Origin of the sequence: Dysgonomonas sp. ZJ709 (assembly GCF_011039195.1) — a bacterium.
GTDB lineage: Bacteria > Bacteroidota > Bacteroidia > Bacteroidales > Dysgonomonadaceae > Dysgonomonas.
Map to the genome: position 1 here is coordinate 1 of NZ_JAAKEM010000022.1, position 57671 is coordinate 57671.

A 57671-nucleotide genomic window follows, 5' to 3' on the forward strand; every position below is an offset into this window, starting at 1 on the left:
TATGGTATCTTCAGCTTGATTATCAAAAGTCTAATTCAAGAAATAAAGTTTCAACTTTATGTCATCCCATAGTTTACTTTTGATAATCGGTTAATCTCTACTTTTTTACAACAAAAGAATAAAATTAACCTTGCTTTTTGAATAGTAAATTATAAAACAAATATAAGAGTCATCCCGATACGCAGTGAGGGATGACAAAGTTGAATGATGTTTTTTATTGTTTCTTTCTTTATATCGAACACATGTTAATTAGTTTATTGTGCTATCAAATAATCATATACAGTCTTCGATATATCTGCTATTATTTTTGCATTAATGTCATCGTTTTCCATCGAATCTGTAATGAAAACAGCGAGTGAATAATATTTCCCATCAGGTAGCTGAATAATAGCGATATCGTTCTCTGCGGCTTTCAGTCCATCTTCGTTCCGAAAAGAACTCCCTGTCTTGTGTGCAACAAGTGTTTTTGCGGGAAGCAGGCTTTTTATTTTGTTACTACCTGTAGTTGTTTCAACCATTGTTTTCCATAGAAAATCCTGATAAATTGGAGATAGGAGCTTATTACTTCTGAAGACCTCTAATAAGCGAACCGCTGATAGTGGACTTGACCAATTTAAGTATTGGTTTTCAAACTGCTCATGCATTTTGGCCTCCGTCGCAGCTATATGGCAATTTTCTATACCTATACTTTTGATGTATTGATCGACTTTTGTTGTTCCACCAATGTATTTAAACAATATGTCGCAGGCGTTATTATCACTTTTTGCAACACTATATTTTATTAAGTCTGCTATCGACATATTGTAATTTCCATCAGGATTGGTGTCTCTTAGTGGACTATGTGTATTCGGTAATAAATCGTCTTTGGCGATAAATATCTCATGTTCAAGTGAAATATTATTTATCTGCATATAATTTAATACCGCCAATGCCAAGTGGAATTTATATACACTTAGCGTCGGATAGTTGTGGTTATTATTGATGGTAAGCGTATCTTTTCCATCCACAATCAATCCAACTCCTATAGTAGCTTGTTTGTTTTCAATAATCTTTTGGATATTATGTCTTAATCCATCCTTTTGGGCGAAAGCAAAAGGTATTATTGCAGATAAGATTACAAATATTAATGTCCGCTTCATCAGTCAATCAAACGTATTTGTTCTTTTAATCTTCGTATCTCTTCTTGCATATTGTCGATCTTATCAAGTAGATTATGAATAACATCGATCCCTGCCATATTGATTGATAAATCGTAATACCATCTGGCATATTGCTCCAAGCTTTTCAGTTGAGATATATGTATATAGCGCTCATCGTCTATTATACTGATCTCTATCAATCCTTCATCTTCCAGTTGTATTATAAAGTCGGGTTCTATCTGACTTTGTATACAGTATTCGCTTATAATTATCAGTTCGGATTTCATAATGGTAATACTTTAGGTTAAGACTTGGCTAATTTTCTGAACAATTCTTTTTGTTCTTCACTCAGATTAGTAGGAACTTCGACCGAATAGGTTATAATAAGATCTCCGAATTTGCCATCTTGTTTGTATATAGGAAATCCTTTGCCTTTGAGCCTTACTTTAGTGCCATTTTGGGTACCTGCAGGAATTTTTAGTTTTACTTTCCCTGTAAAGGTGTCGACCATTTCTTCACCTCCCAGTACGGCGGTATATAAATTGATATTAGCCGTAGAGTATAAGTCATCGCCTACCCGTTTGAAATTCGGGTCTTCAGTTATTACGAAGGTGATGAACAGATCACCTTTAGGCCCTCCGTTTGCCCCTTCTCCGCCTTGCCCTGCAAGTTTTATTACCTGACCATCTGCTACGCCAGCAGGGATAGTAATGCGTAGTTTCTTGCCGTTTACAGCAAGTTCACGTTTATGGGTATCGTAAGAATCACGAAGGTTTATGTGCAATTCTGTGGTATAGTCTGCACCCCTGAATCCTCTTTGCTGTCTGCCAGAGCGTCCTCCTCTGTTACCAAACAAGGATTCGAAGAAGTCTGAAAATTCGCCATTGTCTTCAGTGAAGCTATAGTTGCCACCGCCACCGAATCCTCCATAATCTGCAAATCCACCATTATGTGATTGTTGCTGACGAGCTTTCTCATATTCTTCAGCATGTTTCCAGTTTTCACCATACTCGTCGTATTTCTTCCGATTTTCAGGATTGCTGAGAACTTCGTTAGCTTCATTTATTTGCTGAAACTTACGTTTTGCCTCCTCATTATTAGAATTAATATCGGGATGGTATTTACGGGCCAACTTCCGATAAGCTTTTTTTATATCATCGGCAGTAGCTGTTTTAGAAACACCCAATATACTGTAATAGTCTATAAATGCCATATCTATTTAAAATATTAATTTTACATTTTAAAGTTATAACAAATTAATCACAAATAACTTAGGGATGTTGCAAAAAAGGCTACAATCTTATTTTTTGATTTTAGCTCTGTTTTTTAGTTCATTATATATTTTCAGGCATGCCCAGGCATCAAGAGAAGCATATTTTTTCTGAGCATCTGAAAGTATTTCTGTTTCCCAGTTTGACAGACGCTGCCCCTTTGATATTCTTTTTTCAAAAAGTATGCCATAAATGCGTTGTAAGCTGTTGTCTTCTATACCATAATATTTCACAAAGTCTTGCAAGTCAATGAAGTTTTCGGGGGCCAGTGGCTTCCTTTTATGTATAGCAGAAAAATCGTCTTTAAGAGATAATCCGATCTTCTTTATAGCTGGATTTGTTAGAATATTTGCTAAACAATCCGGCAAACCGATATGATTAAGCCTGAACAGAAAGCATGTATCATTAGTTGATAGTTGCATTAATGCAATTTTGTGCGATACTCCCTTACGAAAAGCGGGACGAGTTTCTGTATCGAACCCTATAGAATCGTATTTTTCCAAATATTGACAGGCTTTCTCAGCTTCATTTTCGGTTTGTACCACAATAATCCTTCCGGCAAAACTCTCTTGAGGAAGCCCGGATATCTGTTCTTTTGTAATTGTACTCACCATATATCGTCTGTATTATCTGTTATATCCGTATCGCTTCCCAGCAATTCATCGTCTGTTGAATATTTAAGTGAATGTAATGCGCGTAAAACATTTACTAATTTTTGTCCCCAGTATATCTTGAAATGCTCGATGCATACATACAGCGCATCGTTCATGTTCTCTGTCAGTCCGCGTTCGTAAATAGTAATGAAGTTCTTTGTATCTTGATAGATATCCGTAAGATCTTCGGAGATGCTGGCTACAATAGGTGTTTCACTATACTTCATATCTTGCAGAAATACCTCCAGATAGGAGTCGTCTTTGCCGAATACATTATATAATTTAGATGATATATAATTGTAATTTTCTTCACTTACGCTTATTTCAGGCTCTTCTTCGTTGACCATTTCGGTATCGGGAACAAGGGATGCCTTCAGATAGAGTAGGGGTAATATCTTTGTCAGTTTGTCTGTTAGCTCCGCTGATTCTATATCTTCAAAGTTTTCCAGATAGCCACAATACTGTACAGCTACTGTAACAAACTCTATAGAATCTCGTGAATAGACAACTTCCTTTAATTCTTCTGCCATTTCTTCATTTTTTTATTATAACAAAATTACGAAATAAAAGTAAGGGGCGTCGCCTCTTTTTTACAATTATTTGGAATGGTTAAATAATCTTTCATATTTTGGACTTTTCCTTCCTATACAATAAAAAAGCCCCTTGCAGACTATGCAGGGGGACTTTATATATTTATATCGGGTGAGATATCACTTCTTGGTCATGCGCTTGCGCTCATTCTCATCGAGATATATCTTACGCAGACGGATAGAGCTTGGAGTAACCTCTACATATTCATCTTCTTTTATATATTCCAGTGCATCTTCAAGGCTGAAAATAATAGCAGGAGCTAGTTTTGCTTTATCGTCAGTACCCGAAGCACGTACGTTACTCATTTTTTTAGCTCTTGTAAGATTAACGACCAAGTCACCTTCTTTCGAGTGTTCACCTACAATCTGTCCCATATAGATGTCAGTTTGTGGTTCTACAAAGAAATGTCCGCGATCTTGCAATTTGTCAAGAGCATATGCATATGCATTGCCTGATTCGCTGGCGATTATAGATCCGTTTGAGCGTTTATCAATATCGCCTTTCCATGGTTGGAAGTCAAGGAAGCGATGAGATACAACAGCTTCACCTGCCGAAAGTGTAAGTGCAGTATTGTTGATACCGATTATACCACGCGAAGGGATTGTAAATTCGAGATAAACACGATCTCTTTTGGTTTCCATCATAGTTAGTTCGCCACGACGACGAGTCACAAGGTCAATAATCTTACTTGAATATTCTTCAGGTAGATTAATCGTCAATTGCTCTATCGGTTCGTGTTTTACACCATCTATTTCTTTGATAATTACTTTAGGTTGTCCTACTTGCAATTCATAACCTTCTCGGCGCATAGTCTCGATTAAAACTGATATGTGGAGAATTCCACGTCCGAAAACAGTCCATGAATCAGCATTTTGCGTTAACTCTACGCGTAAAGCTAAATTCTTATCCAACTCGCGTATAAGGCGGTCGTGTATATGACGAGAGGTAACAAATTTACCCTCTTTACCAAAGAACGGAGAGTCATTGATAGTGAAGAGCATCGACATAGTAGGCTCATCGATATCGATAGGAGGTAATGGCTCCGGGTTTTCGAGGCTGGCAATTGAATCTCCAATTTCAAAACCGTCGATACCAATAAGAGCACATAGGTCACCACATTCGGCACTTGTTACCTTTGTGCGGCCAAGTCCTTCGAATGTATTTATTTCTTTAATTCTACTTTTTATGAAGCTTCCGTCACGCTTGCAAAGAGAAACATCCATTCCTTCTTTCAATTCACCGCGGTGAATACGTCCGATAGCGATACGTCCTACATATTTAGAATAATCCAGAGATGTGATTAGCATTTGTGGAGTTCCTTCTAATAATTCAGGGCCGGGGATATGTTTTACAATTGCATCTAAGAGAGGGATAAGGTCTTCTGTCTTTTCTTTCCAGTCTTCCGACATCCAGCCTTGTTTAGCAGAACCGTAAATAGTAGGGAAATCTAATTGTTCTTCAGTTGCATCGAGACTGAACATAAGATCGAATACCATTTCATGCACCTCTTCGGGGCGACAATTTGGTTTGTCTACTTTGTTGATTACAACAATGGGTTTCAATCCCATTTGAATAGCCTTTTGCAGCACAAAACGAGTTTGTGGCATTGGTCCCTCAAATGCATCTACCAGTAGTAGACAGCCATCGGCCATATTTAATACTCGTTCAACTTCTCCTCCAAAGTCGGCATGGCCGGGAGTGTCAATAATGTTGATTTTTGTTCCTTTATAGTTGATTGATACGTTTTTGGAAAGGATGGTTATCCCGCGTTCACGCTCCAAATCGTTATTGTCAAGAATAAGATCGCCTGTTGACTGATTGTCTCTGAAAAGTAATCCGGCAAGAAGTAGCTTGTCAACAAGTGTAGTCTTACCATGATCCACGTGTGCGATAATCGCAATGTTTCTAATATTCTGCATACATAAATTTTGAGGTTGCAAAGGTACGCTTTTTTAAACAAAAACATCCACTTAGATTGCTCTAAATGGATGCTTTATGAATATTTTATATATTTTATCCCATATAACCTCTGACAATGCCACGTGGCGAGCTTTTAACGAACTCAACAATTAACTCCATTTCCGGAGTTTTCTCAAATTCTTGCTCTATTTTCTTTATAGCATCGGTGAAGTTATAGCCTGATTGATAAATGATACGATAGATTTCCTGTATCTCATTTATTTTATCATTCGAATAATTATGTCTTCGTAATCCCACTAGATTTACTCCCGAATAACATACAGGTTCGCGTCCGGCGATAATATATGGAGGGATGTCTTTTCCCAAACGAGTGCCTCCTTGTATCATAACATGAGCACCAATACGGGTAAATTGATGAACAAGTGTACCTCCGCTTAATATAGCATGATGATCTACCTCTACTTCCCCCGCTAGCTGTGTAGCATTGCCTATGATAACGTAATCTCCTAATATAGAATCGTGAGCAATGTGGCTATAAGCCATCAGTAAGCAGTTCTTGCCAACGATGGTATGTCCTTTCGATGCTGTTCCGCGATTGACGGTCACGCATTCTCTCACCATAGTACCATCCCCTACAATTGCTAAAGTATCTTCACCTCTGAACTTCAAGTCTTGAGGTATACCTGCAATAACTGCTCCCGGAGAAATACAACAGTTTTTTCCAATCCTAGAACCTTCTCTTATGTTGGCTCCTGACATAATGATTGTACCATCACCTATTTCAACATTCTTATCGATAAATGCGAATGGCTCTATGGTTACATTCTCTCCCAATTTAGCGTCAGAGTCAACATGAGCTAAAGTCGATATGTTTGACATATAATCTTATTTATTTATTTTTTACGATTTGAGCCGTAAATTCGGCTTCTGATACGAGTTTCTCACCAACAAAGGCAAATCCTTTCATGTTAGCAATTCCACGTCGTATTTCTGACATCATTTGAAGGCGGAAGATCAGTGTATCTCCTGGTACAACTTTGCTTCTGAATTTTACATTGTCGATTTTCAAAAAGTAAGTAGAATATCTTTCTGGCTCTTCTACTTGAGAAAGAACAAGAAGACCTCCTATTTGTGCCATTGCCTCAATTTGTAATACTCCCGGCATAACAGGTTCTTGAGGGAAGTGTCCTTGGAAGAACGCCTCATTCATTGTCATGTTTTTAACTCCGACAATATGTTTTTGGCCAATTTCGATAATCTTATCTACCATCAACAATGGGTAACGGTGAGGCAGTAGTAGTTTGATCTTATTGATGTCAAATACAGGTTCGATATTCGGATCGTATATAGGTGGCTGAACTTCGTTCATTTTAATCTGCTTACGGATTGCACGTGCCAATTGATTATTGATTTTGTGCCCCGGGCGTGTAGCTATTATACGTCCTTTGATTGGTTTTCCTATTAGAGCCATATCTCCAACAACATCTAGTAGTTTGTGGCGAGCAGGTTCGTTAGGGTATTGAATTTCTTTATTGTTGAGGTAGCCAAGTTCTGTTGCATCCTTTTTGAAAGGTATGCCTAGTAGCGTACCCAAATTGTCAAGGGCTTCTTGAGATATTTGTCTTTCGTATATTACGATTGCATTATCGAGATCTCCACCTTTTATTAATCCGGCCTCTAATAATTTTTGTATTTCGCGTACAAAAACAAAAGTACGGGCACCTGCTATTTCATTTTCGAAATCGTTCAGATCATCCAAAGATGCTGATTGATTCGGTATATATTTCGATTCAAATTCAATAAATGAATTTACACAAAATTGTTCGTCCGGTAGCAGGATTATTTTTGATCCTGTTTCTTCGTCCTTTATCTCCATTTTGCGGCGCACGATGAAATAGTCTTTTTCCTCACTTTGTTCTTCCAAACCAACTTTTTTGATAGCTTCTACATATTTTATAGCGCTACCATCAAGTATCGGAAATTCGGGAGCGTTGACATCTATCAAGCAGTTATCAACATTCAGGGCATATAGTGCTGCCATGGCATGCTCGATAGTACTCACTATCACATCTCCTTTTATTAGCACTGTACCACGTTGAGTATTTCCTACATTCTCGGCAAGAGCATCTATGATAGGTTGATCTTCCAGATCAATTCTTCTTACTTTATATCCGTGATTTTCGGGTGCCGGATTAAATGTAATCGTTATTGGCAACCCCGTATGTAGTCCTTTACCTTGTAGGGTAAAGCTATCTTTCAGCGTGTGTTGTTTATCCATTATTAAAAAGGCTCTTATTTGTTTATTTTAGATTTTAATTCTTCTATTTCCCTTTGCAGTTGCGCCATCTGACGATACATTTCCGGTAGTTTAGGGAAAACTACACTAGATCGGAAAAAGTCTTTTACTGGCATGGCCGGTGCTCCTATTATTTTAGCATTTGCTTTTACATTGCTTATTATACCTGCTTGCGCTCCGATGTTTGCATTGTCACCCACAGTAATATGACCTCCTAGACCAACTTGTCCGCCAAACATACACTGTTTTCCTATTTTGGTAGAACCTGATACGCCAACCTGAGCTGCCATAACAGTGTTTTCACCTACTTCAACATTATGTGCTATTTGGATAAGGTTATCCAACTTAACACCTTTATGTATTATGGTAGCATCCATAACAGCACGGTCGATAGTTGTATTTGCTCCTATCTCAACGTCGTCTGCGATGATTACAATGCCTAGTTGAGGTATTTTTTTGTATACATCCTCTTCTAAAGCGAAGCCAAAACCATCTGATCCAATTACAGCTCCTGAGTGTATAATACAATTACTGCCTATCTGGCAACCATCATATATTTTTGCTCCCGAGTAGATAATTGTATTTTCTCCGATAGTAACACCCTCACCAATATAGGATTGGGGGTATATCTTCGATCCTTTGCCTATCTTTGCTCTATCAGCTATATAGGCGAATGCTCCAATATATACGTCTTCTTCTAATACAGCTTTTTCACTCACAAACGACATTTGTTCTATTCCTGTTTTTTTAGGTTTCGATTTTTCAACGAAGTCGAGCAATATGGCTAATGAGGCATATGCATTGAAGGTGCGTATTAGAGTAGCCTCTATGGGATGCTCTGCTACGAAATCATTATTAACTAAGACGATGCTTGCCTTAGTTGTATATATGTAATTAGTGTATTTGGGATTGGCTAAAAATGTCAGGGTCCCTGGTTTACCTTCTTCTATCTTAGAGAAATTAGTAACCTCAACAGAAGGATCACCTTCAATCGTTCCATTTAAAACTGTAGCAATTTGCTGTGCAGTGAAGGATATTTGCATATAAAAAAGTAAAAACTAAATGTATTCTTTTCCGAGAATGCGAAATAAATAATAATTTTCCAAATATATGACTTTTATACTTAAAAACCTTTGGGAGAATACAAAATATTGTTATTTATTCAATCTTTCCGTAAAAGGATATGGGTTGTCTGCTGTTTTCCTGTACCGTAAGTGATGTATAACCTGTATCCCCGATTCGTAGAACAAGTTTATAATTATGTTGGTTGTCTTTGATATCTATCGATACATCCCACATACCTTTTTTCTTTTCCGAAATTAAGTAATCAAATTTGGTACTTGCAAATTTTATTCCTCCTTCATCAGAAGAATAGGGGGCTGAATAGGCACGGCCGAAATAGGGTAAATATGAGGTAATTGTATCTTTTGTTATTTTTAAAGAGTAAGGTGATGTTAGCTGAATAGTTCTTCCTCCACTCATCGGTGTCGCAGTAGAAGGAACAAAGGTATAATTCATAGAGTCTATTTTTTCGGTCATGCATGAGATTGTTTCTTGATCAGAAATACTTGTTTCTCCTGTTTTGCAACTTGCCAATAAATTAGTTAGCAGTATAATAACTGTAATCTTTAAAATTAGTTTCATAGCATTCATCATTTTATAATAGAACGTATGATTGTTCGGAATGTTTTATTAGATGGGTAAATATGGTAAAAAGCAAGTAGCTATATATAGAATAAAGTAAAGGTAAAATAGGAATATTTTCCACTTATCTTCAGCTAAAGCATAAAAATGAGAAAGAATTAAAGTGCCTACCCCTATAGCGATGTATATGTTAGATATATAATTAATATTGAGGAAGATAGAAAGCAAGATGGAAACAGAAGTAATTAAAATCAGTAAGTAGATATATGCGCGTGTTCTGATTTTATCTTTGTAGCTGTTTATGTAGCTATCTATAAGTATGATACTTATTATTATTCCCGAAAATCCAATTATAATCCAATCGGCAAGCTGGAGATTTAGAATAGGTAAATTACTTAATTGATTTATAGTAACTGATGTAAATGGTGCATAAAAAACAGCTAATTTATCTGTAAAGAGATAATAAGAAAATGCAGGAAAGTATAGAATTATTATTCCCAGTATAGTCGCCAAGAATGATTTAAAATTGAAGCATCTCATTATTCCCAGCCCAATCCATAAAATAGGAAAGTATAAAAGTAGCCCGGGTACAAAAAGGCTACCTAGTGTAAGAATAAAACTAGCATTGAATGCTCCAAATTGTTTTTTGTCGCTATTATATGACGAAAACAGAGAGGATATGGTTAATAGAATGAATAAAACTCCGAAATATTCTGCACTCATTCCCAGAAAAAAGGTACTACAACTGAATAGTAGTACAGAAAAGGCTGCAGGTAGAAATGTTTTTCTTCTGATTAATACATATTTTGTATTTATGTGGCTATTCAAGAAGGCGATGAGAGCAATAGCTATACTAGTACTCAATAAAGAGATTGTTGCTGATTGAGTAAAGAAGGATGAAATTGGAATCCACAAATAGCCATTGGATGACGAAGATATATAAAATGACGATTCATCAGAAAATATGAAATATATTATCCGGATAAAAATCGCGAATAGGATGGCGAATATAAATATACCTTTCCCTTCTGCAATCGTCTTTTTATATGATCTGAGATTCACTATTTAATGGTTATTTCAGGTCGAAGCCAATATCCTTGCGATAATATTTCTTATCGAATTTTATTTTTTCCGCATTTTGGAATGATAAAGCAAGGGCTTCTTTTTTTGTCTCTCCATAAGAGCTTACAGCAATTACGCGTCCGCCGTTTGTAAGAACTTTACCATCCGACAATTTAGTTCCTGCATGAAACAGGATACTGTCAGATATTGCATCGAGTCCGTTCATTTCTTTATTCTTTTCGTAGTCTCCAGGATATCCGCCCGAAACGAGCATTACTGTTACTACGTATCTAGGGTCTATTTCCAGCGTTTTTTCTTTTAATGTTTTGGTTGCGACACCCTCCAGCAAAGAAACAAAATCCGATTTTATGCGAAGCATTACCGCTTCTGTTTCAGGATCACCCATTCGGACATTATATTCTATTACCATTGGTTCGCCTTTTACTTCTATCAGTCCAACGAAGATGAAACCTTTGTATGTGATGTTGTCTTTCTTTAAGCCTTCAATAGTCGGTATTACAATGCGTTCCTCTACCTTCTTCATGAAGATTTCGTCAGCAAACGAAACCGGAGAAACAGCTCCCATACCACCTGTATTTAATCCTGTATCACCTTCGCCTATGCGTTTGTAGTCTTTTGCAACAGGCAAAATCTTATATGAATCGCCATCCGTCATTACAAATACGGAGCATTCTATTCCCGATAAGAATTCTTCTATAACAACAGTTTTGCTGGCATCACCAAACATACCACTAAGCATTTCTTTGAGTTCGGACTTAGCTTCGTCAAGATCATTTATGATAAGCACACCTTTTCCGGCGGCTAAACCATCGGCTTTTAATACATATGGTGCTTGTAGCTGTTCAAGGAATGAATAAGCATCTTCTAACTGATCTAAAGAAAAGCTTTTGTAGCGAGCCGTAGGTATATTATGGCGAACCATAAACTGTTTGGCAAAATCCTTGCTGCCCTCGAGTTCTGCACCCTTTTGCGAAGGACCGACAACCGGAATGTTTTTTGTTTGCGTATCATTTGCAAAATAGTCGTAGATTCCTTTTACCAAAGGTTCTTCGGGGCCGACAACTATCATGTCGATATTGTTTTCCAACACAAATTGTTTTATTGAGGGGAAATCGGTTATAGATAAATCTATGTTTTTACCAATCAGTCCAGTGCCAGCATTACCCGGTGCAATGTAGAGGTTATCTACTTTGGTACTTTGATTAATTTTCCACGCTAAAGCGTTTTCGCGTCCGCCACTTCCTAACAATAAAATATTCATAATGGATACTGATTTTTCTTTGAATGACAAAGATATATGATTATTTTCTGTTAACATGAAATCCTGAATATTTATTGTAATTTTGCACCCTTAATAAAGGAAAAAAGCGACAGATGGATATAGAAAAGGGTATATTTAAACGCACCGAGTTACTATTGGGTAGTGATTTAATGAATAAAATTTCTTCTACACGTGTTATAATATTCGGTGTGGGGGGTGTTGGTAGCTGGTGTGCAGAGAGTCTCGTACGATCAGGGATAAAACATTTAACAATAGTAGATGCAGATCGTGTCTGTGAAACAAATATAAATCGTCAGTTGATGGCCACGACCAAGACTGTGGGGCAGGTAAAAGTTGATGTATTAAAATCGCGATTGTTAGATATAAATCCAGATGCTGAAATAACGACTTTAGCTCAGGTGTATAGTGAAGAGTCATCAGCGTCTTTCCATTTGGGTACTTATGATTATATAATAGATGCCATAGACAGCCTCAAGCATAAAATCCATCTTATTCAAGCTGCAACAAAAACACAAGGAACTTTGTTTTCATCTATGGGAGCCGCCTTAAAGATGGATCCTTCGAGAATAAAAGTTGCAGAGTTTTGGAAAGTTCAGGGGTGCAGACTTGCTTCTGCTTTGCGTCAGCGGATGAAAAAAGAAAATAAACCTGCTAAAAAGTTCTTATGTGTGTATAGCGATGAACTTTTAGAAAACAAAGGTTTGGTTTATGAGCAGGACGAATCTAAAAGTTCGGCATTGCTTCGAGAAAAGAACCCGAGTAAAAAGGCACAAGTAAACGGTACTATGTCTCATATTACCGCCATTTTCGGATTGAATTTAGCAGGGTTGGTAATTCAGGATATTTGTAAAGAATAAGTAAAATATTACGAAGATATTTTTGCATCTTTGTAGGAAATTCATTAAAACACATAGATATGAGTGAGTTAGTTGTTAAATATGGTATATCGGGAGGTAAAAAGATAACTAATATTGTTATCGGTATTTATCTGATAATTTTCAGCCTTTACTTCTGTATTACCGAAGGGGTGGCAAGTCGTTTTGATATTCTTTTCTGTAGTTCTCTGATCGGAGTCGTAATGGCCGCTATATTGTTGCTCAGTAATACCCTTTGGTTACCGGGAGATACATTGAGAATCGATAGTAATTCTATTGAAGCAAGTTTGCCTGGACAAAGTAATGTAAAGATAGAATGGACAACAGTCAGTCAGGTTAACATTGGAGTGAGTTACATTGTGCTTTTGCTTAACGGTGGACAAAAACAACGCAAGTTAGACCTATCCAATCTTATTTATAGTGATGTTACTGCGGTGAAAAGCAAAATTGTAGAGTTAAGCGAGTTTAAGAATATACCTTATCAGAATGACTGATAAATATTGTATTTTTACATAATGGACTCTAAAACAAAGGTTTTAAAAGATAATTTTGTACAGCTAAAAAACGTTGTTATAACAATACTGCCTAAGGGTAAGATAGAAATATCGCTTTTTCTGTTTTTTACTTTTATTTATTTATCGTATTCATTGTTCTTACTTTTCCATACCTATATTCTAGACTATCCTTATGCAGGAATTTATGATTTATATCTTTCTTTTGACAATACACCTATATTTAATCAAGGTTTTCTGAATTTGGAAAGGCATCCCTTGATGCTCTATTTCACCAAGCCTTTAATGTTGGTAGGAGATGTATTAATTAAATTATTCGGCTATAAAGCGAAAGGAGTATTTATAGTTTTATTTTGCACTTCAATAGTCTCTTTATCTATAGTTTATATATATCGGTATCTTAAGATTATAGTAGGAGTAAATAAGTACCCTCTTTACCTTTTAGTTTTCTTCTATGGGTTCTTTTCAACAAATCTTATTCTCTGTTTCACCATCGAATCTTTTACAATTTCATTGTTCCTCCTGACTTTTACTGTATATTATTATAGCTACTGTATATTATCGGAGAAGAAAGTGACATTTCTTTCCAATATATTTTTTGCATTTGCATTAGGAGGTACAACAATAACAAACTTTGCAAAAGGAATTATTCCGATATTCTTTATTAAAGGGAATATAAAAAATAAGCTTTATAAAATATTCGCTTTAGGAATATTGTTTTTCTTAAGCCTTGTATGGATAGAATTTAGATATAACATTTTTTCAAATCTTACTTCTGGGATTAATAAGTTTATCTATTCCGAGAGTAGTTTGCTTGAGAAGGTAGTTGATCTATTTTTAGGATCTCCGATATTTTTTCCTCCGATACAAAAAGGACTGAATGAGTATTCAGGGGTGATGATAGAAACCGATCGTTATCATTTTTGGTGGCAATATCTATTTGTTGGGCTATTATTCTTTTTTATCATATACTCTATAATTAGAGGTTATAAAAATAAGTATATTCAACTTTTAGTACTATTCTTTAGCTGTGATATTTTTTTACATGTAATTTTGAAATTTGGTATTGCTGAGGGATTTTTATATGGAGGTCATTGGGTTTATGTAGTACCTCTTTTTCTAGGTTGGTTATATAAATCATTAAGTAAAAAAACGGGTAATATATTTCTATTATTATTATCTTGCATGTTTCTTTTTCTGTGTGTAAATAATATTTACCAATTAATTAATTTTCTCACCCTTGCGATAGAATATTATCCTTTAGTATTGCCGGACTGGATTTCAATTTAATTATATAATGAGAAGAATAAAATCATACATACAGCTGATACGGGTGCATCAATGGGTTAAAAATCTATTCGTATTTATTCCAATGTTTTTTGCATTTAGGATGACTGAGATTCCTTTAATTATAGCTTGTATTTGGGCTTTTATTGGTTTGTCATTCGTTGCCAGTTCTATATACATCGTTAATGACTTGTGCGATATTGAAGCTGACAAGTTACATCCTATGAAAAGAAACAGACCTTTAGCTTCGGGAACTGTAAATAAGAGAGATGCCTTTATTCTATTTACTTTTTTGCTTGCATCAGGATTCTCAATATATATATTCTTATTAAAAGATATTTATGCTGTTGCACTATTGGGACTCTACTTTGTGTTAAATGTCCTTTATTCATTTGAGTTGAAGCATATTGCTATTGTTGATGTTTCTATTGTCGCTGCGGGTTTCGTTATACGTCTTTTTCTCGGTGGGTTGGTAACAGATGTACCTCTTTCCAGATGGGTTGTAATTATGACGTTTTTGTTAGCATTACTTTTAGCTCTGGGGAAACGGAGAGATGATGTTCTTATTTTTATTGAAACGGGTAATAAGGCTCGAAAAAATCTGGATGGTTATAATCTCGATTTCTTGAATACTGTTATTACTATAATGTCTAGTATTATAATTGTTTCTTATATCATGTACACGGTTTCACCCGAAGTGATTGCTCGTAATGGGGAAAATTTATATCTATCCTCTATTTTTGTTATACTTGGTATTCTACGCTATTTACAAATTGTTTTTGTAAAAGGGGATGGAGGAAATCCAACTAAAATATTTATTAAAGATCGCTTTATGCATATAATATTTATTGGTTGGATAGGTACTTTTTTGATATTTTCACTTCTTTACAAATAAAACGTTATGGCATGAAAATTGTTGAAGAATCAAGAATTATTGCAGTCTTCGATTTTGATGGGACGATTACAGTGAAGGATACTCTTTTTGACTTTATCGTTTTTTGTCATGGGGGATGGAAGTTAGTAGCTGGATTGCTTATTTTATCGCCAATATTAGTTCTTTTTAAGCTTGGTTTTATTACAAATGAATCAGCAAAACAACGTATGTTTTCCTTTTTCTTCAAAGGAAAAAAGAAACCTGATTTCGATCTTTATTGTCAGAGATATAGTAGGAGAATTGATGAAATAACGAATTTAGAAGCTGCTGATAAGATTAAGTGGCACCAATCAGAAGGGCATCAGATAATAATAATAAGTGCTTCTATTGTCGATTGGATTAAACCTTGGGCAAATACTTCAAATATAGAAGAGGTAATTGGTACGCAGATAGAAATAAAAGATAATATAATAACGGGTAGATTTGCAAGTAAGAACTGTTATGGGCGGGAGAAAGTAAATCGTTTACTCGCATTGTATCCTGATAGAGATTCCTATAAATTATATGCATATGGAGATAGTAGCGGCGATAAAGAATTGCTCTCCATCGCCGATTATCCATTCTATAGAAAGTTCTGAATTTACTTATATATATCTTTCTTACCTGCCAATAATGTATTTCTCATCAAAGAGATAATTGTCATCGGGCCGACTCCTCCCGGAACAGGAGTGATATATGATGTTTTAGGAGCAACTTCATCAAAAGCTACATCTCCTTTAAGTTTGAATCCTGATTTTGTTTCTGTCGAAGCAACACGGGTAGTACCTACATCTATTACTACTGCACCTTCTTTTACCATATCTCCTTTCAAAAATTCGGGAACGCCAAGAGCTGCGATAATAATATCGGCACTTAGACAAACCTCTTTAATGTTCGGTGTGCGACTATGGCAAACCGTTACAGTAGCATCACCCGGATAACCTTTTTGCATCATCAAATTGGCAACGGGCTTTCCTACAATATTACTGCGACCTAGTACAACGCAGTGTTTGCCTTGTGTCGGTATGTTATATCGTTTCAAGAGTTCTACGATACCTGCCGGAGTAGCCGATACGAAGCAGGGTAATCCGATTGACATGCGCCCTACATTGATAGGATGGAATCCATCCACATCTTTGCGATGGTCGATGGCTTCTATTACTTTTTGTTCCGATATATGTTTGGGTAGAGGCAATTGTACAATGAAACCGTCCACATCAGAATCTTTATTCAAACGGTCTACACAAGCCAGAAGTTCTTCTTCGGTGATGTTATCTTCATAACGAACTAGAGATGATTTAAATCCAACTTCTTCGCATGTACGTACTTTGCTGGCTACATAAGTTTCGCTGCCACCATCGTGTCCCACAAGTACTGCTGCCAGATGAGGAGTTTTACCTCCCGCAGCTTTTATTCGGGCAACTTCTTCTGCTATTTCAATCTTCATTTGTGCCGATATGGCTTTTCCGTCAATTAGTTGCATTCTTTCTTATTTGAGATTATGGGTGTAAAGATACAAAATAGAGGTCAATATTTATTATTTAAAGTAAGTTCGATATTAAATATCATATAACTTATGCTTTATGATTTGGTATCAGTCTTTCGTCCATTCTGTCATCCCGCTACGCAGTGAGGGATCTCGACTTTTCCTTATTGTAGAATAATAGATCCCTCACTGCGTAGCTGGATGACAAATTCGAATGAAAATTTTGTTGTTCCTTTTTTCTGTCAAACTCACGTTATTTATAAATAAAAAAGGAGGAACATCTGCTCCTCCTTTCAATATATAAATACAATCTTATTTTTTCATTTGTGGCATTTTACCACCTTTCATCTGGGTCATCATTTTCATCATTTTACGTGTTTGATCAAATTGTTTGATCAACTTATTCACGTCTTGAGTAGATGTTCCACTACCAGCAGCAATACGCTGACGACGGCTTCCGTTTAAGATTTCAGGATTACTTCTTTCTTTTGGAGTCATCGAATAGATAATAGCCTCGATACTTTTGAATGCGTCATCGTCAATATCCAGGTCTTTGATAGACTTGCCTACCCCCGGAATCATAGCAGCCAAATCTTTTAGATTACCCATCTTTTTAATTTGTTGTATCTGTCCGATAAAATCGTTGAAGTCGAATTGATTCTTTGCTATTTTCTTTTGCAGGCGGCGTGCCTCTTCTTCATCGTATTGCTCTTGCGCTCTTTCTACGAGTGATACGATATCACCCATACCCAATATACGGTCAGCCATACGATCGGGATGGAATACATCGAGAGCATCCATTTTTTCGCCTGTTCCTACAAATTTGATAGGTTTGTCTACTATCGAACGGATAGAAAGCGCAGCACCACCACGCGTATCACCATCAAGTTTTGTTAATACAACACCATCAAAATTCAATCTGTCGTTAAATTCTTTGGCTGTATTCACGGCATCTTGTCCTGTCATCGAGTCTACTACGAATAGAATTTCGTCAGGTTTTACAGCATTTTTGATAGCTGTAATCTCTTTCATCATCTCTTCGTCAACAGCCAAACGGCCGGCAGTATCTATTATGACAAGATCATTGCCATTTTGTTTCGCTTGTTTGATTGCATTCAATGCAATCTGTACAGGATCCTTGCTGTCTTCTTCGAAATATACAGGGACCTCTATTTGAGCACCCAGTATCTTCAATTGCTCAATAGCAGCAGGGCGATATATATCGTCAGCCACAAGAAGTGGATTTTTGCCTTTTTTAGATTTCAACATTTTGGCAAGTTTGCCCGAGAATGTTGTTTTACCTGATCCTTGCAGACCGGCCATCAATATAATTGCAGGCGAACCTTTTATGTTGATATCGGTAGCAGTACCACCCATCAACAAGGCTAGCTCGTCATGTACAATTTTCACCAAAAGCTGTTCAGGTTTAACGGCAGTAAGCACGTCTTGTCCCATTGCTTTATCTTTAACAGTTTCGGTAAATTGTTTTGCTGTTTTGTAGTTAACGTCGGCATCGAGTAACGCACGGCGTACATCCTTAAGCGTTTCGGCTACATTTATTTCGGTGATTTTGCCTTCACCTTTCAAGATTTTAAACGATCGTTCTAATCTACTACTAAGACTTTCAAACATATTGTAAATTCGTTATTTATATTCGATTAATGGAGTGCAAAGATATAAACTTTTGCTATAAACTGAAAATGTCTTATTTCTTTTTCTCGTTTATAATTGGCTGCTTCACTATTGGTTTAATAGAATCGGTCGTGATTTTCAGAGAATCCGTTGCCATCTTGGTCGAATCAGTTTGGTTTTCCTGTTGGGTTCTCATCCTTCTTCTCCGTCTGAACGATTGGAATAATCGTTTCAGTGTAGACGCTTCCTTCGTATAAACAATACCTACTCCTTGCGTATATGGAGCCTGACGATAGAAGCTATCATTGGCGTGGTTATATGCTTTTAGGGTCCAGACATTACTCAATTGGTATTCTACATCGAAGTCTCCGATAAATGAGTTGTCCATTGTAGCCGAATTTTCTGTTCTATACCCTAAGTTGGTATTCAATTTCAATTTATCATCAAGGAATTTAGTCGAAACATTTACGCTCATATCCATATTAGACATTGTGCCATCGTTCGACTCTATATTTGTACCTATTTCCCATTTATCCCCCAATATGTTGCCAAAGGCAGCATTCAGGCCATTCGATAATGCACTCGAAGCCATGTTTGTCCACATGCCTTCGGTGAAATTCGCACCACTTGTACTACTTGACGAATGGAATGAGCCGGAAGCGATAAGGTATGCAAATTGTATAATCTTTTGTTCATCAGTATTGATTAAGCTATTGAGCTTACGTTGAAAATCGTCATTAGAATCTACCAGACTAATGTCATAGGTCAGGTTCATTTTATCCATATTCCCACTTATTCCTAAGATACAGTCTACCTGCACTCTTGTCGAAATTAAGTCTGACTCAAAACTAGGATCTAATGTTTTAAGATCGGCTCTCACTCTACGGAAAGCTGCAATATTGAAATTTGTTTTTAATGGATCGCCAATGAAATTAAGTTTACCGCCCTCTCTTATTCTAAAGTCTAATCTTTTGATATTTTGCAGATTAAATCTGACATTCCCATCGGTGAGTGTATAATCGCCAAAAGTGGTCATGTTCTCAGTTCGCATATCGTAACTGAAGTTTATATTTCCATTTCCCCTCACCTCCATTGCATCACCTGTATTCGGGTCGATAATTATACCAAGAGTCAGATCGGATGTCACATTCAGTTTTACATTTAGTTTTAATGGTAGAGCATCTGATTTGCGTGATCTTAATGCAGCGTTTATGTTACTCTCGATTAGTTTCTCTTGTGGTACATTTATGTATACAACACTTTTGTAATCGGTAGCTTCAGATGTTTGTGGGACTAGAATATTGAGTGTCGAATTTTTGTCATTTCTGATCTGCATATTCATGTTGATGTTGTTATCATCACCAACTATTTTTACACTTCCCGATGCAAATACACGACCATAGAATAAACTGTCAGTACGGTTTTCTGTATTCAATACCATGAGATTAGTCATGTTCATATCTACAGTATATTTCATGTCCGCAAAGTTTTTATGAGTAACAGTTGCACTCACTCTGGCTGTATGACCCTGAGAATCTTTTAGCCTCAAGTTATCGAAGCCTATTTTATCGGGAGTGACATCTATTGTATCCGAAATAGTGTAGACTACATTTGTATAATCTATCCCAACAGATGCCTCATTAAAGCCAAAGAATCCTTTTACTTTTGGCTCTTTCATACTTCCTTCCACTGTGAGATCAGTGCTGATAGTGCCCGAAAGTTGGTTTACCATATCAGCTACAAACGGTTTCATCCAGCCTATAGGTAATTTATCAAGATGGACTTTAAGATCGAGAGAATCCTGATTAGTATATATCATTCCTTTTATTTCGGCTTGCTTTTCTATTTCCTTATGGAGGGATGCGTTCAGTTTTATCCCCTTCAATTCATTGCTCCATTCGCTTTCGAGGTCGAGGGAGCCCAACGTATCTTTAAATACGATAATGTCAGTCATTTTGAAGCCTTTCGTATAAAGTTCAGGTTGCTCTAAAATATTTGTCATCACTATATCTCCATTAACTACTCCATGTACATAGTTAACATCGAATGCTTCTAACAAATCTCCTACTTGCGCCTGCTCGAAATATACTTTTATACTATCAGCGTTTTCTCTTGATATCACACCATTGGCTCCGATATATTTCTTATTATTCAGATTAACACCAACGTTGCTGATCTCTGTACGTTCGCCGATATTTGTAATTTTACCCGGCAGTAAATTCAAGTTGAGTTTTCCTACTTTTATATCCGAAGCGACAAATTGAAGAAGGGATACTAATTCTTTCTTCTCACTTCTGTTGAATTTGGCCAAAGCTTCTATTTGTCCTTTAATATCGATTTTAGCACTGTCGCTATTCGCTTTCAAAAGGCTATGTATTTCATCTTTTGCACCGTTCACATTCAAGGCAAGATTATAAATACCATTGTCCATATGGACTTGTGATCCCAGCGTAATGTTGAAAGCTGAATCTAAATTGGCTACATCTAGCTTTGTGTCTTTTATGTCCATCTCTCCATATTTGAGATGGGGGATATTTCCGTTTATCGTTATTTTATGATCTATTGTATTTATACGCCCATTTATGTTTGCAGGAACAATAATATCGACCGGGAGTGCAAATATTTTGCCCAATTCTTCGGTATTTTGAGCAGATATACTGAAGTCGAAATTATTCTGATCTTTTTTAGCATACTTTGGTTTTTCAAATACGCTCGGCATATATTTATACATCAGATTGCTAAATTCATTGGCTAATGTCAGAAATTTGTACTGACCTCTTATGTTTGCAGTTAGCAGCGACGATGTAAATGATATGTATTTGTCGTTTTTATCGCCTTGTCTGCCTAATTCCAGTGTAAATAATCCGGGTCTGAAATTGAAGTTATCACCATGAAAATCAAGGCTGTCTATAGTTGCACGTCCTGACATATTATCAATATCCAGTCCTTTTATATGACCATCGAGCCGTAAGGATAAAAGTGGATTTTTCCATGCCTCATTTACATATATACGATCTATTTTAAATGTATCTATATTTAGTCTCACATTTATATCCGGTACCGCTGCCTGAGTCATATCTACATCTGCAAAAATAGAGCCTGTAGGAGAACTGACTTGGGCGGTCAATCCCATTTTGACAGGATTGTAAAATCCATTGAAATTGACATTCTTAAGACTCTCCCTTTCGTTCATTTCCAAAGCATCTATCACGCCCTGCAGCTGTGCAGTCAGCGATTGTTTATTACTTTGTCTTGCATTCAGATTCACATGCATTGATAGCTTACCTATACCATCTTTTTCTTGGTTTAAAAGCCTACCCAGATTGAAGTTTTGAGTATTCAGTCGTGCATTCACATTGAAGTTAGTAAACGTAGTGTCTATAGCTCCATTTGCCAGAAGGGTGATGGCTCCCTGACGTGTCCATGCTTCGGTGTTTAATCTGAATCCGCTCAATTTACCATTTAATTTGCCTTTAAGGAAGATAGTACCCATGCTTTTCAATATATCAGGCGCTACAAATGTGCTGTCGCCAATGCGGGCGAATGCAGTAACTGCGTTGGGTTGTATACTGAATTTATCGATAGAAAGGTCGATGTCGGCCTCACCATATTTTTCATAGCTTGATATAGAAGCTTTTCCTTCCAGAATACAATCTTCTCCGTAATTAAGGCTTATTTTCTCCATATTGACAAAAGGAAGTGTGCCTTTTATATTTGTTTTGAGAGAAATCTTATGTGTAAGATATTTGAGGTTAGGTAAGATCGATGTGAAATCTTCTCCTGCAATTTCTGTGTCCTCTGTACCGATTTCGAATTCACTTGTGGATAAGTTATATCTGACCTGGTTTGTTTTTAAATGCGAGTTGGGTAAAGATAAAGATAGATTATCTACCCATAGTTGCGATTTTTCGGAATATACTTTTCCGGTAAGGCTTGTTATTTCGAGTCCCGATCTTTCTTTTGCTGTTAGTTTGTTTAATGAAACATCCAGTTTGTCTATATCTATGGAATTCAGATCGACATTTGCATTTACATCGTAGAGCGAGATATGCGAAGCATTAAATAATCCGGGTGTCGCCGGTTTGTTTAGTACATTATAATTGAGTCGTCCATTTTTGATGTCAATGTCTTCGATAACTATTGTCAATGCACTTTTCGTAGTGTCTACCTTCGTAGTGTCAGTGCTCGCAAAAGCATCAATAACAAACTGAAAATTGAAATTGCTGATGCTGTCTTTCTGACTTACATTTATAAGAAAATCGTCTAATGTAATACTTGTTATTGCAAGTTTTTTACTTCTCAATAGCTCCCACGGGCTAAGTTGTACATCAAGAAATTGAGCGTAAAGTAAAGTGTCTTTAGACTGATCTTCTATATATACACCCTTTAAAGTGGCGTGATTAAATAGGCTTAGCCGTACTTCATCTATCGAAACTTCCGTTTGGAGCTTCGATTTTAATTGATTGACGGCAAAATTTGCTACTTTCTGTTGAATGGCAGGAATGGACAATAAAAAATACAGCAATACATTCAATCCTATGAAACCTAGGATTGTGTATAGCAAAAATTTAAAGAGTCTTTTTATAAGACTTTTCTTTTTTTTAGGAACTTTTACTTCCTCATCGTTCTCTTCCATTCGGTGAAAGTAGTCATTTCAGATTTTCTGCCCATTCTTTTTCGTTAAAACCTACTAGTACATGGTTTTTGGTTACAACAATAGGTCGTTTCACAACCATGCCATTGGATGATAAAATGTCTAATAACTCATCTTCAGATGCAGTTTTTACCTTCTCTTTCAGATTTTCTGCTTTGTAAATATTTCCTGATGTATTGAAGAATTTATTAATGGGTAGCCCCGATTTTTTGATCCAGGCGGCCAGTTCAACCTTTGTCGGATTTTCCTTTGTTATATCTCGGCTTTCGACTTCAATGTTATTCTCTTTAAGCCATTTACCGGCTTTTTGGCATGTACTACATTTAGGATATTGTACAAATAGTGCTTTTTCCATAAAAATACGTTAATTTTTTACAAAAATAAAGATTTCATTAATCAATAACGCATCTGTAGCATTTAAAGTTCTTCATTTTTAACCATAGCGCCTAATATTTGCTTATTTTTGTCATTCTAAAATCTGAAAATTATATGATACAATCAATGACCGGCTTCGGAAAGGCCACAGGTGAGCTAGCAAAAAGAAAAATTACTGTCGAAGTAAAGTCTCTTAATAGTAAGCAATTGGATCTTTCGGTTCGAATGCCTAATCTGTATAAGGAAAACGAAATGGCTGTGCGTAACCTTCTGGCCAGAACATTGGAACGTGGAAAAGTAGATTTTCTTATTTATATCGAAAATGTAGGAAATGAAACTACCACGCAACTCAATCAGAATATTATTGAAGCTTATCATGCTCAAATAACAGAATCTGCTACCAAGCTAGGTGTTGCTACACCACAAGACTGGTATCAGGTACTACTGCGCATGCCCGATGTGCTGAAATATGAGGCGCAAGAAGTGGACGTAGAAGAATGGGAGAGTGTATCGAAAGTAATAGATGAGGCTTTGGAGAATATGGCTGCTTTCCGCAAACAAGAAGGGGCAATGCTTCAGAAGCTTTTTGAGGAAAAAATAGCGAATATTTCTGCTTTATTATTGGAAGTAGAATCTTACGAAGCAGAGCGCATCGACAAAGTGAAAACCCGCATAATAGAAGCGATTCAAAAAATAGATAATCTTGATTATGATAAGAACCGTTTCGAGCAAGAGATGATTTATTATATTGAAAAGCTCGATATAAACGAAGAAAAGACTCGACTGACCAATCACCTGAGCTATTTCTTAGAAACAATAAAAACAGGTAAAGGACAAGGTAAAAAGCTAGGTTTTATCGTACAAGAAATAGGTCGCGAAATAAATACAATGGGTTCAAAATCTAATCATGCTGAGATGCAACAAACGGTAGTGCGTATGAAAGATGAGCTGGAACAAATTAAGGAACAGATATTAAACGTTTTGTAATCTTTATAAAATAAATACAAGGATAAAATAATAATGGGACATTTAGTCATATTTTCTGCTCCATCGGGTTCGGGAAAATCTACCATTGTGAATTATTTGCTTTTGCAAAATTTGAATTTGCAGTTTTCCATATCAGCAACGAGCCGATTGCCACGAGGAGAAGAAAAACATGGTGTTGAATACTATTTTCATACACCGGAAGAATTTCGCCAAAAGATTACAAATGGTGAATTCCTCGAATATGAGGAAGTATATACAGATAAATTCTACGGTACACTTAAGGCGGAAGTAGAGCGCATTATAAATTCGGGAGGAAATGTTATTTTCGATGTAGACGTTGTTGGCGGATGCAACATTAAGAAATACTATGGCGACAGGGCTTTGTCTGTTTTTATACAGCCGCCATCGGTTGAAGAACTACGTTCCCGACTAATAGCCAGAGGCACAGACTCGCTGGAAGTAATAGAATCCCGCGTTGAAAAAGCAGAATATGAATTGACTTTTGCACCTCAGTTCGATGTGATTATCATGAACAATGATTTGGATACAGCAAAAGCAGAGGCATTAAAAATAGTAAGTGATTTTTTAGCAGAATGAATATAGGCGTATTTTCGGGTTCGTTCAATCCGATACATATAGGACATGTTATTTTGGCAAACTATATTGTAGAGTTTACTGAAATAGATGAAGTATGGTTCTTGGTTAGCCCGCAGAATCCATTGAAGGATAATGTCGGTTTATTGGATGAAAAGGAACGCTTTCGTATGGCTCAACTAGCTCTTGAAGGATATTCACGATTGAAGGCGAGTGATTTCGAGCTGTTTTTGCCTAAACCTTCTTACACAATTAATACATTGGAGGCTCTTCAATTGGCTTATCCTGCAAATAACTTCATGCTTATTATAGGGGCTGACAATTGGAGCAATTTTGAGGAATGGAAAGATTATGACAAAATGGTACAGGAGTACCCTATAAAGGTTTATCCCCGTGTAGGCTATCGAATCACTATTCCAACTAAATTGAGACAAAAAGTTGAAGCATTAGAATCTCCGGTTATAGAGATTTCATCGACTTTTATTCGTGAAAGTATTGCTGTAGGTAAAAATATAAAAGCATTCTTGCCTGACAGTGTATATGAATATATTGAGAAAAATAAATTATATAGATAATGGACTATCAAATAGCATTGTCGAAAGACTTAGAAATTCGTAGCCTTCGACTTCAAAAAGCGATGCAGGCGGCGAATATCGAAGCTTGTATATTGGCTACCGGTGTAAATGTATTTTATATGACAGGGTGTATCTATAACGGATATTTTTACCTGTCGGCCGAAGGGAAACCGATACATTTTGTGAAAAGACCCGAAGGCATTGCTTTCGATAATACGATATACATCCGTAAGCCCGAACAGATAGTTGAAGAGTTACAAAACAGAGGCATAAATTTGCCTGAAACTGTTTTAATAGAGACAGATGTTCTTCCTTTCGGGGAATGCATGCGTCTGATGAATACGCTGAATATTAAAGAAGCAGCTAATGCTTCCACTTTCATGCGTAAACTGCGATGTGTAAAGACAGATTGTGAACTATCGCAAGTGAGAGCTTGTGCACGCAAGCACGAAGCTGTCTATAAGTTGATACCATCGGTCTTTCGAAGAGGAATGACAGATGTGGAGCTCCAAATTGAGATAGAAAAACTAATGCGTTTGCATGGCTCGTTAGGTATTTTCCGTAGTTATGGCGAAAATATGGATATCTACATGGGTAGCCTTTTAGCTGGAGAAAATGCAGAAGCACCCTCACCCTTCGACTATGCTTTAGGTGGTTCAGGTACAAGTCCTGTTTTACCGCTTGGTGCAAGTGGGCAGAAATTGCAGGAGAAGGAGACGATAATGGTAGACATGGCAGGTAATTATTCGCCGTGGATGACCGATATGACGCGTGTGTTCTCTGTCGGTAAAACGCTTGATCTCGCATATAGGGCACATGAAGTATCGCGCGAAATACAAGATCGTGTGATGGATACGGCCCGTCCGGGTACTGCTTGTTCGGAAATGTATAATATTGCGATGGAATTGGTGAAAAAGAATAATCTTGAAGTCTATTTTATGGGAACAAAGCAACAGGCTAAATTTATTGGTCATGGGGTCGGTCTCGAAATAAATGAACCGCCTGTGTTAACTCCCCGCTCGAAAGAATTGCTTGAGCCGAATATCGTTTTTGCTTTAGAACCTAAATTTGTGATTCCCGAAGTTGGTGCTGTCGGTGTTGAAAATACTTTTGTAGTAACTGAAGATGGAATAGAAAAAATAACGATATTGGAAGAAAATATAATTCAATTGTAACAACGATTCAGATTATAAGCATGTAAGCAGATGACCAAACTTGATAAATTCTGTAAATACACTCCGCTAAAGGTATTTGGTATAAGTATTATTATATCAGTAATTATTTTCATTGTGTATTCTTTATTTTTCATGGAAGAACTTACACCTGAAGAAATGAGAAATAGTCATGGAGAAGCAGGTTTCTCGCATATTTTGATTCTTGGCGCTTGTATCACCTATAGCTTTATATGTAGCCTTTGTTCCTATTCGATTTATTTAAATTTGTACAAAACGGTAAGAGACAAGTTTATCTTTTCGCTTCTGTCTTTTTTCAGTCCGATTATTTTATTTCCATTGATAGCAGGCTTGTTTGGTGGATTAAGTAATGGATTGCTACCGTCTTTACAAATGATGTTTTTTGCCATTCCTTTCATTATTCCACAAATATATTATTTTCTCCGTTTTCGGATGAGATTAGAATCCGGAGAAATTCTGGAAGATTTTTATGTAAGCTATTATGAAGACAATTAATATAAAAGGAGAATTATTAGACTTGTCCCATCCAATTGTGATGGGTATATTGAATATTACTCCCGATTCGTTTTACGAAGGTAGTCGCAAACAAACCGAAGAGCAGATAATACTTCGGGTGAATGAGATTCTATCACAAGGTGGTAAGATTATCGATATTGGAGGTCAATCTACAAGCCCATCTTCGACTATGCTTACAAGCGAAGAAGAAATGGAGCGTTTGGGTTTTGCATTGAAAGTCATTAATCGCGAATTCGCTGATTCAATTCTATCAGTGGATACTTTCTATAGTAATACAGCTCGCCGTTGTGTAGAAGAGTATGGAGTTGCTATTATCAATGATATATCAGGTGGAGAGATCGATAAGAATATGTTTGAAACGGTGGCCGATCTGAAAGTGCCTTATATCTTAATGCATATGCGTGGAACTCCTCAAACTATGCAGAAGCAAACGAAATATGATAATCTGATTCAGGATATATTCTATTATTTCTCACAGAAAATAGCAGAGTTGCATTTATTGGGAGTGAACGATGTAATTATCGATCCCGGATTTGGCTTTAGTAAAACTGTAAAGCAGAATTATGAGTTGATGGCATCTCTTAAGGGATTTGATATTTTCGACCTGCCTCTCCTCGTGGGTATCTCGCGAAAATCGATGATTTATAATTTATTAGGAATAAATCCGACTGAAAGTTTAAATGGTACGACAGTTTTAAATACATTTGCTATTCAGAACGGTGCGAATATTCTTCGTGTACACGATGTGAGGGAAGCAGTAGAATCTATTCAAATAATAGAAACACTTGATAATTTAAGCAAAGGATTATGTTAGAGCCTTTTGGAATAAAAGATATAATTGATGTACTATTGGTAGCAATAGTTATGTATCAATTGTACAATCTTGTTGCCAAATCCGGTACAGGAGCTATATTCAAAGGAGTACTAGCTTTTATGATTCTTTGGATACTTGTGTCGCAGGTATTTCAGATGCGCTTGATGGGAGCTATTCTCGATAAATTCGTAAGTATCGGGTTGTTTGTTCTTATTATTATTTTTCAGGATGAGATCAGGCGTTTTTTGATGTCGTTGGGCTCAAACAAAACATTTCGGTTTTTCGCTAAGATATTCAGTTCTAAAGACTCCGGCGATTTGTCAGATACAATTGTTACACCTCTCGTTTTGGCGTGCATGAATATGGCAAAAACTTATACGGGGGCATTGATTGTAATAGAGCAGGAAATGAAGCTGAGTAGTTTCGAGCAAACAGGCGAAATGCTTAATGCGGAGATAAGTACACGATTAATAGAAAACATTTTCTTCAAAAATACGCCCTTGCATGATGGTGCGATGATAATAGCTGATAATAGAATCAAGGCTGCCGGATGTATTCTGCCTATTTCTCAAAATCAAGATCTGCCAAAGTCGCTGGGATTAAGGCATAGAGCTGCATTAGGTATCTCGCAGGAAACAGATGCCAAAGTGATTATCGTTTCCGAAGAAAGGGGTAAAATTTCATTTGCCAGCGGTGGAGAAATCCAGACAAATGTTACTCCCGAAAAACTGCAAGAATTATTAATGGGTACAATGGCGGAAAAGAGTAATAAGAAAGGGCGAAAATAAGACTTATTTTTCTAACCTCTTTTTCTCTATTTGCTTTACTCGTGGTATAACCAAACTATCTTCTATAAATGTATGTGCTTCCAGTTCTTCTTCCGACATATATAGTTCCATTAAAATATTTACCATAAGTATTTGGTCTGTTGTACCCGAAACGTATTTCATCAATATTTGTTTCAGGTCGTTCATCTTACCTTCTATATCATTATGCCTCTCTTCGAAGATATTAATCGAGTATTGATCTAGATTATCTTCGTTTATGAGCGAGTATACATAAGGAAACACCACTTCATCTTCGTATTGCATATGCTCAAATACCTCTTTAGTATAATTATCAAAAAAGTTGAGAACTATATTTTGGAGCCTTTTATCGGAAGATTCGAACACCATTTCGAGCTTACGGCGTATGTTTGGTAATCTCTGATCGAGAAAATAATGATGCGAATTTTTCAGATAGTGTAAGAATGGAGCCAAAGGTAATGACTCGAAAGTATGCTGTATATCTGTAATGGATTTATTCGATTGATAGTTCGCCAGGAATAAAAAACAATTGGTGTCAAAATTATTTTCCTGACAAACGGCATCTACACTTTTCTCGCCAAATCCCAAAGATATATTAAGGCGGTTTAGAAGTAGCAGCAATCGATAATCGGAATCAATCAGATCCGACATTTTCATTGACTTCTTAAACACAATAGTTATATTTTGCATAGCAATTAATTTTTATTCGTCCTGATATTTTATTTCGGAAATGTCAATAAGTTTGTTGATGATGGCATAAATAGTCAATCCTGAAATACTGTGTACTTTAAGCTTTCGCGTAATATTTCGTCTGTGCGTTATAGCTGTATGGATAGATATGTTATGATGGTCGGCAATTTCTTTATTGCTCATCCCTTTCACCACGCTTATCAATATTTCTTTTTCTCTATCACTTAAACCTTCTAACTCTGCCTGATTATTTTGTTCCTTATTCAAACAAGCAAGAAGTATCTCCTCTATTTTAGACTCAGAATCATTAATTCTGATGACTGCGTCGTATGATTTATAAAACTGCTCATCAATTAGGTTGTACACCAGTGCTATGATAGCCGTTTGTTTATTCAAATTAAGTTGTTGGCGAATGTTATGTTTAGCTGTATGCCCCAATAGCATAGGATTAATCAATACAGCATCCGGACGTAAAATATCAAGTTGATAATTAATGTCCTCCATTTCTTTCAGTTCCACAACCTTCGATACACTAGCTAGTTGCGATAGTACATATACGAGTCCTTTGCGAATAATGTACGATGTCTCTGCAACAGCAAGTACTTTCTTTGTATTTGGCATCTTCTGATAGTTCCTTATATAGAATGGTTCTTTATAATGAGCAAATTACGTTATAAAATCTGGTATAAACAAATCTTATAACTAATAATATAAATCTATCATAGATGTTCGCTATTAAACAATAATTATGGTAGCTTTGTTTTGCTAATGGAAATTTTCAAAACCATTTTATGATCAACTTTAAACAAATAGAACTGTCTGATAAAAAAGAGATGGATGCCTGTTTTGCGGGCAATACATATAGGGCCTGTGACTTTTGCTTTACAAATCTTTATGCCTGGAATGCTAAATTCAAAACAGTATTTGCAGTCGTGCATCAAACTATTTTTCTTCGGTTTGTAGATTCCAATGGAGAAATTTATTACATGATGCCTATTGGTAAAATGCCCCTTACTGATGCTTTTGCGTTAATAATTCAAGATGCAAAAGATAATAAGATACCTTTTCAGATGAAAGGTATTTCTCTTAAAATGTGGGAGCTTATTAAGCACGAAATGCCCGGCCAATTTCAGTATATATGCGACCGTGATAATGATGAATACATATATTTATCTGAAAAACTGATTAAACTTTCGGGTAAGAAATTGCAAAGTAAACGCAATCATATCAATCGGTTCAAAGCAGATCATCCCGATTGGGAGTATTTCCCCTTGACAACTCCTGCTGAGCTGAACGAATGTATTGAAATGCTCGATGAATGGGAAGGCAATAATATACCTAAGGCTCAGAAAACTCTTCAATATGATTATATTGCAACGAAAATAATGCTCGAAAACTTCGATTATCTTCAATTGAGGGGAGGCGCTGTCAGAGTAAACGGTAAGATTGTTGCATTCTCGATAGGCGAGCCATTAACAAAAGATTCATTCGTGGTGCATGTAGAGAAAGCTTTTGGTGAAATCAACGGTGCATATACGATCATCAATCAACAGTTCATAGAGCATGAAGCATCAGAATTTATGTATGTCAATCGCGAAGAGGATATGGGAATAGACAATCTTCGTAAAGCTAAAATGTCGTACCATCCTGATATACTTTTACAGGAAGGGATATTGAAACCAATCAAATGATACAGTTTGCAAATAAAGAAATAACTCCTTTGGTACGTCAAATGTGGAAAATCTGCTTTGATGATACAGATCAGTTTATGGATCTTTATTTCTCGAATAAATACAGAGAAGGAAATACGCTTGTCTATTTTGAAGAGAATAGACCGGTAGCTTCGTTGCAGATGTTACCTTACACGATTACTTTTTACGGAGAAAATATTCCTTTTTACTATCTGGCGGGATTATGTACTTTACCTGAGTATAGAAAGAAGGGATATATGGCACAGCTTATTTATAAGTCTCATCAATTGATATTAGATAGAGGAGTTGCCTTGTCCATTCTTATTCCTGCCGAAGATTGGCTGTATGGATTTTACGAAAAATATGGTTACGAACAAGTCTTTGAAAAGGGAGAAGAACTGCTGCCTTCATTAAAAGATATAATAAATACCACTTCTGGCATAGAAGATGCTTATCAGCTATTTAGCTCCTTGTATGGGACTAAAGATTTTTGTGTTCAGAAAAGTTTTGCCGATTTTAAAACAATCATAGAAGATTCGAAAGAGGACGATTATCCTGCTAAAACCAATTTGTCGGCAATGGCTTGCATCATTGATCCTAAAAAGCTTTTATCTATCTATGCACGGAAAAACACCGATAAAACTTTTTCAATAAAAGTGGACGAGTATATTTTTAGAGTAGAAAATGGTCGGTGTTCTGAAATCGCTGTTACAGAGTCGGCCGATTTTAATGTAGATATTCGTTTGCTCTGTCGTCTTTTATTTGGCTATAAGACTGGTGAATTGGATGAAAAGTATAAGACATATTTTCCGTTACATCATCCTGTAATAAATCTGATGTTAGAATAAATCAGAATTCTCTTAATCCTGATGCCTTATATCTGCTTAAAGCTTCCAGTTTTACATCTTTTCCAATTACTACGCCATTATCCGAAAGAGCCTTCTCCACAGTGCTATATGCTAATTCAGGGTGATTATTATCTTGACTAAGATGGCACAGCCAGATGTTTCGTAGTTTTTCGCTATAAATACTCGAAATAAATTCGGCTGATAGTTTATTGCTTAGATGCCCCATGCCACAAGAGATACGTTGTTTTAAATGATAAGGATATTTACCATTTTGGAGCATGTCTTCGTCGTAATTAGCTTCGATTACCAGATGCGTTGCTTTACTCGCATAAGATCTTATAGTATCAGTTATTCTGCCTATATCGGTGATGAGTACAAAATCCTGATCGTTAAATTGAATGTGGTAGCCCACATTTTCTATACTATCGTGAGGTACATCGAATGCCGTAATCTGGAAATCACGAATCGAAAAAATCTCTTCTTTATTAATAACTCTACGAGAGGTAATGAGATTTGCATTCAGATATTTATTCCTTCTGATTCCATCATGAACACCTTCGGTAGTGTACACAGGTATTGCTAGTTTATCACCGAGGCATCCTACGGTTTTGATATGATCGGCATGGTCGTGAGTAATCAGTATGGCAATAATCTTTTCCATTGCAATGCCATATTCATGCAGTGTTTTTTTAATAGTACGGATGCCGACTCCTGCGTCGATGAGTATTCCATACTCTTTGGTACCCAAGTAATAGCAGTTGCCGCTACTGCCACTGCCTAAGCTGAAAAATTTATATTTTGATTGAGAAAATAAATCGTATTGCATAATAAACACAAAGGTATAAGAGTCTGCAAATAAAAAAGGTGTTTGTAACGTTAAAGTTATAAACACCCCGTATATTTTTTGTTGAAGTTATTATTTCTTCAAAAAGCAAGTTTTTAAAACAATGCTCGAGCCATCTATTTTACAATCTACTTCTGTTGGTTCTTCAGTCAATCGTATGCTTTTTACTTTTGTACCGCGTTTGATAACCATAGAAGATCCTTTTACTTTAAGATCTTTGATTACGGTAACTGCGTCACCATCCGAAAGTTCTGCACCATTACTGTCTCGTGGAGTTGTGTCTTCTGCATCGGTATCCCCTTCTCCTGTCCATTCGTGAAAACAATCAGGGCAAACATATGCTGTTCCGTCGAAATATGTGTTTTCCATGTTGCATTTTGGACATGCTGTAGCTTCTGCCATTATTCTATTTTTTTGAGTTAATGCGACAAAGATAGGTCAATTAGCCCTAGGATGCAAATTGTTAAAATTTTCATTGATAATTTCTTATGAACTAACTGTTCCCTTTTTTTGCTATAAATTTTTATTTCTATAACTTGCCGTCCTATTTTCGATTACGTTGGTGAAGCAATTATTTGTATTTATTTTGTTCGTAGTTCAAAGAGGATTCTTGCCTGAGTTATACGGCTGGAATAAGATGTATTATTAAATAGAAATAGCTCGCTCAAACCTCAAACTCGTGTTTCTTTGTTTAATACAATTTTAATTATGAAAAAATACACTACCCTATTTTTACTTGCTTTCGTTGCAATATTTTCCTCATGTAATGGGGCTAAAGGCGATTATCAACGTGGACGAATCGATTTGCAGGGCAAATGGCAATTCGAATTGGATTCTTTAAACGAGGGGATTGAAAAGAACTGGCAAACAAAAGCCTTTGCAGATTTAGTCGATTTGCCGGGAACCACAGATACGAACAAGAAAGGCATATTAAATACAAAAAATGATGAAACTACATTTCTTTCGCGAATATACTCCTATGTAGGAAAAGCCTGGTACAAAAAAGAGGTTGATATACCTGAAGACTGGAAGGAAAAAAACATCTCTCTTTTTCTTGAACGCACAAAGCCAACAAATATATGGGTTGACGGGAAAAAAGTTGGTTCAAACGATAATGTATCTACACAACAAGTGTACGATCTGACCTCTTTTCTTTCTCCCGGAAAGCACGACATTGTTATAATGGTGGATAACGGTCAGTCAGTACCACCTCAGTTATTATCTAACTCCCATGCATATACAGAATCGACCCAAACAAATTGGAATGGAATTATCGGCGAGATTTATCTTGAGGCAACAAATATATTGCACATTCAGGATGTTCAGGTATATCCTGACGCAAAAGACAAATCAATTTTGGTGAAAATAAAACTTTCAAATCCAGAGAAAAGGGGAAGTCCTGCTAAAATAGAATTACAAGCAAAAGCTTGGAACACTGACAAAAAACATATAGTTAAAGCAATCAGTCAAGATTTAGATATATCTAAAGATGAAATTGAAATAAAATATACGCTGGGAGACGATGCTTTACTGTGGAGTGAATTTCATCCATCGCTCTATAAATTGAAAGTGACGCTTGATGATGGCACAGGCCTCTGCGATTCGAAGACTATTAATTTCGGACTAAGAGACTTTAAAGCTAAAGGTTCCCAATTTACAATCAACGATAATCTAACATTTTTGCGGGGGAAACATGATGCATGTGTTTTTCCGCTGACGGCTCATGTCGCAATGGATTTGGAAACATGGAGAAAGTATTTTCAGATAGCCAAACAATATGGTATTAATCATTACCGCTTTCATTCGTGGTGCCCACCTAAAGCTTGTTTCGATGCTGCCGATATTGAGGGTATCTACTTACAGCCAGAGCTACCTTTCTGGGGAACTCTAAAAAAAGAGGATGATCGATTAAATTCTTTCCTCACAAAAGAAGGTGTTAATATTCAGAATGCATATGGAAATCACGCATCTTTTGTAATGTTTGCTTTGGGGAATGAGCTTTTTGGCGATCAGGAAGTGATGGATAATTTTGTCAAAACGTTCAGGGATGTAGACAACAGGCATTTATATGCTTTCGGGGCAAACAACTTTTTGGGATTTAGAGGGCAGATACCAGGTGAAGATTTCTTGGTGACGTGCCGTATAGGAGGGGAGGAGCACAATTCGTTTAATACGCATGTAAGAGGTTCGTTTTCTTTTGCCGATGCTTATGATGGAGGATATATCAATCATACTTACCCGAATTCTGTCATGAATTTTTCAAAAGCAATCAGTGCATCCACAGTTCCTGTTATAAGTCATGAGACGGGGCAGTTTCAAATATATCCGAATTATAATGAGATTAAAAAATATACAGGTGTGCTTCAACCAAGAAATTTTGAAATATTCAGAAAAAGACTTGAGGATGCAGGCATGCTCGACCAGGCAGATGATTTCTTTAAAGCATCCGGAAAATGGTCGGCATTACTTTACAGGGCTGAGATTGAAATGGATTTAAGAACAGACGGTTTTAGCGGATTCCAATTGTTAGACTTGCAGGATTATCCGGGTCAGGGATCAGCATTTGTTGGAATTTTGGATGCTTTTATGGATAGCAAAGGGCTAATTACTGCCGAAGAATGGAGAGAATTTTGTTCGCCTGTGGTGCCTTTATTTACAACAGAGAAATTCTGTTGGACCAATAATGAGTCTTTAGAGGGTAATGTGAAAATTGCGAACTATTCAGAAGCCTCATTGGATGGTAAGAGTTTGTATTGGGAACTAAAAAGCGACGATCAGCAAATTATAGATAAGGGCACAATTAATATTAAAGCTAAAGAAAACGGATTGATCGATTTAGGGGCGATAAAGCCTAAGATAGTTTCTATTGCAAAGGCGGCGAAGGTTATGTTGAAACTTGGTATATCCGATACTGATTATAAAAACTCATATTTTTTGTGGGTATATCCTGAAAAAGTATCAATTGAAAAGTCTGCCACTATTACTATAACAGACAAATTGGATAATGGCACGATTGAGCGATTGAAAAAAGGAGAAAGCGTATTGTTATTCCCCAATAGAAAACAATATGAACAATCAACTGTGGGGGGGCTGTTTCAAACCGATTATTGGAACTATCGTATGTTCAAAACTATCAGTGAGTCTATTAAAAGGCCTGTATCTCCCGGTACATTGGGTCTTTTGACTAAGCCGGAACACCCCATTTTTGCCGATTTCCCGACCGATTTCCATACAAACTGGCAGTGGTTTCCGATTGTAAAGAATAGTTATCCTCTGATTATGGATAGAATGCCTGTGGGGTATAAGCCAATTGTACAGGTTGTTGATAACGTGGAGCGAAATCATAAATTGGGACTTATTTTTGAGTTTCAGGTTGAGAGTGGTAAATTGTTAGTTTGTATGTCCGATTTGAATGCAGCGATGGATAAACCTGAAACAAGACAATTATACCATAGCATGCTAAATTATATGAATTCAGACAATTTTAAACCGACGACTAAAATCGGTTCGGGAGCTTTGACCGAGTTGTTTAGTCCGTTTGCCGGTACAAGTAAGGTTGAGATTCTGGAGAATATTTCATATAAATAAGTATATGAAATACTTATAAAAATAATTGGAAACTTTTTGGTTTTTTTCAGTAAGTATTTGAAAGTGAAAAGAGCCCTATAAAAAAAACCAAAAAGTTTCTTAGTTAAATGTGAAAAACCGATAAACAACATATCAAAAAAAGATGTATCTTTGTGCGCATTAAAATAATAACCCTCTTTTTATTATTAGTATGCACGAGAAAATCATTATTCTTGATTTCGGTTCACAAACCACACAGCTTATTGGTCGCAGGGTCAGAGAGTTAAATACTTACTGCGAAATAGTCCCGTATAACAAATTCCCTTTCGAAGAAGAAAATATCAAAGGAGTAATCCTTTCGGGTAGTCCCTTCTCTGTAAATGATGACAGTGCTTTTAAACCTGATCTCAGTCAGATTAGAGGTAAGTATCCTATTTTGGGTATTTGCTATGGTGCACAATATCTTGCATATTCTTCGGGTGGAAAGATTGAAAAAGGCGATTCACGCGAATACGGTCGTGCTCATTTAACAAAAATAGAATTAGGACAGTTGCTATTTGATGGTATATCGCAAGGTACACAGGTGTGGATGTCGCATGGCGATACAATCACTACTTTGCCTGCCGATTTTGATATTATTGCCAGCACAAGCGATGTGAATGCTGCTGCTTATAAAATAAACGGAGAATCTACATGGGCGGTACAATTTCATCCTGAAGTTTATCATACTACCGATGGTACACGTTTACTAAGTAATTTCCTTAACATCTGCGGATGCCAAAGAGATTGGAGTCCTGCCTCGTTTATCGATTCTACGGTTGCTGAATTGAAGCAACAAATAGGTGATGATAAAGTGATTCTTGCTTTGTCGGGAGGCGTTGACTCGTCTGTTACAGCAGTGTTGTTGAATAGAGCAATAGGTAAGAATCTTACTTGCGTATTTGTAGATCATGGCCTTCTTCGTAAAAACGAATTTGAAAATGTTCAAAGAGATTACGAACATTTGGGGCTTAATGTAATCGGAGTAAATGCAAAGGCTCGTTTCTATAAAGAATTAGCAGGAGTAACCGATCCCGAAACAAAACGTAAAATAATAGGAAAAGGCTTTATCGATGTATTCGATGAAGAAGCCCATAAACTGAAAGATATAAAATGGCTTGGACAGGGAACTATCTATCCTGATATTATCGAGTCGCTATCTATTACCGGAACAGTGATTAAATCTCATCACAATGTAGGTGGCCTTCCAGAAAAAATGAATCTTAAACTGGTTGAACCTCTTCGTCTCTTATTTAAAGATGAAGTTCGCCGTGTAGGGTTAGAATTAGGAATGAAAGATCATCTTATCAAACGTCATCCATTTCCGGGGCCCGGTTTGGGAATACGTATTCTTGGAGACATTACCCCTGAGAAAGTGGAAATTATTCAGAATGCAGACGATATCTATATTAGCATGCTTCGCGAATATGGTCTTTATGATCAAGTATGGCAAGCCGGTGCTATATTACTACCCGTACGCTCTGTTGGTGTAATGGGAGACGAACGAACTTACGAAAATACAGTTGCTTTACGTGCCGTAACATCTACGGATGCTATGACTGCCGATTGGGCTCATTTACCGTACGAGTTTTTAGCAAAAGTATCTAATGAAATTATAAATAAAGTGCGAGGAGTAAACCGCGTTGTTTACGATATCTCGTCTAAACCGCCTGCTACTATCGAGTGGGAGTAATTTAAAATTAAATGCGTACACTACAAGAGCTTGTTAACACAGAGGATTCGGGTTGGACATACGTCAAACAGTGGATAGATGTATCTAAAAATAAAGTTGAAATTTTGCCCTGTGACCTTCCAAATGCGAAAGATGCTTTATACAAAACTCAGGTTTCAACTAAATCATTGATGGGTGCTGTTATCTATCATACAGGAGGTTTGTTGATCGATCATGGATGGATTCGTATTTTAGGATCTGGTTGCAAGTTGTTGAAGCGTTCATTGCCTGATTGGAACAAGGGTAAAACCTTTTCGGAATTTGGCGAAATTGCCGGTTATCTCCTGATTGCTGACGATGCTATCGGTGGATTCTATGCAGTAAATGGAGGCTATTTGGGTAACGACGCAGGAAATATATATTATTATTCTCCCGATTCGCTAGAGTGGGAAGCGATGGAGATCGATTATAGTCAGTTCTTATTGTTCTGTTTCGAAACAGATATGAACGAATTCTATGGAAATCTTCGTTGGAAAGGCTGGAAAGATGATGTGAAGGAATTGAAGCCCGACTATTCATACAGCTTTTATCCATTCTTGTGGACTAAAGAAGGTAGGGATATAAACAAAGTAACACGTAAGGTACTCCCCGTAGAAGAAGTGTATAACTTCAATATGGAAACAGGATCAACATTAAAATAAAAACACCCGACAATTTATATGGAAGCTAGCAAAGGCGCAGTAGATGAAATTATTCAACCGATAATGAAAACCGATCTTATCTATCAGATAGAAGATAGACCACCTTTCAAAGAATCCATATTTGTCGCCCTGCAACATCTATTGGCCATTTTCGTGGCTATCATCACTCCTCCGCTCATTATAGCAGGAGCTTTAGGATTGGATACTGCAACTACGGGTTTCCTTGTGTCGATGGCATTATTAGCATCGGGTATTTCTACGTTTATTCAGTGCAGACGCTTCGGGCCTGTTGGCTGTGGCTTGCTTTGTGTACAGGGAACAAGTTTTTCGTTTATTGGAGCATTAACTTCTAGTTTCGGTGGAATGGGTATTGCTGCATTGCCTCTTATTTTCGGGGTATGTATTGCCGGAGCCCCTGTTGAAATTGTAGTTAGCCGCTTGTTGAAATATACTAAAAAAATAATCACACCTTTAGTATCTGGAATTGTGGTAACAATGATAGGTTTGTGTCTTATCAAAGTTGCCATTGTATCTTGTGGCGGTGGTTATGGTGCAATGGAGACAGGCACATTTGGCAGCATGCAGAATCTGGGCTTGGCGGGATTGGTACTGGTCTCGATTATTATATTGAATAGTATCAGGAATAAATATATCCGGATGAGTTCTATTATTATAGGACTTCTGATTGGTTATATTGTAGCCTATTTCATGGGTCGCATAGACTTTTCAGAATTGGGTGGATTGGGTATGATCAATATTCCGACTCCATTCAAATATGGCTTAGGTTTTGATATATCCGCATTTATAGCTGTTGCACTGATCTATTTCATTACTTCGATTGAGGCCTATGGTGATATTACAGCCAACTCTATGATTGGTGGAGAACCGATTGAAGGACCAAAATTTCTAAAACGTGCGCAAGGTGGTGTTTTGGCTGATGGAGTAAACTCAATGATTGCCGGTGTATTCAATTCTTTTCCGAACTCTATTTTTGCGCAGAATAATGGTTTGATTCAGTTGACCGGTGTAGCCAGTCGTTACATTGGTTACTATATAGCCGGATTCTTAGTTATACTAAGTGCTTTCCCTTTTGTTGGGGGAGTATTTTCTCTTATGCCCGAACCAGTGTTAGGCGGTGCTACGCTGCTGATGTTTGGTACAGTTGCCGCATCGGGGGTGCGTATTATTGCATCGCAGGATATTAATAGAAAGGCGATTCTTGTTTTAGCTGTGAGCTTTGCTTGTGGATTAGGTGTAGAACTAGTACCGGGTATCTTAGATCAGATGCCATCATGGATTAAAGGAACTTTTTCTTCGGGAATAACAACAGGTGGTCTTGTTGCCATCATTGCAAATGTTGTTATCCGTATTAAAGAATAAAAAATATATTGTTATGAAATTATTAAAAGATCGTATTCTAAAAGACGGAAAAAGTTTTGATGGAGGTATTCTCAAAGTAGATAGCTTCATCAATCATCAGATGGATCCCATTCTGATGAAATCAATAGGAGTAGAATTTGTGCGTAGATTTGGAAATCTACCGATAAATAAAATAGTGACGATAGAAGCCAGCGGTATAGCTCCTGCTATTATGCTTGGCTATTTGCTAGAGTTGCCTGTAGTCTTTGTGAAAAAGGCGATACCTAAAACAATGGAAAACATGGTAACCACGGTTGTGCATTCTTTTACTAAAGGGACTGACTACAATGTATGTGTTAGCCGTGACTTCCTTAATTCGAATGATAAAGTAGTTTTCATCGATGATTTCCTTGCTAACGGCAATGCCGCCGTAGGCATCAATAATCTGGTGAAAGAAGCTGGAGCTGAGTTATTCGGAATGGGTTTTATCATAGAAAAAAGCTTTCAAGATGGAGGTAAAAGATTACGGGAACTGGGTATCCGTGTCGAATCTTTGGCCAAAGTGAAAGAACTTGGTGATAATAAAATCATTTTTGAAGATTAAATAATGGATAAGACCATCTTCTTTGCGCCCGATATACTTACCAATCCAGAACTTCCTGCTGAGGAGGCTTTACATTGTGTAAAAGTGTTGCGGATGAAAGAAGGGGACGCTATCCTTGTTACGAATGGACGAGGGCATTTTTTTGATGCTTCTATTATTCAGGCACACCCTAAACATTGTATCGTAAATATTCAAAAGACAATAGATCAGCCTAAATCATGGGCTTTCGATCTGCAAATTGCTTTCGCTCCAACCAAAAATATAGATCGCGTAGAATGGTTTGCCGAAAAGGCGACCGAGATAGGCATTGATCGCTTTTCTCCATTGCTTTGTCAGCATTCTGAACGTAAGGAAATTAAATTGCCTCGTATCGAAAAGATACTTGTTTCAGCTATGAAGCAATCGCAGAAAGCAATTTTACCTCAATTGGATGAAATGACTCCTTTCTCTAAGTTTATTAAACAAGATTTCACAGGGCACAAATTTATTGCGCATTGCTACCCACAAGATAAAAAGCTGCTGAAAGATGCCTATAAAAAGGGTGAAGCTGCTCTTATTCTTATCGGCCCCGAAGGCGATTTCAGCGAAAAAGAAGTAGCAGAAGCACTTCAAAATGGCTTCGAGCCTATCTCTCTAGGCGAAAGTCGCTTACGTACAGAGACGGCTGCTCTAGTGGCTTGTCACACACTGCATGTGTTAAACTCCTGATTATTTCTTAATGAAAAAGCCGATACAATGTTTTGTATCGGCTGATCTAATATATTACGGGGTGATTATTTCTGTATATAACTTTGTAATGCTTTTACGTATTTATCGAAGGCATCAACCCCATGAGGTGTTATTTTACAGACAGTGCGTGGTTTTTTACCATCTATAAATTTTCTTACATCAATATATCCGGCTTCATTTAGCTTATCTATCTGCACGCTCAGATTTCCTGCCGTAGCTCCCGTTTTTTCTCGGATGAATACAAAGTCGGCTTCATCGATTGCCAGCAGCAACGACATGATTGCCAACCGAAGTTGGGAGTGCAATAAAGGATCTAGGTCTTTAAACATTTTATTCGGCTTTACGGTTTAAGAGTTGCCCCGGTATGGCAAACCCTGCTATGAACGCTGCTGCTAAGATAATGAATTGAATACTTCCGTTGCCGGTGCAATAGCTGCCAATGCAGAGAAGTGCTCCAATCCAGAATATAGCTGCCCCATAAAAATATGGTTTGAATCGGCAGGCGGTTGCAGTTGCATATTGTGCCAATCCAGTCAAAGTGAGTATAATGGGAGTGATAAGCAGAGGGAGATATACCGTATTTATAATGGCAGTTGTTCCGAATATGACCAGAAGCAATACTATTATAGAATATCCGTATGCTCTCCATATTGCACCGATTATTTTATCAATATGAGTTTTAACCAAAGCTTGTTTGTCTTGTTTCTTTGCAATGCATACATTGATAATAGACATTGGGATCATAAGTAACCATATCCAGTACGATTGATTTGGATTTGGGAGAGTGTGAACTAATATTAAGTTCATAATGGCTACAACAGCAACTGAGTATCCTGCAAATATGACTCTGTTTGCTGTCTCTTTTCTAAAGTTGTTTCTTGCCTGCGAAATCATTTCGTTGATCAATGTCAAGCTTTCTTGTCCGTTAAATTCTTTTTCCATAACGATATTTATTTAATTGTATAACAATATTATATTGCAAATATAAACTAGTTTATAATATAAACCAAATTATACTGTAAATTGTTTTGATATAGAGCAAAAAAATAAAAATAGGTAATAGTACATTTTAGAAAATATGCCTATATTTATGATCGAGTTTGAGAAAATCTAATTTTTGTAACCTTAAAAGTTAATTATGAAGAATCGATCTTTAGGTATTGCTGCGTTTCTGGTATGCATGCTTTTTATTTCGTCGAAGACATTTGCACAACAAATCAAAAAGGATGTGTTGTACAAGATTCAAAGTCCGTCTGGTCTGGTTTTAGACAATAAATCAAAGACCACAAATGAGGCTGGTATCTTTCTAAGTAAAAGCTCTAATAGTGCAAAGGGGCAGTATTGGAAAATCACAGCTCTTCCGAATGGTTATTATACAATATCCAGTCCTTTCAATAATAAAAGTATAGACAATAATAATACTGTCGAAGGTAATGGGAATGCTGTTATTCAATGGGATACAGACAATGGTAACCGTAATCAGCAATGGAAGTTTGCAGTTACTGGTACAGGAGCCTATATGATTACACATCCGGCAAGTGGTATGAATCTTGCTTTTACGGGTGACGATGATGCCGGAACAGCTATTTATCAGTTACCAAATGCATCACAATTATGGATCTTGGTACCGACCAGTATGCAAGCGCCCAAAGAAGATAAGAAAACGAAACGGGGTAATACAGAATGGGAGGACGAAACGATCTTTGCCGTTAATAAAGAGCCCGGTCATGTTACATATCATGTGTATCCAACTGTAGAAGCATTAAAAGCAGACAAAACATTCGATAAGCCTTGGGAAACTCCTACTTCTTCGTATTATTTATCTCTGAACGGTAATTGGAAGTTCAATTGGGTGAAACAACCATCCGAACGTCCAACCAATTTCTATAAGATGAATTATGATGTATCGTCTTGGAAAGAGATACCTGTTCCATCCAGCTGGGAAATGCAAGGTTACGGCACACCTATATATACGAATATAACATATCCGTTCAAAAATAACCCTCCTTTCATTCAGGCGCAAAAAGGATATACCAATGAGATAGAAGTAAATCCTGTCGGTTCATATCGCAGAGATTTCTCTGTTCCTGCCGATTGGGATGGCAAAGAAATCTTTCTTCATTTCGACGGAGTATATAGTGGCATATATGTTTGGATAAATGGAACTAAGGTTGGATATAGCGAGGGTGCTAATAATGTAGCTGAATTCAATATTACTAAATATGTGAAGCCGGGCAATAATACGATTGCTGCTGAAGTCTATCGTTGGACAGATGCCAGCTATATCGAAGATCAGGATATGTTCCGTTTAAGTGGTATTCATCGGGATGTTTTTGTTTTTGCAACGCCTAAAGTACATGTACGTGACTACTTCTTGCAGTCTGAATTTGCAGGCGATGATTATAGTTCTGCTATTTTCAAGACAAAGGCATATGTAAAGAATTATGATAGCAAAACATCGCAAGCTACTACATTAGATATTACGTTACTCGATCCATCGGGGAAAACTGTGGATACAAAGTTGTCGCAGGCTGTCGTAGCTTTGAAAGGCAATGAAGAATGGAATTATGATTTGCAAGCTAAAGTAAATAATCCATTATTGTGGTCTGCCGAAAAGCCCAATTTATATACAGTAATTGTTACTCTTAAAGATAGTCAGGGCAAAGTGTTGGAGGCGATGTCTTCTAAATTTGGATTTCGTAAGATTGAAATAAAAAACAAGCGGGTTTATATTAATAATGAGCAGATATTCTTTAAAGGTGTGAACAGGCATGATACACATCCTGTATACGGCAAGGCGGTAGATGTTGAGTCGATGATGACCGATGTCTTGATGATGAAGAATCATAATATTAATACAATCCGTACAAGCCATTATCCGAATAGTCCTAAAATATATGCAATGTACGATTACTTTGGATTATATACGATGGATGAGGCGGACCTCGAAAATCATGGGAATCACTCTATAAGCAATATGCCAAGCTGGATTCCGGCTTATGTGGATCGTATAACAAGAGTTATTCAACGCGACAAGAATCATCCATCTGTTATCTTCTGGTCGCTAGGCAATGAGGGTGGTAATGGAGATAACTTCGATGCAATGTATAAAAAAGCGAAAGAACTGGATCCTTCGCGTCCTATTCATTATGAAGGAAAAAATGAGTTAGCAGATATTGATTCTCACATGTATCCTGATATCGACAGAATGACCCGTTTCGATCAACAAGATTCAGACAAACCGTATTTCTTGTGCGAATATGTTCACTCGATGGGTAATGCGCCCGGTAATCTTGTCGATTATTGGAATTATATAGAGAATTCGCAACGTATGATCGGTGGCTGTGTATGGGATTGGGTGGATCAAGGGCTAACTAAATTCGGAGAGTCTCCTACACGTTTTTATTTTGGTGGTGACTTCGGTGATAAACCAAACGACTTCGATTTTTCATGTAATGGTCTGACAACGCCCGATAGAAGAGTTACAGCAAAACTGTTGGAAGTGAAAAAGGTGTATCAATATATTAAATTTAAACCGATTGCTTTGGTGAGCGGTAAAGTTGAAATTGAAAACCGTTATGACTTCTTAAACTTAAATGAATTCGACATTACATGGGAAGTTTTAAAAGATGGAGTTGAAGTTGAATCTGGCTCGTTGGCATCGTTAAATTTGGCTCCCAATGAGAAAGAAATTGTGGCAATACCATTCAATAAGAAACTAGAGGCCGGTAAAGAGTATTTCTTAAATATATCTTTCTCTCTTAAAAACAAAAATGTTTGGGGGGAAGCGGGGCATGTTGTTGCTACCGAGCAGTTTGCATTGAATAGTCGCCCAGCTGTGGCTGCTGTCGATCAATCTTCATTACCGGCTATTAATGCAACGATTCAAGGTAATAACTTGATTATAAGTGGTAATGGTTTCAGAACAGTATTCGATATGGAAACTGCTGCTATGACCTCGTTGCAATATGACAATAAAGAAATGGTTCATAATAATAACGGATTATCGCTGAATTGGTATCGAGCTATAAATAATGACAAATATGTAGATCAGAGTTATCATGAAACTACTTATGATAAACCGCTATTCAGCTATAAAGTTGATGATAGTAATAAATCAGTTACCATTGTAACGAGTATCAATGCAACTATCAATAGTGAAAAGCCTGTCGTGATTCCATACCTCGTGAAATATGTTGTCTACTCCAATGGGGTAATAGATGTAGATGCTAACTTCACTAAGCCTGTCAATGGAGGTATTGTTCACCGCTTAGGTTTGCAAATGGTGTTACCTCAAGGTTTTGAGAAAGTACGCTATTACGGAAACGGACCTCATGAAAATTATTCGGATAGAAAACAGTCTGCCCTCGTAGGATTATATGAAACCACGGTAAAAGGCATGGAAGCCGAGCATTATGTTCGGGCACAAAGTATGGGTAATAGAGAAGGTATAAGGTGGATTACTCTTACCGATACTAATGATCGTGGATTGAAGATCACATCGAAAGATCGTATGAATTTCAGTGCATTACATTTCTTGGATAAAGATGCGTGGATTGCTTTACACGATTTTGAACTGGATAATATTCGTAAACCGGAAATTTATCTGAATCTCGATTGCATACAAGAAGGTTTGGGTAATGCAAGTTGCGGTCCTATTACAATGGAGAAATATATGATCCCTGCTAACAAAGTTCTTAGCTATTCGTTCCGTTTGGAACCTGTTAAATAAACCTATTATAACTAAATACTAAAGAGGGTGATGTTCAATTTTGTTTGAATATCACCCTTTTAATTAGATGGAGGAAGATAGTCTTTTTGCTATTTCGGAATAAAACAAAAAAGCTCTATCTTTGTTATAAGTACAATAAATAGTTTACGTTGTTGTTCAAAATTACAGCAAGTTATTATTACTTTACATGCAGAAATAATAAGTAGGTATTTACCTTGATTATTCGGTTTACAACTAAAAAAATCACGAATGGATTATTTTAATTATAGAAGACGAGTGTCTTCTGAAACAAGAATTGGTGATACACCACTCGGCGGTAACAACCCGATTCGTGTACAATCGATGACTAACACAAATACGAACGACACAGAGGCCAGTGCCGAGCAGGTAATAAAAATTATAGAAGCCGGAGCAGATTATGTGCGACTGACCGCACAAGGTGTACGCGAGGCTGAAAATTTGCGAAATATAAAAGAGCTGATAAGAAGTAAAGGCTATAAAGCGCCACTTATTGCTGATATTCATTTCAATCCGCGTGCAGCAGAGGCAGCAGCAAGGATTGTAGAGAAAGTGCGTATCAATCCCGGTAACTTTGTGGATAGGGTGAAAACTTTTGCAACATTTGAATATACGGACGAAGAATATGCTTTGGAAATAGAAAAGATAAGGGCAAAGCTTATACCGCTATTAGATATATGTAAAGAGCATAAGACTGCTATACGTATAGGTGTGAACCACGGTTCGCTCTCTGACCGTATAATGAGTCGTTATGGCGATACTCCCGAAGGCATGGTTGAGTCATGTATGGAATTTTTGCATATTTGTTTGGATGAAGGCTTTAAAGATATAGCTATATCTATGAAGACGTCCAATACTGTGCTTATGACAAAAGCCGTTCGCCTATTGATTTCTCGTATGGAAAAGGAAGGATTGAACTTTCCCCTACATCTTGGAGTAACTGAGGCGGGTGACGGTGAAGATGGCCGTATCAAATCGGCTGTTGGTATAGGTACGCTTCTTTCGGATGGTATTGGTGATACGATTCGTGTATCGCTTAGTGAAGACCCCGAACTGGAGGTTCCTGTTGCTCGCAAGCTTGTAGCATATGTTGGTCAGAAAGTCGGTCATCCCGAAATAAAGGCAGAGGTATATTCGGGTTTCTCGCCGTTTTCTACCGATCGAAGAAAAACTTATGAGGCAGGGAATATTGGTGGAGACAAATTACCTGTCGTGATTTCTGATCGTTCGAATGGCAACTTCGAGCTAAACAGCCATTTTTTGCCTGACTATATATATGTAGGTAGCGAATTGCCTGTCCAAGCACCAAGAGCGATACCGTCTATTATTGATGTAGCAGGGTGGAAAGGTGATGTAAATTCTTACCCACTATTCGATGCTACTAATTGGAAAGATATTTCAAGTAATAATGCTGAAATCAAATTCTTAAAACTTTCTTACCCTGAGCTGAATAATGATATTATTGCTCTTCTGAAATCAAATCAGTCGATTGTTATTATTCTGACTACTGATCATATGAACGGAGTGGGGGAGCAACGTGCTTTCATCCATACACTTATGAATAACAGCTGTGATACCCCTATTATAGTAAACCGCCGATATAAAGAAGATGAGGCAGAGGATATACAGATAAAAGCCGGAGCCGATTTTGGTACGATCTATTTGGATGGATTTGGTAATGGTATTTTGATGCAGAATGTAGGTAAACTTGACCAAAAGAGTATTGACGCTTATATGTTCGGTATTTTGCAGGCGTCTCGTATCCGCACCAGTAAGACTGAGTATATCTCTTGTCCTAGTTGTGGACGAACATTATTCGATCTTCAAACGACCGTTGCCCGTGTAAAAGAATCGACAGCACATCTTAAGCACCTGAAGATTGGTGTTATGGGCTGCATTGTAAACGGACCGGGCGAAATGGCTGATGCCGATTATGGATATGTAGGGGCTGAAAAGGGTAAAATATCCCTTTATAAAAAGAAAGAACTGATAGAAAAGAATATCCCGTCGGAAGAAGCTGTCGACAGATTAGTGCAGTTGATCAAGTTAAATGGAGATTGGGTAGAACCAAAATAACTCTTGGAGTACTATATATAAATTGAAAAGGGTAGGTGTTTTGATAAACATCTGCCTTTTTTATGCGTGGGTAACATTATTTAGCAGCAAGAGTGTTAATTATCTCACTATTTAATATAATTTTGTCTATATTCTATTATAAAAAACAGTTAGTGTTGACCTAATTGAACTATAAAAACAACAACGAATGAAAAAAATTATTCTAATCCTGATTTTTATAAGCAGTGTAGCTTATCTTAATGCGCAGGAAAATTGCAAATGGGTTGATCCCAAATGGAGAAATTTCCAATTCCCCGAGATTGAATTTACTAACATGGCAGAAGGAACAGAGGGTTCTGATATCTACAAGCGTATTGTGCCTGATGCGGTACCTTTTATTCAGCAGCATGCTCTGTGGGTAGCCCAAACACTTTACTGGTCAGACCAGGATTCTATTCCTAATATAGAGAAAATCAAGTATACACTTGAAGATAAAGACGGAATTTCAGCAAAAGGTGGTCAGCCTCCTGTTATCAATATATTCTATAGTTCACGCTGGGTAGAAAAATCGGAATTAGCCCAAGGTGACGAAAAGGTTCTTTACGAAACGCGCGGTGTATTATATCATGAACTTACTCATGGATTCCAGCTTGAGCCACAAGGGATAGGTGGTTACAAGCAAGGTACAGAGTTTTGGGTATTTATAGAGGGTATGGCCGATGCGGTGCGTTTTCATAACGGCTTTTTTCCTGTAAGCGATCGTAAACCGGGCGGTAGCTGGATGGATGGATACCGCAAAACAGGTTACTTCTTAGAATGGTTGACTTGCAAAGATCCCGATTTCTTACGTAAGTTTAATAAATCAGCCCTGGAAATTATTCCATGGAGCTTCGATAAAGCGATGAAACATGTGCTTGGTGAGCAGCATACGACAGATAGTTTATGGTCAGAATACCAAGATTTTTTGATCAAGAGTCAGAATTAAGGTAATATTAATTTATATAGATGAATAGCTCCACAATGTGGAGCTATTTTTTTTATTCCATATAATGCATATTTACAGTCATTTATGATTTAATTTGAATTTTTTTTGAAAAAAATGTTTGGAAAAGTTTTGTATATTAAAAAGAGTGTATATATTTGTGGTGTACTAATCAACTAATACACCAGTTCATTAGTCTTTTGTTTAAATATTAACAACATAAAAATATCAAATTATGAAAACTAAAACATTTATCTTAATCGCAGTTCTTTTTTCTTCAGTAAGCTTATTTTCTCAACAACGTGGAACAATAGTTTACAATAATATAGACAATACAGGTTCTGTAACAACAAAAGAATGCATCGCTGTCGATAAACAAACATTGGCTCCTTTGACTAAATCAACTTATATTTTTGATGCTGACGGAAATAAAATAGAGAAAGTTGTATATACCTGGAGTAATTCGGGATGGGTCGCTAAGCAAAAGAATGAATACCAGTGTGCCTCAAGCAATCAGCTTGCAAGTTTGATCTATACAGAATGGAATGCGGAAAAAAGCGAATGGTCTGATAAATCGGAATACTTGCTTCATACTTATAACGATGGTGGAGAATGGGTTGCTACAAGCCAAATGCGTATAGATAATACCATAACCAATCTCGTGACCGAAAAATAATTTAGTCTTTTGATGTCTTTTAATTGAAATTCTTTATCAAAAACTGTAACTATTGGTATCTAACATCGTCATATATGTAAAGAGCAGAAGGATGCTGTTTTAATGAAAACGATTTAATAATGAACTCTAAAAAATACGGTAATGAAAGCAAAATTAATAATACTAGTCGCAGTACTTTTTTTCTCAATAAGCTTATTCTCTCAACAAGAAGATGGAACTATAGTTTACAACAACTTTGATAATACGAATTCAGGATCTACAAAAGAGTATATAACTGTAGATCAAAGGACATCGACTCCGTTGAAAAAAGTTACACACCTGTTTGATACTGCTGGAAATAAATTGGCAAGAACCCTATATGCCTGGACTGATGAAGGATGGATTGGAACACAAAAAACAGAATTTGTCTATAATAAAGACAATCAGGTTGCAGCTATCCTTTATACAAAATGGGACTCAAAAAGATATGCATGGTCTGACAAATCTGAATACGTAATCTATGCCTATAACGACAGGCATGAGTGGGTAGCAGAGAGCCGTATCGAAGTAAATTCAAATGGTACGGATATGGCCGGGATATCGACTTCAAGATAAGATTGATGATAAGTTTAGTTAATTAATAGCCCCTTGGTGATCGTGAGATTGTTAAGGGGTTACTTCTTTATAATATCCATATAATACGGTGGTTAACCAATTTAATTTATTAACCAGATCTGGTCTATTTTTTAAATATATAGTTGTGAATCGTTAAATTTTATTAGATTTGCATTTGTTATTATGCACAAGAGTTCCATTTGATCGTCAAACTATGAAGTTGTTTGTCAGTTTACTCAACAGTTTTTCAGACACCTTTTATATTCATATTACCGCTATGAAAACATTAATATTCAGAAAGAGAAAAGACATTTTCGTATTTATGCTCCTATTAATTTCTCTTTTTTCTTGTAAAGACAATAAAAAATCACTCGATTTACTGTCACAGGCCCAAGGGATAATGTATCTAAAACCTGATAGCGCGCTTATCTTATTAGATTCTATTAAGTCTCCCGAATCTTTGAGTAAAAATAATTACATGCAATATGTAGTCGCAAATGTTCAGGCAAAGTACAAAAACTATAAAGATATAACTTCCGATACCCTTATTTTCGTAGCTAGAGATTATTTTAAGAAAAAAGATGATGATCCCAAACAAATAGCTTTAGCCACTTTTTATTCAGGAGCTTACTTTTATGAAAAGGGTTCTGTTCGGGACGCAATGGCGGAGTATCTTAAAGCAGCAAAGTACGCAGAAGAATCGAATGATTTGCATCTTAATGGGTTGATTCAGAGTTCTATTGGTTATCTGTATCTTAAGGAATATGTATATGATAGTGCTGTAGTCCGTTATGAACGAGCACTAGAATACTATAATAAGATTCCAAACAGTGATTCAGTGATTGTTCGTACTTTGTGCTCACTATATACAACATGTACTGTTGCTAAGCGGTATGAAAGTGCAGATATGTATTATACCAGAGGCCTTGCAATAGCCAAGCAAATGAAAAGTAAATATTATGAGTATATGTTGGACTGGCATATTGGCCTCGCTCTTGCCCAGAGAGAAGAGTATGATAAGAGCAGATATTACCTTCGAAGAGCCTTAGCTTCTAGTTCTAATGCTCAAGACTCTTTGAAACTTAGGCTATCTTTATCCAGATTGTATTTAGATGTGGATCAGTTGGATTCTGCTCGTTACTTTGCTGAACCTCTAAAAGATAAAGTTTCACAATTATCTGACATATCGACGAAGATGAGGATTTATTCTGTTTTGTCCAGATTAGAAGCAAAACAGGGAAATTATAAAGGTGCCTATGATTATCTTGTTTTAGATCAAAAGATGTATGAAGCACTAAAGGAAAAGCAGCAATCTTTGGGGTTGAGGGAGATAGAGAAAAAATATGATCTTTCTGAAAAAGAAAAAAAAATGCTTGAGCTGCAAATGCGGGAATATATTATTGGATTAGTTGCATTGTTAGCTATATTATTGCTAATAATAGCAGTACTCGCTATAAGGGTTATCCGGAATAAACATAGACTGGAGAAAAGAAATAATGCATTCTTAAATAAGCAAATGAAAAATATGATGTACCTGAATAGTATATACAAAAATATTGCCGAAGAGTCTGCCGCTTTTGAGAAAGAGATAGAAGCACTATCCATTACTTATGGCATAAAAGAAAAATCGAAAGGTTATGAACAAATACGTACTTCATTGAAAAATATGAAAAAAGAAACTGAGCAACGTTTGTCGGAACTGACTTTTGACTATATGGAAACACAATCTGTGCACCCTAAAATACTATCGACGCTTAACTCAGCTGATTTATTATTCCTCTCTCTTAGCTATTGTGGTTACGAGACGAAAGATATTTCCATCATTATGGGTGTAAAACCCCATGCTTTGCAAATGAGAAAGTCGAGATTAATTAAAAAATTGCAAGAAATTAATATTTCGGACACTCGTATATCGTCTTTTCTTGAATAAATTACCCTCACATAATCCTACATTTGTTTTGGGAGTTATCACAAATATTTAATAACAGAATCGTATCTATTTAATTATTAATTATATAAAAAATAAATGCTTGTCACATTTTATAATGGGTATTGTTTTGTGAATAACTTCTACATACTTTTGTAGTGAACGATAAGCAAAGTTGAATTTGTTTAATGTAAGCTAACACCTTTTTAGTATTAATATAATATTAGCCTAGAATTTAAATTACATTAAATAAATTTAAACATTAAACAGTAAGCTTATGAAAACAAAGAAAACAAAAAGTTGTTTACTATTTATAATATTAGTTACTTTTTCTATAACCGGGTCTCATGCTGTAGCTAATTCTTTCTATTCTGATATTGAATATAATGTTAGCGACGAAAGAAAGAATATAGATTGCATTGATGACGGCAATTCAGCTCAACCCCGTTCGCTGGTAGAGCAAGCATTTAAAGGTTATTATATAGTAGGTGGATATGCTGAAATAACATTCAGAGTTAATTTGAATACAGTTTCAGTAACAATAGCAGGAGATAATGGATTTATGGTTTACGAAGAGTCGGTAAACGCAGCAATCAAACCTACTTTAAATATTGATATATCGAATTATCCTATAGGTTCTTATCGTCTTTCTATTGTGGGGGAGAATGGAGCTAGGTATTATGGGAATTTCGTAATCGATTAAAAAGAACATTTTGAGTTTAATCATGGTGATGATTTATACTTACAATAAATAAATAAAGTCAGTAAATCCTTTAGATAAATAGATGCTTAACTTGTTCATAGTTGTAGTGTTTACAATTTGGATGACAGTCTATTTTTCTATTATTTCTAGGTAAGGTGTTTTTAATGAAGAGTTCGCAAACGTCGGTTTGTGGACTCTTCTTGATTTTAGGCAAATCGGAACAATATCACATACTTAGTTGTTTTAACTCTATATTTACTAATAAATAAACATTATGGGAATTATAGGTTCGATAATTATAGGTATTCTTGCCGGTTTTCTTGCCGGGAAGATATTCAAAGGAAGAGGTTTCGGTTTGGTTGTAAATTTGATAGTTGGTATACTTGGTGGAGTAATAGGTGGTTGGCTGTTCAGCCTTTTGGGGCTGAGTGTTAATGGGACTATCGGTTCGTTGGTGACAGCAACTATAGGAGCACTTGTGTTGCTGTGGATTGTTTCCTTATTTAAAGGTAAATCGAACGTGTAATATAACTCTTCATACATACAAAAACGGCGAGAAGGATATCCTTTTCGCCGTTTGTTATATGTGATTATATATTTAAGCTTCTGGTTCTGCTGTATCGATACTCTTCCAAGTCAATGCAGCAATAGCAGCGCCGAGAAACGGTGCAACTATAAACAGCCACAATTGAGATAAAGCTTCACCTCCTTGGAATATGGCCGGGCCTATACTACGAGCCGGATTTACCGAAGTGCCGGTGATTGGAATACATACAATATGTATCATAACCAGTGTTAGACCTATCGCTATACCTGCAAAATTATTCGGTGCACCTTTCGATGTTGAGCCAAACACTACGAGCAGGAATATGAATGTAAATACTGTTTCTGCTACAAATGCAGGAAGCAGGTTAGTATAACCGTTAGCGCCAGTAAGAGTTGTGGTCGAGCCTGAGTCCTTAGCCAATACATACAGTATGGCAGAGCCGATAATCGCGCCTACCACTTGAAAGATCATATACATTCCGGCATCTTTCGCCGATATTTTCTTTGCAATAAGCATTCCTAGTGTGATAGCAGGATTGATATGACATCCCGATATTTTGCCTATGGTGTAGACCATCGCTACAACAGATAGCCCAAAAGCAAAGGCTACACCCAGTGTGCCTATCGAGGCAAAAGGTTGAGCTGCTCCGGCGAACACAGCGCTACCGCATCCAATAAGGACAAGAACCATTGTTCCTATCATCTCAGCAATATACTTCTTCATTTTTGTTTGATTTAATTAAACGTTTCATGAATCCTTAAAGCCAATAACATCAATGCGTTATTGAGTTTCTCTTTGGAGAATAAACATATATTTAGATATTTTTGTTCATATAAATATTCCTTAATATATTCATCGTCATTATTTTAAATTATATATAGTGTCGATTGTGGTGAAATAATGTTAAACATTTGGTATAGTCGAAAAATATACTTTCATTTGCAAATAGTTTCTACTAGCAAATAACATATATGGAACCAATCTGTAAATTAAAAGATATATATAAGGCGCTTTATCAGTTTGAAAAAGACTTTTCAGATACCAATAGAATTACGATAAACGAAGGTGTTGTGCTTTGCTGCCTGAAAGATGGTAAGCCTAAGTCGGCTAACGAGCTGTGCGATTTTGTCGGATTGTCTAATTCGAGGGTTTCGCGTGTAATAAATACCGTGGAAGCAAAAGGATATATCAGCCGTGAAATGGGAGCAGTAGATAAGCGCCAGATGATTTTTACGTTGACTGATTCAGGGAAAGAAAAAATAAAAGAAATGTTGAGCAAAGAGATGGATTTTTCAGGATTAACAACTCAGATTTCAAAGCTAATGGAATAATATTCCATTTTTTTCACTCAAATAATTGCTAATAACAAATATATACAATAACAAATGATTAAAATATTAATAATTGGAGGTGTGGCAGGAGGGGCTACCACTGCAGCCCGTTTGAGAAGAATGGATGAAAAAGCTCAAATCGTTTTATTCGAGAGGGGCGAGTATGTTTCTTATGCCAATTGTGGCTTGCCTTACTATATCGGAGGAGCAATAACTGAAAGAGATCGGCTTTTTGTACAGACAGCGGAAGGGTTTACCAAACGGTTCAATATAGATATTCGTGTAAAATCGGAAGTGATCGCAATCGATGTGAAGAATAAGTCCGTTAGAGTTCACGATCTTTCTAAAGATGAGATATATACCGAAAGTTACGATAAGCTTGTTGTGTCTACGGGTGCAGAGGCGATAAAACCGCCGATAGTAGGGATTAATGATAAGCGCATCTTTTCTTTACGGAATGTTCCCGATATGGATCAGATAAAAGAATACATCGACAAGTATCAACCGAAAAAGGCTGTTGTGGTTGGTGGTGGATTTATCGGTCTTGAGATGGTCGAGAATCTGCACGAGGCAGGATTGGAGGTTTGTGTAATCGAAAGGGCAGATCAAGTAATGGCGCCAATCGATTTCTCAATGGCTTCGATTGTTCATCAGCATCTCAAAAGTAAAAATGTGGGGCTGTTGTTAGATGAGAACGTTACGGAATTCAGATCGGAAGGTGATGAAATCAAAGTCTTACTGGAGAGTAAGAAAGAAGTAGCAGCCGATATGATTATTCTGAGCATTGGCGTTCGCCCAGAAACTAAGCTTGCAAAAGAAGCCGGATTGGAGATCGGTTCACTGGGAGGAATCAAAGTAGATGAATATTTGCAGACCTCAGACGAGGATGTGTATGCTTTAGGAGACGCTGTAGAGATTTTCAATCCCATAACAACGAAACACTCGCTGATCCCTTTAGCGGGTCCTGCGAACAAGCAGGGACGTATTTTGGCCGATAATATAGTGGAAGGCAATCACCGTAAATATAATGGAACTATAGGGACATCCATTGCTAAAGTATTCGATCTTACTGTAGCTGCTGCCGGAGCATCGTCAAAATTATTAGAGAGGGAGCAGATTGCTCATCTTTCGTCCTATACACATGGTAGTTCACATGCAGGTTATTATCCTAATGCATTGCCATTATCTATAAAGATAAACTTTTCACCCGAAGATGGAAAGCTGCTTGGTGCGCAAGTTGTCGGTTTTGATGGAGTCGATAAGCGTATCGACTTATTCGCTCAGGTAATTAGGAATGAAGGAACGATATATGATCTGCAAGAAGTTGAGCATGCTTATGCTCCGCCCTTTTCATCGGCGAAAGATCCTGTTAATATGGCTGGTTTTGTTGCGGAGAATATATTAAAAGGAAAGGTAAATATTATTCATTGGCAGGATATTAAGAAGCTCGATTCATCAGAGTATATGATTATCGATTCCCGTACCAAGGAGGAATACGAATTTGCCCATATAAAGGGTGCTGTTAATATTCCTGTTGACGAACTGAGGAATCATTTGCCTGAATTACCAAAGAATAAGAAAATTGTATTTTACTGTGCTGTGGGATTACGCGGGTATTTAGCTTCTCGTATTTTATTGCAGAATGGATTTTTGCAAGTTTATAACCTTTCAGGTGGGTATAAGACCTATTCGTCTGCAATAGAAAAACAATCAACAGATACGATTTTCAGTAAAAATAATAAAGACAAAAAAATGATTAATATAAAGAAAGATATAAAAACAATTACAATTGATGCTTGCGGACTGCAATGCCCTGGTCCTATTATGCAGTTGAAGAAAAATTATGATCAGATAAATGACGGTGATCAATTGGAAATAAAAGTAACCGATCAGGCTTTTAGTGAAGATTTGAAAGGGTGGTCGAGAATGGTTGGGGCAGAAGTTATCAGTCTTGATAATGTAGGTGGAGTAATTACAGCTCGCATAGAGAAAGCATCTAAAAATCAATCCGATGAGAAGACAAAATCGGTAGGTGATAATAAAACGATGGTTGTATTTAACGATGATCTCGATCGTGCTTTGGCATCTTTCGTTATTGCAAACGGGGCAGCGGCTTCGGGCAAAAAAGTAAGTATGTTCTTTACATTCTGGGGATTGAATGTTATAAAGAAAACGAATAAGCCAAAGGTGTCGAAAGATATAATGGGCAAAATGTTTGGTATGATGCTACCGTCGAGCAGTAAGAAACTAAGTTTGTCGAAAAT

At 36.7% G+C, this 57671-nt stretch carries 53 protein-coding genes (1 of these 53 running past the window's edge); 30 read left to right on the forward strand and 23 right to left on the reverse strand.

Annotated elements, in window-relative coordinates; all coding sequences use genetic code 11:
- Positions 1 to 254: 254 nt before the first annotated feature.
- From bla to purD, 12 genes are all read right to left on the reverse strand, one after another.
- Positions 255 to 1139 (reverse strand): class A beta-lactamase, subclass A2, encoded by an 885-nt coding sequence (gene bla / locus G7Y56_RS13675; RefSeq protein ID WP_255498758.1) that lies wholly within the window; start codon positions 1137 to 1139, stop codon positions 255 to 257.
- Positions 1139 to 1426 carry a chaperone modulator CbpM gene (locus tag G7Y56_RS13680; RefSeq protein ID WP_165023942.1) on the reverse strand — a complete coding sequence of 96 codons (288 nt, stop codon included), beginning with the start codon at positions 1424 to 1426 and terminating at the stop codon, positions 1139 to 1141. Before G7Y56_RS13680 ends, bla begins: the two co-directional genes overlap by 1 nt.
- A 17-nt stretch (positions 1427 to 1443) precedes the next feature.
- Entirely contained in the window at positions 1444 to 2352 is a 909-nt protein-coding gene (locus G7Y56_RS13685; RefSeq protein WP_165044291.1) for a DnaJ C-terminal domain-containing protein, read from the reverse strand.
- 87 nt (positions 2353 to 2439) lie between these two features.
- On the reverse strand, positions 2440 to 3024 hold the full coding sequence (locus tag G7Y56_RS13690) for a 3'-5' exonuclease (RefSeq protein ID WP_165023948.1): 585 nt from the start codon (positions 3022 to 3024) through the stop codon (positions 2440 to 2442).
- Complete coding sequence (locus tag G7Y56_RS13695; protein WP_165044293.1) at positions 3018 to 3593, reverse strand: DUF5063 domain-containing protein; 576 nt, start codon at positions 3591 to 3593, stop codon at positions 3018 to 3020. Before G7Y56_RS13695 ends, G7Y56_RS13690 begins: the two co-directional genes overlap by 7 nt.
- Positions 3594 to 3773: 180 nt before the next feature.
- Positions 3774 to 5573, reverse strand: coding sequence for a translational GTPase TypA (gene typA / locus G7Y56_RS13700; protein WP_165023953.1), 1800 nt, complete (start codon positions 5571 to 5573; stop codon positions 3774 to 3776).
- A gap of 94 nt (positions 5574 to 5667) precedes the next feature.
- Complete coding sequence (gene lpxA, locus G7Y56_RS13705; RefSeq protein WP_165044295.1) at positions 5668 to 6453, reverse strand: acyl-ACP--UDP-N-acetylglucosamine O-acyltransferase; 786 nt, start codon at positions 6451 to 6453, stop codon at positions 5668 to 5670.
- A 10-nt stretch (positions 6454 to 6463) separates the two neighbouring features.
- Positions 6464 to 7852 carry a bifunctional UDP-3-O-[3-hydroxymyristoyl] N-acetylglucosamine deacetylase/3-hydroxyacyl-ACP dehydratase gene (locus tag G7Y56_RS13710; protein ID WP_165044296.1) on the reverse strand — a complete coding sequence of 463 codons (1389 nt, stop codon included), beginning with the start codon at positions 7850 to 7852 and terminating at the stop codon, positions 6464 to 6466.
- A 14-nt stretch (positions 7853 to 7866) separates the two neighbouring features.
- On the reverse strand, positions 7867 to 8907 hold the full coding sequence (gene lpxD, locus G7Y56_RS13715; RefSeq protein ID WP_185153936.1) for a UDP-3-O-(3-hydroxymyristoyl)glucosamine N-acyltransferase: 1041 nt from the start codon (positions 8905 to 8907) through the stop codon (positions 7867 to 7869).
- Between the two features lie 121 nt (positions 8908 to 9028).
- Entirely contained in the window at positions 9029 to 9514 is a 486-nt protein-coding gene (locus G7Y56_RS13720) for a DUF4251 domain-containing protein (RefSeq protein WP_165044298.1), read from the reverse strand.
- A 48-nt stretch (positions 9515 to 9562) separates the two neighbouring features.
- Positions 9563 to 10576, reverse strand: a complete 1014-nt coding sequence (locus G7Y56_RS13725; protein WP_165044300.1) for a hypothetical protein — start codon at positions 10574 to 10576, stop codon at positions 9563 to 9565.
- A 10-nt stretch (positions 10577 to 10586) separates the two neighbouring features.
- On the reverse strand, positions 10587 to 11858 hold the full coding sequence (purD, locus tag G7Y56_RS13730; RefSeq protein ID WP_165044302.1) for a phosphoribosylamine--glycine ligase: 1272 nt from the start codon (positions 11856 to 11858) through the stop codon (positions 10587 to 10589).
- 113 nt (positions 11859 to 11971) lie between these two features.
- On the opposite strand from purD, the gene G7Y56_RS13735 reads away from it, so the two are divergent.
- From G7Y56_RS13735 to G7Y56_RS13755, 5 genes are read left to right on the forward strand one after another with little or no spacing between them, the layout of a single operon-like run.
- On the forward strand, positions 11972 to 12736 hold the full coding sequence (locus tag G7Y56_RS13735; protein ID WP_165023968.1) for a ThiF family adenylyltransferase: 765 nt from the start codon (positions 11972 to 11974) through the stop codon (positions 12734 to 12736).
- 59 nt (positions 12737 to 12795) lie between these two features.
- Positions 12796 to 13248 (forward strand): hypothetical protein, encoded by a 453-nt coding sequence (locus tag G7Y56_RS13740; RefSeq protein WP_165023970.1) that lies wholly within the window; start codon positions 12796 to 12798, stop codon positions 13246 to 13248.
- Between the two features lie 21 nt (positions 13249 to 13269).
- The gene (locus G7Y56_RS18490; RefSeq protein ID WP_221412126.1) at positions 13270 to 14556 is read left to right on the forward strand and encodes a DUF6080 domain-containing protein; all 1287 of its coding nucleotides are present in this window, start codon (positions 13270 to 13272) and stop codon (positions 14554 to 14556) included.
- Between the two features lie 7 nt (positions 14557 to 14563).
- The gene (locus tag G7Y56_RS13750) at positions 14564 to 15448 is read left to right on the forward strand and encodes a decaprenyl-phosphate phosphoribosyltransferase (RefSeq protein WP_165044304.1); all 885 of its coding nucleotides are present in this window, start codon (positions 14564 to 14566) and stop codon (positions 15446 to 15448) included.
- Between the two features lie 11 nt (positions 15449 to 15459).
- Positions 15460 to 16065 (forward strand): HAD-IB family hydrolase, encoded by a 606-nt coding sequence (locus G7Y56_RS13755; RefSeq protein ID WP_165023978.1) that lies wholly within the window; start codon positions 15460 to 15462, stop codon positions 16063 to 16065.
- A 2-nt stretch (positions 16066 to 16067) separates the two neighbouring features.
- Here G7Y56_RS13755 and folD read toward each other — a convergent pair whose 3' ends face one another.
- The 4 genes from folD to G7Y56_RS13775 all read right to left on the reverse strand — a co-directional run bounded on the left by folD (position 16068) and on the right by G7Y56_RS13775 (position 23593).
- Positions 16068 to 16949, reverse strand: a complete 882-nt coding sequence (folD, locus tag G7Y56_RS13760) for a bifunctional methylenetetrahydrofolate dehydrogenase/methenyltetrahydrofolate cyclohydrolase FolD (protein ID WP_165044306.1) — start codon at positions 16947 to 16949, stop codon at positions 16068 to 16070.
- A 315-nt stretch (positions 16950 to 17264) separates the two neighbouring features.
- Positions 17265 to 18584, reverse strand: a complete 1320-nt coding sequence (gene ffh / locus G7Y56_RS13765; RefSeq protein ID WP_165023983.1) for a signal recognition particle protein — start codon at positions 18582 to 18584, stop codon at positions 17265 to 17267.
- Positions 18585 to 18657: 73 nt separating this feature from the next.
- Entirely contained in the window at positions 18658 to 23220 is a 4563-nt protein-coding gene (locus G7Y56_RS13770) for a translocation/assembly module TamB domain-containing protein (protein ID WP_165044308.1), read from the reverse strand.
- Positions 23221 to 23233: 13 nt separating this feature from the next.
- Complete coding sequence (locus G7Y56_RS13775; RefSeq protein ID WP_165044310.1) at positions 23234 to 23593, reverse strand: arsenate reductase family protein; 360 nt, start codon at positions 23591 to 23593, stop codon at positions 23234 to 23236.
- A 134-nt stretch (positions 23594 to 23727) separates the two neighbouring features.
- Between G7Y56_RS13775 and G7Y56_RS13780 the strand changes: the two genes are divergently transcribed.
- The 7 genes from G7Y56_RS13780 to cdaA are packed head-to-tail and all read left to right on the forward strand — an operon-like array spanning position 23728 to position 29080.
- Positions 23728 to 24600, forward strand: coding sequence for a YicC/YloC family endoribonuclease (locus G7Y56_RS13780; RefSeq protein ID WP_165023991.1), 873 nt, complete (start codon positions 23728 to 23730; stop codon positions 24598 to 24600).
- A 33-nt stretch (positions 24601 to 24633) separates the two neighbouring features.
- The gene (gene gmk, locus G7Y56_RS13785) at positions 24634 to 25197 is read left to right on the forward strand and encodes a guanylate kinase (protein WP_165044312.1); all 564 of its coding nucleotides are present in this window, start codon (positions 24634 to 24636) and stop codon (positions 25195 to 25197) included.
- Complete coding sequence (gene nadD, locus G7Y56_RS13790; RefSeq protein WP_165044314.1) at positions 25194 to 25769, forward strand: nicotinate (nicotinamide) nucleotide adenylyltransferase; 576 nt, start codon at positions 25194 to 25196, stop codon at positions 25767 to 25769. Before gmk ends, nadD begins: the two co-directional genes overlap by 4 nt.
- The gene (locus G7Y56_RS13795) at positions 25769 to 26944 is read left to right on the forward strand and encodes a Xaa-Pro peptidase family protein (RefSeq protein WP_165044316.1); all 1176 of its coding nucleotides are present in this window, start codon (positions 25769 to 25771) and stop codon (positions 26942 to 26944) included. Before nadD ends, G7Y56_RS13795 begins: the two co-directional genes overlap by 1 nt.
- 30 nt (positions 26945 to 26974) lie before the next feature.
- A complete protein-coding gene (locus tag G7Y56_RS13800) occupies positions 26975 to 27457 on the forward strand; it encodes a hypothetical protein (protein ID WP_165044318.1) in 483 nt (160 codons plus the stop codon).
- Complete coding sequence (gene folP, locus G7Y56_RS13805; RefSeq protein ID WP_165044320.1) at positions 27444 to 28292, forward strand: dihydropteroate synthase; 849 nt, start codon at positions 27444 to 27446, stop codon at positions 28290 to 28292. Before G7Y56_RS13800 ends, folP begins: the two co-directional genes overlap by 14 nt.
- Positions 28286 to 29080 carry a diadenylate cyclase CdaA gene (cdaA, locus tag G7Y56_RS13810; RefSeq protein ID WP_165044322.1) on the forward strand — a complete coding sequence of 265 codons (795 nt, stop codon included), beginning with the start codon at positions 28286 to 28288 and terminating at the stop codon, positions 29078 to 29080. Before folP ends, cdaA begins: the two co-directional genes overlap by 7 nt.
- 3 nt (positions 29081 to 29083) lie before the next feature.
- Here cdaA and G7Y56_RS13815 read toward each other — a convergent pair whose 3' ends face one another.
- Positions 29084 to 29788, reverse strand: a complete 705-nt coding sequence (locus G7Y56_RS13815) for a hemerythrin domain-containing protein (RefSeq protein WP_165024007.1) — start codon at positions 29786 to 29788, stop codon at positions 29084 to 29086.
- 12 nt (positions 29789 to 29800) lie between these two features.
- Positions 29801 to 30409, reverse strand: coding sequence for a LuxR C-terminal-related transcriptional regulator (locus tag G7Y56_RS13820; RefSeq protein ID WP_165024009.1), 609 nt, complete (start codon positions 30407 to 30409; stop codon positions 29801 to 29803).
- Between the two features lie 170 nt (positions 30410 to 30579).
- Here G7Y56_RS13820 and G7Y56_RS13825 point away from each other — a divergent pair, with 170 nt between their 5' ends.
- Positions 30580 to 31479, forward strand: a complete 900-nt coding sequence (locus G7Y56_RS13825; protein ID WP_165044324.1) for a DUF2156 domain-containing protein — start codon at positions 30580 to 30582, stop codon at positions 31477 to 31479.
- Positions 31476 to 32327 carry a GNAT family N-acetyltransferase gene (locus G7Y56_RS13830; RefSeq protein WP_165044326.1) on the forward strand — a complete coding sequence of 284 codons (852 nt, stop codon included), beginning with the start codon at positions 31476 to 31478 and terminating at the stop codon, positions 32325 to 32327. The genes G7Y56_RS13825 and G7Y56_RS13830 overlap by 4 nt, the downstream gene beginning before the upstream one ends.
- 1 nt (position 32328) lies before the next feature.
- Here G7Y56_RS13830 and G7Y56_RS13835 read toward each other — a convergent pair whose 3' ends face one another.
- On the reverse strand, positions 32329 to 33153 hold the full coding sequence (locus tag G7Y56_RS13835) for an MBL fold metallo-hydrolase (protein ID WP_165024015.1): 825 nt from the start codon (positions 33151 to 33153) through the stop codon (positions 32329 to 32331).
- A 90-nt stretch (positions 33154 to 33243) separates the two neighbouring features.
- The gene (locus G7Y56_RS13840; RefSeq protein ID WP_165024017.1) at positions 33244 to 33573 is read right to left on the reverse strand and encodes a zinc ribbon domain-containing protein YjdM; all 330 of its coding nucleotides are present in this window, start codon (positions 33571 to 33573) and stop codon (positions 33244 to 33246) included.
- Positions 33574 to 33879: 306 nt separating this feature from the next.
- Between G7Y56_RS13840 and G7Y56_RS13845 the strand changes: the two genes are divergently transcribed.
- The 6 genes from G7Y56_RS13845 (at position 33880) to G7Y56_RS13870 (ending at position 41821) form a co-directional block, all read left to right on the forward strand.
- Entirely contained in the window at positions 33880 to 36759 is a 2880-nt protein-coding gene (locus G7Y56_RS13845) for a sugar-binding domain-containing protein (RefSeq protein WP_165044328.1), read from the forward strand.
- Between the two features lie 190 nt (positions 36760 to 36949).
- The gene (gene guaA, locus G7Y56_RS13850) at positions 36950 to 38470 is read left to right on the forward strand and encodes a glutamine-hydrolyzing GMP synthase (protein WP_165044330.1); all 1521 of its coding nucleotides are present in this window, start codon (positions 36950 to 36952) and stop codon (positions 38468 to 38470) included.
- Between the two features lie 11 nt (positions 38471 to 38481).
- Entirely contained in the window at positions 38482 to 39150 is a 669-nt protein-coding gene (locus tag G7Y56_RS13855) for a DUF2625 domain-containing protein (RefSeq protein ID WP_165044332.1), read from the forward strand.
- Between the two features lie 63 nt (positions 39151 to 39213).
- Positions 39214 to 40530: a nucleobase:cation symporter-2 family protein gene (locus G7Y56_RS13860; protein WP_185154002.1), complete on the forward strand. Its 1317-nt coding sequence runs from the start codon at positions 39214 to 39216 to the stop codon at positions 40528 to 40530.
- A gap of 13 nt (positions 40531 to 40543) precedes the next feature.
- Positions 40544 to 41113: a xanthine phosphoribosyltransferase gene (gene xpt / locus G7Y56_RS13865; protein WP_165044336.1), complete on the forward strand. Its 570-nt coding sequence runs from the start codon at positions 40544 to 40546 to the stop codon at positions 41111 to 41113.
- 3 nt (positions 41114 to 41116) lie between these two features.
- Positions 41117 to 41821: a 16S rRNA (uracil(1498)-N(3))-methyltransferase gene (locus G7Y56_RS13870; RefSeq protein ID WP_165044339.1), complete on the forward strand. Its 705-nt coding sequence runs from the start codon at positions 41117 to 41119 to the stop codon at positions 41819 to 41821.
- Positions 41822 to 41886: 65 nt separating this feature from the next.
- On the opposite strand, the gene G7Y56_RS13875 is transcribed toward G7Y56_RS13870, so the two are convergent.
- Both G7Y56_RS13875 and G7Y56_RS13880 read right to left on the reverse strand, forming a co-directional pair.
- Positions 41887 to 42171, reverse strand: coding sequence for a transcriptional regulator (locus tag G7Y56_RS13875; RefSeq protein WP_165024032.1), 285 nt, complete (start codon positions 42169 to 42171; stop codon positions 41887 to 41889).
- A gap of 1 nt (position 42172) precedes the next feature.
- A complete protein-coding gene (locus G7Y56_RS13880; protein WP_165044341.1) occupies positions 42173 to 42784 on the reverse strand; it encodes a hypothetical protein in 612 nt (203 codons plus the stop codon).
- 196 nt (positions 42785 to 42980) lie between these two features.
- On the opposite strand from G7Y56_RS13880, the gene G7Y56_RS13885 reads away from it, so the two are divergent.
- The 8 genes from G7Y56_RS13885 (at position 42981) to G7Y56_RS13920 (ending at position 54055) form a co-directional block, all read left to right on the forward strand.
- Entirely contained in the window at positions 42981 to 46574 is a 3594-nt protein-coding gene (locus G7Y56_RS13885; RefSeq protein ID WP_165044343.1) for a glycoside hydrolase family 2 TIM barrel-domain containing protein, read from the forward strand.
- Between the two features lie 249 nt (positions 46575 to 46823).
- Positions 46824 to 48668: a 4-hydroxy-3-methylbut-2-en-1-yl diphosphate synthase gene (locus G7Y56_RS13890; protein ID WP_165044345.1), complete on the forward strand. Its 1845-nt coding sequence runs from the start codon at positions 46824 to 46826 to the stop codon at positions 48666 to 48668.
- Positions 48669 to 48855: 187 nt separating this feature from the next.
- Complete coding sequence (locus G7Y56_RS13895) at positions 48856 to 49632, forward strand: basic secretory protein-like protein (RefSeq protein WP_165024040.1); 777 nt, start codon at positions 48856 to 48858, stop codon at positions 49630 to 49632.
- 232 nt (positions 49633 to 49864) lie between these two features.
- Entirely contained in the window at positions 49865 to 50305 is a 441-nt protein-coding gene (locus G7Y56_RS13900; RefSeq protein ID WP_165044347.1) for a DUF3836 domain-containing protein, read from the forward strand.
- 141 nt (positions 50306 to 50446) lie between these two features.
- A complete protein-coding gene (locus G7Y56_RS13905; protein WP_165044349.1) occupies positions 50447 to 50899 on the forward strand; it encodes a DUF3836 domain-containing protein in 453 nt (150 codons plus the stop codon).
- Between the two features lie 277 nt (positions 50900 to 51176).
- Positions 51177 to 52829, forward strand: coding sequence for a hypothetical protein (locus tag G7Y56_RS13910; RefSeq protein WP_165044351.1), 1653 nt, complete (start codon positions 51177 to 51179; stop codon positions 52827 to 52829).
- Between the two features lie 274 nt (positions 52830 to 53103).
- Positions 53104 to 53529 carry a DUF3244 domain-containing protein gene (locus G7Y56_RS13915; RefSeq protein WP_165044353.1) on the forward strand — a complete coding sequence of 142 codons (426 nt, stop codon included), beginning with the start codon at positions 53104 to 53106 and terminating at the stop codon, positions 53527 to 53529.
- A 274-nt stretch (positions 53530 to 53803) separates the two neighbouring features.
- The gene (locus tag G7Y56_RS13920) at positions 53804 to 54055 is read left to right on the forward strand and encodes a GlsB/YeaQ/YmgE family stress response membrane protein (protein WP_165024051.1); all 252 of its coding nucleotides are present in this window, start codon (positions 53804 to 53806) and stop codon (positions 54053 to 54055) included.
- A 72-nt stretch (positions 54056 to 54127) separates the two neighbouring features.
- On the opposite strand, the gene G7Y56_RS13925 is transcribed toward G7Y56_RS13920, so the two are convergent.
- Complete coding sequence (locus G7Y56_RS13925; RefSeq protein ID WP_165044355.1) at positions 54128 to 54799, reverse strand: MIP family channel protein; 672 nt, start codon at positions 54797 to 54799, stop codon at positions 54128 to 54130.
- A gap of 248 nt (positions 54800 to 55047) precedes the next feature.
- Here G7Y56_RS13925 and G7Y56_RS13930 point away from each other — a divergent pair, with 248 nt between their 5' ends.
- Positions 55048 to 55407 (forward strand): MarR family winged helix-turn-helix transcriptional regulator, encoded by a 360-nt coding sequence (locus G7Y56_RS13930; RefSeq protein WP_165044357.1) that lies wholly within the window; start codon positions 55048 to 55050, stop codon positions 55405 to 55407.
- Positions 55408 to 55464: 57 nt separating this feature from the next.
- Positions 55465 to 57671, forward strand: partial view of an FAD-dependent oxidoreductase gene (locus G7Y56_RS13935; protein WP_165044363.1) — the 5' portion only. Its footprint extends 238 nt past the window's final position; only the first 2207 of its 2445 coding nucleotides appear in the window; it begins with the start codon at positions 55465 to 55467; its stop codon lies beyond the right edge, outside the window.

Excerpts from the sequence above, each read along its gene's own strand:
- G7Y56_RS13905 (WP_165044349.1), top strand. The coding sequence starts at position 50,447 with ATGAAAGCAAAATTAATAATACTAGTCGCAGTACTTTTTTTCTCAATA.
- G7Y56_RS13900 (WP_165044347.1), top strand. The coding sequence starts at position 49,865 with ATGAAAACTAAAACATTTATCTTAATCGCAGTTCTTTTTTCTTCAGTA.
- G7Y56_RS13685 (WP_165044291.1), bottom strand. The coding sequence starts at position 2,352 with ATGGCATTTATAGACTATTACAGTATATTGGGTGTTTCTAAAACAGCT.
- G7Y56_RS13680 (WP_165023942.1), bottom strand. The coding sequence starts at position 1,426 with ATGAAATCCGAACTGATAATTATAAGCGAATACTGTATACAAAGTCAG.
- G7Y56_RS13770 (WP_165044308.1), bottom strand. The coding sequence starts at position 23,220 with ATGGAAGAGAACGATGAGGAAGTAAAAGTTCCTAAAAAAAAGAAAAGT.
- ffh (WP_165023983.1), bottom strand. The coding sequence starts at position 18,584 with ATGTTTGAAAGTCTTAGTAGTAGATTAGAACGATCGTTTAAAATCTTG.
- bla (WP_255498758.1), bottom strand. The coding sequence starts at position 1,139 with ATGAAGCGGACATTAATATTTGTAATCTTATCTGCAATAATACCTTTT.
- gmk (WP_165044312.1), top strand. The coding sequence starts at position 24,634 with ATGGGACATTTAGTCATATTTTCTGCTCCATCGGGTTCGGGAAAATCT.
- G7Y56_RS13800 (WP_165044318.1), top strand. The coding sequence starts at position 26,975 with ATGACCAAACTTGATAAATTCTGTAAATACACTCCGCTAAAGGTATTT.
- G7Y56_RS13695 (WP_165044293.1), bottom strand. The coding sequence starts at position 3,593 with ATGGCAGAAGAATTAAAGGAAGTTGTCTATTCACGAGATTCTATAGAG.
- G7Y56_RS13930 (WP_165044357.1), top strand. The coding sequence starts at position 55,048 with ATGGAACCAATCTGTAAATTAAAAGATATATATAAGGCGCTTTATCAG.
- G7Y56_RS13720 (WP_165044298.1), bottom strand. The coding sequence starts at position 9,514 with ATGAAACTAATTTTAAAGATTACAGTTATTATACTGCTAACTAATTTA.
- G7Y56_RS13885 (WP_165044343.1), top strand. The coding sequence starts at position 42,981 with ATGAAGAATCGATCTTTAGGTATTGCTGCGTTTCTGGTATGCATGCTT.
- G7Y56_RS13780 (WP_165023991.1), top strand. The coding sequence starts at position 23,728 with ATGATACAATCAATGACCGGCTTCGGAAAGGCCACAGGTGAGCTAGCA.
- G7Y56_RS13845 (WP_165044328.1), top strand. The coding sequence starts at position 33,880 with ATGAAAAAATACACTACCCTATTTTTACTTGCTTTCGTTGCAATATTT.
- G7Y56_RS13775 (WP_165044310.1), bottom strand. The coding sequence starts at position 23,593 with ATGGAAAAAGCACTATTTGTACAATATCCTAAATGTAGTACATGCCAA.
- G7Y56_RS13690 (WP_165023948.1), bottom strand. The coding sequence starts at position 3,024 with ATGGTGAGTACAATTACAAAAGAACAGATATCCGGGCTTCCTCAAGAG.
- G7Y56_RS13815 (WP_165024007.1), bottom strand. The coding sequence starts at position 29,788 with ATGCAAAATATAACTATTGTGTTTAAGAAGTCAATGAAAATGTCGGAT.
- G7Y56_RS13880 (WP_165044341.1), bottom strand. The coding sequence starts at position 42,784 with ATGGAAAAAGAATTTAACGGACAAGAAAGCTTGACATTGATCAACGAA.
- purD (WP_165044302.1), bottom strand. The coding sequence starts at position 11,858 with ATGAATATTTTATTGTTAGGAAGTGGCGGACGCGAAAACGCTTTAGCG.
- G7Y56_RS13820 (WP_165024009.1), bottom strand. The coding sequence starts at position 30,409 with ATGCCAAATACAAAGAAAGTACTTGCTGTTGCAGAGACATCGTACATT.
- G7Y56_RS13835 (WP_165024015.1), bottom strand. The coding sequence starts at position 33,153 with ATGCAATACGATTTATTTTCTCAATCAAAATATAAATTTTTCAGCTTA.
- G7Y56_RS18490 (WP_221412126.1), top strand. The coding sequence starts at position 13,270 with ATGGACTCTAAAACAAAGGTTTTAAAAGATAATTTTGTACAGCTAAAA.
- G7Y56_RS13870 (WP_165044339.1), top strand. The coding sequence starts at position 41,117 with ATGGATAAGACCATCTTCTTTGCGCCCGATATACTTACCAATCCAGAA.
- G7Y56_RS13920 (WP_165024051.1), top strand. The coding sequence starts at position 53,804 with ATGGGAATTATAGGTTCGATAATTATAGGTATTCTTGCCGGTTTTCTT.
- G7Y56_RS13735 (WP_165023968.1), top strand. The coding sequence starts at position 11,972 with ATGGATATAGAAAAGGGTATATTTAAACGCACCGAGTTACTATTGGGT.
- G7Y56_RS13710 (WP_165044296.1), bottom strand. The coding sequence starts at position 7,852 with ATGGATAAACAACACACGCTGAAAGATAGCTTTACCCTACAAGGTAAA.
- G7Y56_RS13915 (WP_165044353.1), top strand. The coding sequence starts at position 53,104 with ATGAAAACAAAGAAAACAAAAAGTTGTTTACTATTTATAATATTAGTT.
- G7Y56_RS13875 (WP_165024032.1), bottom strand. The coding sequence starts at position 42,171 with ATGTTTAAAGACCTAGATCCTTTATTGCACTCCCAACTTCGGTTGGCA.
- typA (WP_165023953.1), bottom strand. The coding sequence starts at position 5,573 with ATGCAGAATATTAGAAACATTGCGATTATCGCACACGTGGATCATGGT.
- G7Y56_RS13840 (WP_165024017.1), bottom strand. The coding sequence starts at position 33,573 with ATGGCAGAAGCTACAGCATGTCCAAAATGCAACATGGAAAACACATAT.
- G7Y56_RS13830 (WP_165044326.1), top strand. The coding sequence starts at position 31,476 with ATGATACAGTTTGCAAATAAAGAAATAACTCCTTTGGTACGTCAAATG.
- G7Y56_RS13890 (WP_165044345.1), top strand. The coding sequence starts at position 46,824 with ATGGATTATTTTAATTATAGAAGACGAGTGTCTTCTGAAACAAGAATT.
- xpt (WP_165044336.1), top strand. The coding sequence starts at position 40,544 with ATGAAATTATTAAAAGATCGTATTCTAAAAGACGGAAAAAGTTTTGAT.
- G7Y56_RS13895 (WP_165024040.1), top strand. The coding sequence starts at position 48,856 with ATGAAAAAAATTATTCTAATCCTGATTTTTATAAGCAGTGTAGCTTAT.
- folD (WP_165044306.1), bottom strand. The coding sequence starts at position 16,949 with ATGCAACTAATTGACGGAAAAGCCATATCGGCACAAATGAAGATTGAA.
- cdaA (WP_165044322.1), top strand. The coding sequence starts at position 28,286 with ATGTTAGAGCCTTTTGGAATAAAAGATATAATTGATGTACTATTGGTA.
- guaA (WP_165044330.1), top strand. The coding sequence starts at position 36,950 with ATGCACGAGAAAATCATTATTCTTGATTTCGGTTCACAAACCACACAG.
- G7Y56_RS13910 (WP_165044351.1), top strand. The coding sequence starts at position 51,177 with ATGAAAACATTAATATTCAGAAAGAGAAAAGACATTTTCGTATTTATG.
- G7Y56_RS13860 (WP_185154002.1), top strand. The coding sequence starts at position 39,214 with ATGAAAACCGATCTTATCTATCAGATAGAAGATAGACCACCTTTCAAA.
- G7Y56_RS13740 (WP_165023970.1), top strand. The coding sequence starts at position 12,796 with ATGAGTGAGTTAGTTGTTAAATATGGTATATCGGGAGGTAAAAAGATA.
- folP (WP_165044320.1), top strand. The coding sequence starts at position 27,444 with ATGAAGACAATTAATATAAAAGGAGAATTATTAGACTTGTCCCATCCA.
- G7Y56_RS13755 (WP_165023978.1), top strand. The coding sequence starts at position 15,460 with ATGAAAATTGTTGAAGAATCAAGAATTATTGCAGTCTTCGATTTTGAT.
- G7Y56_RS13925 (WP_165044355.1), bottom strand. The coding sequence starts at position 54,799 with ATGAAGAAGTATATTGCTGAGATGATAGGAACAATGGTTCTTGTCCTT.
- nadD (WP_165044314.1), top strand. The coding sequence starts at position 25,194 with ATGAATATAGGCGTATTTTCGGGTTCGTTCAATCCGATACATATAGGA.
- G7Y56_RS13795 (WP_165044316.1), top strand. The coding sequence starts at position 25,769 with ATGGACTATCAAATAGCATTGTCGAAAGACTTAGAAATTCGTAGCCTT.
- G7Y56_RS13750 (WP_165044304.1), top strand. The coding sequence starts at position 14,564 with ATGAGAAGAATAAAATCATACATACAGCTGATACGGGTGCATCAATGG.
- G7Y56_RS13825 (WP_165044324.1), top strand. The coding sequence starts at position 30,580 with ATGATCAACTTTAAACAAATAGAACTGTCTGATAAAAAAGAGATGGAT.
- G7Y56_RS13855 (WP_165044332.1), top strand. The coding sequence starts at position 38,482 with ATGCGTACACTACAAGAGCTTGTTAACACAGAGGATTCGGGTTGGACA.
- lpxA (WP_165044295.1), bottom strand. The coding sequence starts at position 6,453 with ATGTCAAACATATCGACTTTAGCTCATGTTGACTCTGACGCTAAATTG.